Genomic DNA, 53343 nt, shown 5'->3' with positions numbered 1-53343 from the left:
GCACCATCAAGGGCGTGACCTACGACTTCAACCGCGACTACGTGCCGGTCACGCTCGCGGCCGTCGCGCCCTTCATGCTCGCGGTGCCGGCCAATTCGCCCTACAAGACGCTCGCTGACTTCATCGCCGCCGCACGCGCCAAGCCGCAGGGCATCGAGGTGGCAGACAACGGCCGCGGCACCGCGCCGCACCTGGCTTCGGCATTGCTTGGGCTGCAGTCGGGCGCGCAGTTTCTCGAAGTGCACTACCCGGGCGGTGCACAGGCCATGCAGGCCACGCTGGGCGGGCAGACCCAGATGATGGTCGAGACCTACAACGTGGTCGCCGGCAACGTGCAGGGAGGGCGCATGCGCGTGCTGGCCAGCATGGGCGACCGCGTCGAGGCCGGGCTGGAGCAGTTCCCGCTTGCGAGCAAGACAGTGCCCGGTGCGGTGGCGCATGGCTGGTTCGCCGTCATCGCGAAGAAGGGCGTCGACCCGCAGGTGCTCGCGAAGCTCAACAAGGACATGAACGAGGCGCTGCTGTTGCCCGACGTGGTGGCCAAGTCGCGCGAGCTGGGCACCTACCCGCGCCCTGGCACCCCCGAACAGCTGGCGCGCTACATCGCCGACGACCGCAAGACCTGGCAGGACGTGCTGGACAAGCTCAACATCAAACCGGAGTGATTTCCCCATGAAGAACAAGATTGCGCTCGAAGAGCATTTCGCGATCGACCTGACGATCGCCGACTCGCAGGTATACGCCCGCCCCGAGGTATGGCAGGGCCTGAAGAACAACCTGCTCGACTTCGAGCAGCAGCGCCTCGAGCAGATGGACGAGTGGGGCACCGAGCTGTCGATCCTCTCGCTCAACTCGCCGGCGGTGCAGGCCATTCCCGATGCGAAGCGCGCCGTCGAAGTCGCGCAGCGCGCCAACGACGTGCTGGCCGAGCAGACGAAGCGCCATCCCACGCGCTTTGGTGGGTTCGCGGCGTTGCCCATGCAAGACCCCGAGGCGGCCGCGCGCGAGCTGGAGCGTTGCGTGACGCAGCTGGGCTTCCACGGCTTCCTGGTCAACGGCTTCTCGCAGGTGGGCGACGAGAACACCGTCGTCTATTACGACGACCCGCGCTTCACCGATTTCTGGGCCGTCGCCGCCGCATTGAAGAAGCCTTTCTACATGCACCCGCGCGACCCGTTGCTGAGCCGCGAGCCCATCTACGAAGGTGCGCACTGGCTCACCGGCCCCACCTGGGCCTTCGCGGTGGAGACCGGCCTGCATGCGCTGCGCATCATGTCGAGCGGCCTGTTCGACCGGCACCCCGACCTGCAGATGATCCTCGGCCACTTCGGCGAGGGCATTCCCTTCAACATCTGGCGCGTCGACCACATCCTGCGCAAAGGCCGGCGCGGCATGCCCTGCGACAAGGAAATCGGCGACTACCTGCGCAGCAACGTGCACATCACGACCAGCGGCAACTTCCGCACGCCCACGCTGCTGTCGACGATGCTCGAGGTGGGGGCGGACCGCATCATGTATTCGGTCGACTACCCGTTCGAGAAGCATGAGGACGCGGCCCGCTGGTTCGACAAGTGCGAGATCAGCGAGAACGACCGCCAGAAGATCGGCCGCGACAACGCGCGCAAGCTGTTCGGATTGAAGTGACATGCGCACCGTGAAAGACACCCGCCCCGTGCTCGTGGCCGGCGGCGGCATCGGCGGGCTCGCAGCTGCGCTGGCGCTGGTGCGCGAGGGCTATCGCGTGAAGGTGATCGAGCAGGCCGGCCAGATCGGGGAGATCGGCGCCGGCATCCAGCTCAGCCCCAACGCCTTCGCGGCTTGCGACGCGTTGGGCGTGGGCGAGCATCTGCGCGCCAAGGCGGTCTACACCGAAGAGATGGTGATGTTCGACGCCATCGACGCGAAGCGCGTGGCGAGCATCTCGTTGTCCGATCGCTTTCGCGCGCGCTTCGGCAACCCCTATGCGGTGATCCACCGCGCCGACATCCATGGTGCGTTGCTCGAAGGCGTGAAGGCCACGACAGAAGGCATCGAGTTCCTCACCTCGACCAAGGTCGTGCACATCGAGCAGGACGATGCAGGCGTGACGCTGATCGATGCACAGGGCGGCCGTCACGAAGGCCAGGCCGTGATCGGCTGCGACGGCGTGCGCTCGGCGGTGCGCCAACAGTACGTGGGCGACAGCATCCGCGTATCGGGCCATGTGGTGTTTCGTGCCGTGATCGACACGGCCGACTTCCCCGAGGCGCTGCGCTTCACCGCGCCATGCATCTGGGTCGGGCCCAACTGCCACCTGGTGCACTACCCGTTGAAGGGCGGCGACAAGTTCAACATGGCCGTCACCTTCCATAGCGACCAGCCTGAGGAATGGGGTTCGATGGACGGTGACCCAGCCGAGGTGCAGCGCTACTTCCGCCCGACCTGCGAGCAGGTGCAGCAGCTGCTGCGCATTCCGAAGGCGTGGAAGCGCTATTCCACAGCCGACCGCAGCCCCATCGAGCAATGGACCTTCGGCCGCGCCACGCTGCTGGGCGATGCGGCGCACCCGATGGTGCAGTACCTGGCGCAGGGCGCGTGCATGGCCTGCGAGGACGCCGTGACGCTGGGCCTCGCGCTGCGCCGCGAAGAGGGCGACTGGCCGCGCGCGCTGGCTTTGTACGAACGCTCCCGCGTTGCCCGCACCGCGCGTGTCGTGCTCTCGGCCCGCGAGATGGGCCGCATCTACCACGCCAAGGGCGTCGAGCGGCTGGTGCGCAACAGCATGTGGACGGGCAGGCCGCAGGAGCGCTTCTACGATGCGCTCGAATGGCTCTACGGCTGGACGGCCGCCAACTGCCTGGGCGACGAGAAGGTCGCGTGAAATTCAAGGAAACGACATGACGACAAACGAACCCTTTCGCGGCTGGACCCTGGCCGCCCGCGTGCTGATGGCGGTGATCTTCCTGGTCGCGGGCGTGCGCAAGCTCATGACCTATGGCGCAACGCTCGGCTACTTCGCCAAGCTCGGCATCCCGCTGGCCGACGTGGTGCTGCCGTTGACCATCGCACTCGAGATCGGCGGCGGGCTGCTGCTGATCGCCGGCTGGCGCGTGCAATGGGTTGCCGGCGCGCTGGCCTTGTTCACGCTGGCCACGGCCTTCGCGGCGCACGCGTTCTGGGCCGCCGACGCGGCGCAGTTCAATGCGCAGCTCAACAATTTCCTGAAGAACGTGGCCATGGCCGGCGGCTTTCTGCTGCTCATCGTTCAGGCGGGCGCCGGCGAGAGGACGGCCGGCAATCGAAGCTGAGCGGAAAACTCCTTTCCGTTCCTGTCGTTGAATGAGTAGGCGGCCCGGCGGGACACTCGCCCGGCGGGCCGCCGGCGTATCGTGATGCCCGGCATCGGCCGTTCATGAACATTCGAGAGACAGACAGGAAAAGCCATGACCACACCATCGTTCGTCTACACCAGCGTGCCCCAGCGGGTGGTGTTCGGCGCGGGCTCGCTGCAGCACCTGGCGCGCGAGATCGACCTGCTCGGCGCGCGCCGGGCCCTGGTGCTGTCCACGCCCGAGCAGCGCCCGCAGGCCGAGCGCGTGGCCGACATGCTCGGCGCGCACGCGGCCGGTGTGTTCGACCGTGCCGTGATGCACGTGCCGATCGAAACGGCGCGTGAGGCGCGGGAAGTGGCCGCCCGGCTGGGCGCGGATTGCGCCGTGGCCATCGGTGGCGGTTCCACCACCGGGCTGGGCAAGGCCATCGCGCTCGACTCGGGCCTGCCGATCCTCGCCATCCCTACAACCTACGCGGGCTCCGAGATGACGCCGATCTACGGCATCACCGAAGCCGGCATGAAGAAGACGGGCAAGGATTTCAAGGTGCTGCCGCGCACCGTCATCTACGACCCCGAGCTTTCGCTGGGTCTGCCCGTGGGCATGAGCGTGACCAGCGGCATCAACGCCATCGCGCATGCGGCCGAAGGGCTCTACGCGGTCGATTCGAATCCGATCATGGACCTGATGGCGCAGGAAGGCATTGCAGCACTGGGTCGCGCGTTGCCGGCGATCCGTGCCACGCCCAAGGATGCGAGTGCCCGCAGCGACGCGCTCTATGGCGCCTGGCTCTGCGGCACGGTGCTCGGCAATGTCGGCATGGCGTTGCACCACAAGCTGTGCCACACGCTGGGCGGCAGCTTCAATCTGCCGCATGCCGAGACCCACACCATCGTGCTGCCGCATGCGCTGGCCTACAACGCCGAAGCGGCGCCGCAGGCCATGGCGCGTATCGCGCAGGCGCTTGGAGGAAGCACTGCCGCGCAAGCCGTGTACGACCTTGCACGCGACAACGGTGCGCCGGTTGCGTTGCGCGACATCGGCATGAAGGAATCCGATCTCGACCTGGCCTGCGAGCATGCGCTGAAGAACCAGTACCCCAATCCGCGCCCTCTGGAGCGCGATGCGATTCGTGCCTTGTTGCAGAACGCGTGGGAAGGTGTGCGGCCCTGAGTTGCGGCAGGGCCGCGTCGCCGCTTACAGGCCGGCCTGGCGCGTGAACGACACCGTCGGCTTGCTGTAGGCCGAGGGCACCTGGTCGCGGTAGAACGCGCGGCGGTCCAGGCTTTGCAGCGGGTCGTGAGCGGTGGCCACGGCCTGGTCGCGCACCGCATTGCGGTCGAGCGTGGAGTTGACGGCCAAAGTGCCTTCAGCGGCGCTGTCGGAGTAGGAGTTGCCGGCGCGCGCGGCAGCCACGGCTTCGGCCTGCACGTCCATGCGGCTGGCGGACGAGGTGATGGCGTGCACGCCTTCGTAGGTTTCAGCGTGCGCGCCTGCTGCGCCGAGCATGGCGAATGCGGCGGCGGAGATGGCGATGAGTTGCTTGGTGTTCATGATGCGAGTCCCTTTGACTGTCAGTGTGGGCGGCGGACATTCGTCGTTGCCACGGGATGCAGTGTGAAATCGCATCGTGGTTTGCGCTGTGCGTTTGCGCACCGCTTTCGGCAATTACAGAGGAGCAGCGCTGTGCGGTGCGTAGAGCACCGCAAGAGGTTCGGAGCGTCCCCGCACGGTGAGCGTTTCGATCGCGCCCATGGCCTCCGCAACACCGGCCTGCTCGGCCGCGAACAGCGAGACGACGAGGCGCGATGCGGCCGTCTTCGAGTGGTCCTGCAGCCGGCTCGCGGTGTTGACCACTTCGCCTATAGCGGTGAAGGTGGTCGTCTCCAGGTAGCCCACTTCACCCACCGCCGCACGGCCCGCATGCAGGCCCATGCCGAACTCCAGCCGCTGGCCGAACTGCGCCTCGAAGCCTTCGCTCCATGCATCCATGCGCTGGCCGATCAGCTCGGTCGCGTGCAGTGCCTGCCTGCAAGCGGTGGGCAGGTCGCATTCGAGCCCGAAGATCGCCATCACGCTGTCGCCGATGAACTGGTTCGGCACGCCGCCGCTTTCGCGCACTGCCGCACCGACGGTGGCGAAGTAGCGGTCGAGCACATAGGCCAGGTCGAAGGGCCACTGCCGCTCCGACAGGCCCGACCAGCGCCGAAGGTCGACGAACAGGATCGCCACGTCGCGCTCGCGCCCGAAGCTGCCGACCGGCGCGGGCCGGCCTTCATTGGGCAGCGGCGCGAACAGAGGCGTGACCTCGACGTCGCCGCGCGGGCGCAGCTGGCAGGCCAGGCGCACGTCGGCCGGCGCGCGCACGCGTTCGAGCGTGCGCTGCTCGTCGCGGCCGGGTTCGCCGATGTGCTCGACCGGGCCGGCCACGCGCACGCGGCAGGTCGAGCAGCGCGCCCGTCCGCCGCAGATCGACACATGAGCGATGCCGTGCGAGCGGCTCGCTTCCAGCACGCTCCAGCCGCGCGGCACCTGCACCGTGCGGCCGGGGTAGCGCAGCGTGACCGATGGTTGCCGCGACCAGCGCGCGAAGCTGTTGCGCCCCCAGCGCGCCCCCAGCAGCGCGACCAGCGCCAGCCCGTAGAACCACTTGATGTTGCCTTCGGCCGTATTCAGCGCCTTGCCTTGCTCGGGCGTGGGAAGCACGGTGGGCGGCACGCCGCTCCACTGGAACTCGCGCCCCATGGAGACGAAGCCCATCGCCGCCGTCAGCGGCAGCACAACCGCAATGGCCAGCAGCAGGTAGGAAAAGCGTCGCCAGGCCGGCTGCGCCCGCAGTGCGAAATGCAGGCCCAGGCAGCCGTGGACCCAGGCCGCCAGCATCATCAGCAGCTGTGCGGCCGCGCCCTGCCAGTCCCACAGCCCCCAGACCACGCGCACATACGAGCCCTCGATGCCATAGGCCAGGTAGGCGCCGCGCATGGCAGTGAGGTGCGTGGCCAGCAGCAGCGGCAGCGCAAAGCCCAGCAGTACGCGCAGGCCTTCGAGCGGCGGCATGCGCAGGGTGCGGCGCTCCCACAGGGCGACCACGGCCAGCGCCAGGTGGGTGGCGGCCGCGCCGTACAGCAGCACGGTGCCTGGCAGGCTGTGCCAGAACTTCTGCACGCCGCGCAGCACGGTCTCGGCCGCGGCAAAGGAATAGATGCCCAGCGAATGGTTCAGCAGATGCGCCGTGATGTAGGCCATCAGCACCAGCCCGCTCGCCCAGCGGAGATTGCGCCGTGTCGGCGGTCTCAGGGAAAAAGGGGGGGCGTGAGGGGAACGTCTGTCCATGAACGGGTTCGAAGCGGCACCCGAGCATAATCCGCGCGCCCCTACCTAGCCCTGGCATGGCCAAACCTGAACTCACCCCCCGCTCCAGCCTCGCGCTGCGCCAGATCGCGCTGCTCGAAGGCCTTTCAGACCAGCGCCTGGACCTGCTGGCCCAGCAATGCCTGTGGCACAGCGTGGAAGCCGGCAAGCCCCTGCTGCTGCGCGCCGAGCAGCAGGGCGACCTGTTCCTGCTGGTCTCGGGCCGGGTGCGGGTGACGACCTACTCGGCCAACGGCCGGCAGGTGACTTTCCGCGATTCCGAAGCCGGCGAGCACTTCGGCGACATCGCCGCCATCGACGGTGGCCCGCGCTCCGCCGACGTGGTCACGCTCGAACCCAGCGTGGTCGCCAGCCTCGACCGCGCTGCCTTCATGACCCTGCTGCACGACGAGCCGCTTGTGGCCCAGCGCGTGATGCTGCGGCTGGTGTCGCTGGTGCGGCAGCTGTCGGAGCGCGTCATCGACCTGAGCACCCTCGGCGTGCAGAACCGGCTGCATGCCGAGTTGCTGCGCCTGGCCCGCACCGCCGGCATCGACGGCAACCAGGCCCGGCTGGAGCCGGCTCCCAAGCATGCGGCGCTGGCCAGCCAGATCAGCACCAACCGCGAGCAGGTCACCCGCGAGCTGAATGTGCTGGTGCGCAACGGCGTGCTGCGCAAGGACGACAAGGCCCTGCTGGTGGCCGACGTCGCCCGCCTGGAACTGATGGTTTCGCAGGTCAGGGGCGACGCCGGCTGAGCCGGAAGACGCTCAGTTCCAGCGACCCTTGACGCCGCCCACGCTGAAGCGGCCGGCACCCAGCAGCACCACCGTCAGCGCGCCGAACAGGTACAGGCCCTGCAGTTCCAGCGCCCAGCCGCCCTTCTTGGTCAGCGAGAACAGGTCGGCCATGTGCACCAGGCCGAAGGCCACCAGCATGTTGATGACCACCACGGCGGCGGCCGCGCGGGTGAAGACGCCCGCGATCATCAGCAGCGGCGCGACGATTTCGCCCACGTACACCAGGTAGGCCAGCCCACCCGGCAGCCCGGCCTTGGCCAGCATGCCGCCGATGAAGCCCACGCCGGCCGACAGCTTGAAGATGCCGTGCAGCAGCACCAGGAAGCCGATCGTCACGCGAATCAGCAGCTTGCCGGAATCGTCCAGCGCGGCGGGGGAGAGGGCGGAAAGCGGCGATGCGATCGGCGCACGCGGGGTGTTGGCGGCTGCGGCCTGGGTGTTCATGGCAGATCCTTGCTTGGTGGAAAACGGTGGTCCGCCGCGGAATGCGACGGTTGCGGTTCCAGTTTGCGAGGCCGCCGAAATGCGGGATGTGCGTTTACGCACATGTTTTGGCGAAAGGCCTTTTTGCCCGGTCAGTGGCTGCCGAAGTGGCCTGTCCACTTTCTTTCGTAGTCCATTTTTGCGAAATGCGCCGCCATGAAGTCGATGAAGCTGCGCACCTTCGCCGACAGGTGCTTGCGGCTCGGGTACGCCAGGTTGATGGTCAGGTGTGGCAGGTCCCAGTCGTCCAGCGTGGGCACCAGCCGGCCGGCCACGATGTCTTCGTAGACGATGTAGGTCGGCTGCACCAGGATGCCCATGCCGTCGAGCGCGGCGGCGCGCAGCACCTGGCCGTCGTTCGATTCGAGCAGACCCGTCACCGACACCGTGTGCGTCTCCCCGCCACGGCTGAAGCGCAGCTCGTTCGGGTTGTTGGCGTAGGTGTAGATCAGCAGCTTGTGCTGCTTCAGCTCGTCCAGCGTCTTCGGAAAACCGTGCTGCGCAAAGTAGCGCGGCGATGCCGCCAGGACGCGCCGCGTCTCGCCGAGCCGGCGGATCGTCACGTTCGAATCGGGCTCGTACTCGCGCGTGCGTATCGCCACGTCGATGTTGTTGTCGATCAGGTCGAAGTAGCGGTTTGCGGCCTCCACGTGCACCGTCACGCCCGGGTAGCGCTGCGTGTATTCGCGCAGCAGCGGCGCGATGTGGTGGATCGAGAAAGAAAGCGAGGCCGTCACGCGCAGCACGCCGGTGGGATTGAGCGCGGTGGCGTTCACCGTCGACTCGGCGTCCGCCAGGTCGGCCAGGATGGTGCGGGCGCGGCCGCAGAACTCGCGGCCGGTGTCGGTGAGGTACAGGCGGCGCGTATTGCGCTCGACCAGCCGCGCGCCCAGCCTTTCTTCGAGCGCACTCAGATGGCGGCTTGCGGCGGCGTTGGAGAGGCCCAGCGCCTCGGCCGCGCGGCTCAGGCTGCCGGCATCGGCGATCTGCACGAGCAGGGCGATTTCGGTCCAGCGGTCCATGGGGTGGTGTCTCCGGGCTTGTTTTTCAGGGTCGGACGATTTTGGCGCAGGGCAGGCTCGACCGTTCCGCTGGGCGGAAAAATCATTTGCGCCCTGGTGCTTTCGTGCGAACGGCGTGCGGCCTACAGTGCGCCGAGACAACATGGAGACAGCCACGATGCGCAACCTCAACCAGGACAACATCACCCAGGCCGTGCTCGCGCGCTTCGCCGATACCCCCAGCCCGCGCCTGCACGAGATCATGACCAGCCTGGTGCAGCACCTGCACGCCTTCGCCCGCGAGGTGAAGCTCACCGAGGAAGAGTGGTTCCAGGGCATCCAGTACCTCACCGCCACCGGCCAGAAGTGCGACGACAAGCGGCAGGAGTTCATCCTGCTGTCTGACGTGCTGGGCCTGTCGATGCTCACCATTGCGATGAACAACGACAAGCCTGCCGGCTGCACCGAGGCCACCGTGTTCGGCCCCTTCTACTTCGAAGGCGCGCCCGAATACGAGCATGGCGACGACGTGGCCAACGGCGCTGTAGGCGCGCCCTGCGACGTGTTCGCCACGGTGCGCGGACTCGACGGCGAGCCGGTGGCCAATGCGGTGGTCGACGTGTGGCAGGCCGACGAAGGCGGCCACTACGACGTACAACACCAAGGGCTGGATCACGCAGAGAACCGCGGCCGCCTGCGCACTGCGGCCGATGGCTCGCTGCACTTCCGCAGCGTGCTGGCCGAGGCCTATCCGATCCCGGTCGATGGGCCCGTGGGCGACCTGCTGCGCGCGACCAAACGCCACCCGTGGCGGCCCGCGCATCTGCATTTCAAGATCGAGGCGCCGGGCTACGAACGGCTCATCACCCACGTGTTCCGCGACGGCGACCAGTGGCTCGACTCTGATGCGGTGTTCGCGGTGCGGCAGTCGCTGGTCGCGCCATGGAAGAAGCAGGACAACGACCGCTGGCGGCTGGACTTCGACTTCGTGCTCAACCCGTTGAAGCAGCCTGCCTGATCCAAACAAAAAACAATGAAGGAGACAACGCAAATGACAGACACCCTGCAGCAGGAGCTGCTGATCCGCCGGATGATCGAGCGCTGGGCCGTGTGGCGCGACGCTGGCGACTGGGAGCGCTTCGCCACTGTGTGGCACCCCGATGGCGTGATGATGGCCACGTGGTTCCAGGGCCCGTACTCCGAATTCATCCGCGTCACGCAGGAGGGCTGGGCCAAGGGCGTGAGCATCCTGCACTTTCTGGGCGGCTCGGCCATCGAGGTGGCTGACGAGCGCGCCATCGCGCAGACCAAGATGACCATCTCGCAGCGCGGCATGGTCGAGGGCGTGCTGTGCGATGTGGTGTGCACCGGCCGCTTCTACGACTTCGTGGAAAAGCATGGCGGCGAATGGACGCTGCTGCACCGCCAGCCGATCTACGAGAAGGACCGCATCGACCCGGTGGACCCTGCCGCCACGGTGAAGCTCGATGCAGCCGTGCTGGCCGACCTGCCCGAAGGCTATCGCCACCTTGCGTACATCCAGCAGCGCATCGGCTACACGGTGAAGCTGGACATGCCGATGCTCAAGGGGCCGGCGGTGGAGGCGCTGTACCAGCGCGGCGCGCGCTGGCTCGCTGGCGGCGCACTCGAGCGCTGAACGGCCATGGACACCACACTCGACCGCCGCAGCGTCATGGCTGCGGCGCTGGCAATGCTCGCCATGCCGAAACTCGCGCTTGCACAAGACTGGCCTGCGAAGCCGCTCAAGCTCGTCGTGCCGCAGCCGCCCGGCGGCGGCTTCGACTTTGTCGGCCGGCTGCTTGGCGAGCGTCTGTCGCGCGCACTGGGCCAGCCCGTGATCGTCGACAACCGCTCGGGTTCCGGCACGGTGGTCGGCACCGACTTCGTCGCCAAGGCGCCGGCCGATGGCTACACGCTGCTGGTCGGCTCGGTGTCGAACCTCGCGCTCAACATGGGGTTGTACAAGAACCTGCCCTACGACTCGCTGCGCGACTTCGAGCCGCTGGGGCTGGCCGTGGCCTACAGCTACACGCTGATGGCGCGGAAAGACCTGCCGCAGGGCACGCTGAAAGACGTGGTGGCGTTTGCCAAAGCCAACCCGAAGAAGCTCAACTACGCATCGGCGGGCAACGGTTCGGGGCAGCATGTGATCGCGGCGGCGCTGTGGCAGCAGGCCGGTGTGGAGCTGACGCACGTGCCGTATCGCGGTGCGCAGGCGGCTTACCAAGACTTGCTTGGCGGTCGGGTCGATCTGTTCTTCGACCTTTCGCCGACGGCGCGGCCGCAGGTGGTGGCTGGCAATGCGAAGGCGCTGGCGGTTTCGGGTACATCGCGGCTGCCGACGCAGCCTGACGTTCCCACCATTGGCGAGACTGGCGTGGCGAAGCTGGAGCTTGAATCGTGGTTCGGTCTCTTTGCTCCGGCGAAGACACCACCGGCGGTGCTGGAGCGACTGCGTGCCGAGCTTGCAAAGGTCATCGCAATGCCTGAGGTGATGGATTCGTTCGTGAAGGCCGGTGGCAAGCCGCTCGCGCTGTCGCAGGCTGACACGCGCGCGCTGGTGCGCAAGGACGTGGAGCGTTGGAGTCGCACGGTGCGTGAGCTGGGTATTCAGCCGGAGTAGATCGTTTTGGTTGCTCGGCTGTGTGTTGTGTTCGGGGTGCGTGCGAATGACACCGGGTACTCCCCTCCGCGAATGTTCCCCGCCTTCGGCTCCTCCTTTATTTCGCTGCGGGGAGCACCCGGTGCCATTCGCACATGGACGCGGCTGTCGTGCTGGCCGATCAACGACTGCGCTGAACGATCACGTCGATGGGGTGCCTTGCGCAGCGAAATAAAGGAGGAGGCCGAAGGCCGGGGGACATTCGCGGAGCAAGGTACCCCGTCGGCGTGAGCGCGCCCCAATCTAAAGGCCTGCTACGCTAGCGAAGCCCGCCGCCCCGGTGGGCTTTTTTCTGCGCTTCTTCTGCCCATGGCCTTTCCCCTCATCACCGACCCGCATTTCTATGCGGTCGCCATTCCCGCCGTGCTGCTGCTCGGCATCAGCAAGAGCGGCTTCGGCGCGGGCTTCGGTTCGCTTGCGGTACCGATGATGGCGCTGGCCGTCACGGTGCCGCAGGCAGCCGCCATCCTGATGCCGCTGTTGCTGCTGATGGACGTGCTGGGCCTGGCGGCGTTCCGGCGCGACTTCGATCGCTCGCTGCTCAAGTTTTTGATTCCGTTCGGGCTGCTGGGCACGGTGATCGGCACGCTGCTGTTTCGCATGCTGTCGGCGCACACGGTGGCGGGCATCGTCGGTGTGTTCACGTTGCTGTTTCTGGCGCAGCGCCTGCTGCTTCCACCCAAGCCCAATGACCCGCTGCCTTCGCGCGGCGTGGGCGCGGTGCTGACCACGGTGTCGGGCTTCACCAGCTTCATCGCGCATGCGGGTGGGCCGCCTATCAATGCCTATGTGATTCCGCTGCGGCTGTCGCCGGTGGTCTTCACCGCAACGATGGCCTACTTCTTCTTCGTGGTGAATCTCAGCAAGTGGATTCCCTACGCGTGGCTAGGCCTGCTCGACTTTCGCACGCTGGCCACGTCGCTGGTGCTGATGCCGCTCGCGCCCCTCGGCGTGTGGGTCGGCGTCCGCATCGCTCGGCGCATCGATGCGACCTGGTTCTATCGCTTCGTGTACCTGGGCATGTTGCTCACGGGCCTGAAGCTCGTCTATGACGGCTTCCTGGCCTGAGCGTGTCGGGCGAGGTCAGAGCTCGACGATGCTCTTGAAGCCACCGAAGATCATCCGCTTGGCATCGAAGGGCATGGTCTTCGGGTCCATTGCCGCGATGCGCGGGTCGGCCATGACCTTCGCGTTCACCGTGTCGCGGTGCTTGCGCGACTTGTAGACGATCCACGAGAAGGCCACGGTCTCGTCGGTCTTCAGCTTCACGCTCTGCGGAAACGAGGTCAGCTTGCCGGGCTTCACGTCGTCGGCGATGCACTCCACATATTCGATCGCGCCGTATTCCATCCAGACCTTGCCGGCCTTGCGCGCCAGCTTGCGGTAGGCCTCGACGTTGGCGGTGGGAATGGCGACGATGAAGCCGTCTACATAACGAGCCATGGGTGTTCTCCTGAATAAAGAGTGGAACCGTTGAAGAAAGAAAACCGGCGGTTGCATGGCGTGTTGCCGCTCACGATGCCGCCGTCTCCCGGGGTGCTCCTTTTCCGTCAGCCTTTTCGTTGTTCTCCATTTGCCCAGGCATGATGGTGCGAAGCAGCAAGGCCCCGATCAAACCCGCCGCCGCCGCGAACACGGCACCGACGAGAAACGCAAGGTTGTAGCCACCGGTGAGGGCCAGCGGCATCTGCGCGCCGGCCGCTTCCATCGACGCGCTGCGCGCTGCCGCGGCGCTGGCCAGCACGGCCAGGCCCAGTGCGCCGCCCATCATGAAAGAGGTGTTGACCACGCCCGAGGCCAGGCCCGAATCGGACGGGCTCACCTCGCTCATGGCCGCCAGCAGCACCGGATTGAAGGCCATGCCCGCGCCGAGGCCGAGCAGCATCATCCCGGGCAGCACGTCGGTCACGAAGCTGCCGTTGACCGGTGCGCGCGCGAACAGTGCCAGCCCGATGGCCGCGAGCCAGAGCCCGGCGGCCAGTGGCTTGCGAATGCCGAAGCGCATCACGATCTTGGCCGACAGGCCGAGCGAGAACACCGCCATGATCACGTTGGCCGGCAGGAAGGCCAGCCCGATCTGCATGGGCGTGTAGTTCAGCACCAGCTGCATGTACAGCGCCGAGATGAAGAACCACGCGAACATTGCCGCGGCCCACAGCACGCCGACCACGTTGGAGACCGACACGCTGCGCAGCTTGAACAGGCCCAGCGGCATCAGCGGATGCTGCACGCGCGACTCGATGCCGATGAAGATGGCCAACAGCACCACGGCCGCGCCGAGCAGGCTCACCGTTTGCGTGGAGCCCCAGCCGGCCTCGTTGCCGTTGACCACGCCGTACACCGCGAGCATCAGCGACAGCGTGACGGTGATGGCGCCCGCAACGTCGAGCTTCTCGCCATGCGCATGGCCGCGCGCGCTGGGCAGCAGCGCCACGCACAGCGCGTATACCGCAACGCCGATGGGCAGGTTCACCAGGAAGATCCAGTGCCAGCTCAGCGTGCTCGTCAGCATGCCCCCCAGCAGCACGCCGATGCTGCCGCCGCCCGCGCACACGAAGCCGTACACGCCCATTGCCTTGGCGCGGTCTGCCGGCTCGGTAAAGAGATTCATGATGAGCGAGAGCGACACGGCAGAGACCACCGCGCCGCCCAGGCCCTGCACCGCGCGCGCCGCCACCAGCAGGCCCTGCGAGGTCGAGACCCCGCAGGCCAGCGATGCCAGCGTGAACAGCACCAGGCCCGCGAGGAACACGCGGCGGTGGCCGTACAGGTCGCCGAGCCGGCCGCCCAGCAGCAGGAAGCCGCCGAAGGTCAGCATGTAGGCGTTCACCACCCAGACCAGCGAGGTCTCGGTGAAGCCCAGGTCGGTACGGATCGAGGGCAGCGCCACATTCACGATGGTGGTGTCGAGCACGATCATCAGAACGCCGAGGCACAGCACCATCAATGCGAGCCAGCGCTTTCGGCTGTCGAGTTGGTTGGTCATGGGAAGTGCAATTCCTGTAGAGCGATGGGAGGAAGGGTCAGACCAGCGGCTTCCCGCCGTTGATCAGCCACGGCGTGCCGAAGCGGTCGGTCACCATGCCGAAGCCTTCGACCCAGAAGGTCTTCTCGAAGGGCATGGAGACCTTGCCGCCGTCGGCAAAGGCGTCGAACACGCGGCGCGCTTCGGCGACGGTATCGAGCGTCAGCGCGACGCCGAAGCCCTTCATGCCTTCGTACGGCTGGCCGGGCATGGAGTCGGAGGCCATGAGCATGCCTTCGCCGTAGGCCAGGGAGGCATGCATGATGCGCTTCTTCGCCTCGGGCGGAAACTGCTCGGTGTCGGGTGCTTCGCCGATGGTCATCATCATCTGCATGGTGCCGCCGAGCGTCTTCTCGTAGAAGCGCATGGCCTCGGCTGCATTGCCGTCGAACGTGAGGTAGGCGTGAATGGGGGACATGAGGTTTCCTTGTGGGGTTACTTTTCGGTGGCCGTCTTGAGATTGGCGAGGCCTGCTTCGAAGTCCTTGCCGATCATCTGGTCCATGTTGAAGAAGATGCCCATGAGCTTTGCAACGTAAGGGCTGGGGCCATGCATGGCCCAGGTGACCTGCGTCGCATTGCCCTGGGGCTGCAGTGTGAATTCGGCCGTGTTGTGGCCTTCGAAGGGCTTGATGAAGTCGAGCTTGATCGCGACCTTCGACGAAGGCGTCGACTCAACGATCTCCATGCTCCCGGCGCCCGCCTTGTCGTTGCCCTCCCAGGCGTAGGTTGCGCCCTTGCCGCTCGCCGTGCCGCCGAAGGTGCGCTTCATGGCGGGGTCGAGCTTCTCGTAGGGCGACCATGCGCTCCAGCGGTGGAAGTCGTCGATCAGCGGAAAGATCTTGTCGGCCGGCGCGTCGATGCGCGCAGTGCGTTCCACGCGGAACGTGTCGGGCCGGGTGGCGGCGAAGATCAGCAGTGCGGCGATCGCGAGCACGATGACGAGGGCGATTTTCTTGAGCATGTCGGGAGCTTTTTCGGAAGATGGATTGGAGCGTGCGGGGAATCAGGTGGGGTGCGCGACGACCAGCAGCCAGCCCACGCCGAAGCGGTCGGTCAGCATGCCGAAGTTCGAGGTGAAGAAGGTCGGGATCAGCGGCTGCATGACCTGGCCGCCTTCGGCGAGTGCGTTGAACCACTTGACGACTTCGGTGTCGGTGTTGGCGGTGAGCGCGAGCATGATGCCCTCGAACTTCGCTTGTCCCGAGCAGCGGCCATCGGAGGCCATCAACTCGGTGTCGCCGATGCGGAACACGGCGTGCATCACCTTGTTTGCATCGGGTGTGCCGCCGGCGCAACCGGCTTCGGCGTTCTCTGAAGGGGCTCCTGCAGGCGCTTCGCTGTAGCGCATGAGCTGCACGACCTCGGCGCCGAGCGCCTTCTTGTAGAAGCCGAGCGCTTCGTCGCAGCGGCCTTCGAACGAGAGGTAAGACTGGACTTTCATGGCGATTCCTTTGGATTGGAGAGGTGACTCGGAGGCCCCCGGTGTCATGGGCCGCAAACAATCGGATTACTTTGTGTACACCGTCCACAAAGAATAACAGGGATAATGGACAGTGTCCACATGGAATTGCAATGAAGCTCAACAACGTCCCCGACAGCCTGCCGCCCGCCCGCAGCACTTATCGCCACGGCGACCTGCGCCGGGCGCTGCTGGACGCGGGCATTGAACTGGCGCGCGACGGCGGCCCCGGCGCAGTGGTGCTGCGCGAGGCCACGCGGCGCGCGGGCGTGGTGCCCAACGCGGCGTACCGGCACTTCGGCAGCCGGCAGGAGCTGTTGCTCGCGGTGCGCGAGGCGGCCCTGGCCGCGGCGGCGACCGCGATGGAAAAGGAGCTGGCGGTGCTGCCCTGCGACCAGCCGCCCGCAGACTTCGCACGGGCGCAGGTGCGCGCCGTCGGCACCGCCTATCTGCGCTTCGCGCAGGCCGAGCCAGGTTTGTTCCGCACGGCCTTCGTGATCTCCGACGAGGGCAGCGGCGAACTCGGCCCGGGCAAGGCGGGCGCCAGTGGACTGGACCCGTTCCAGCTGCTGGGCAAGGCCATCGACCGGCTGGTGGACGCCGGCGTACTCGACCCGGCGCGGCGCCCGAATGCCGAATACCTCGCGTGGAGCGCGGTGCACGGGCTGGCGCTGCTCATCATCGACGGGCCGCTGCGCGAGCTTCCGGCCGAGGCTGCCCACAGCCTTGGCCAGCAATTGATCGATATGGTCGAGCGGGGCCTCTGAGCCCCCTTCAAAACGCTAGAAATAGATCTTCTGCAGCAACCGGATCAGCGTCTCGCGCTCCCGCGCAGTCAGCTTGGCGCTGGCGTCGGCTTCGAGCTGGATCACGGTCTGCTCGGCCTCGCGGACCAGCGCTTCGCCAGCCGCCGTGAGATGCAGGCCGACGGCGCGGCCGTCATGCGGGTGGGGGCGGCGTTCGATCAGGCCCCGGCTGTCCAGCGTGGCCACCAGGCTCACGAGGTTCGGCGGAAGAATGTCCAGCGCGTTGCACAGCTGCCGCGACGTGGCGCCCGGGTTGTGCGCCAGCAGCGACAGCACTGAAAAGTCGATCTGCTTGAGCCCGTAGGGCGCCATGCGCTCCGCAAAGAAGGCGCTGACGATCAGCCACGCTCGGCGCGCGTTGTAGCCGACTAGGGTTTCGAGCATGCGTGCGTCGAGCCGGTCCTGCTTGCCTTGCGGCACTACGGCCTGCTCGCCTTTCGCGGGGGCGGATTTCGGGGAGGGTGGCATGGCCCGAGCGTAACCGCGAGTGGATGCATGCGAGCGATTCGAGTGGCTAGTTGGCGACACCCGGGGGCGTCGCGGCATGGTGGCTCAGGGCCACCGTCTCGCAGGCCCGCTTGACGATGCCCAGGCGCATTTCGAACTCGGGCAGCACCCAGCGGCGAAAGGCGGCCGCCGCCCGGGCCTTGTCAGCGTCTTGAGGCGCCACTGCCTCGATGCGCGCCCAGGCCCACGCCATCATCGCGAGCATCGTCACGCGCAGGTAGTCGTCGGCCACCTCGTAGGGCAGCACCGGGTTGGCATGCGCCGCCATCGCGACGGTGGTGCCCAGGTAGCGCAGCTGCGCCAGCCGGCGCTGCACGTCGGCATCGGCCTCGCGCGAGGCGTCGAGCGTGTCGCGCAGTTCGAGCAGCACGGCCGACATGCCCACGCCGCCGTCAGGCAACATCTTGCGCACCAGCAGGTCGATTGCCTGGATCTCGTTGGTGCCCTCGTAGATCATGGTCACGCGCGCGTCGCGCACGATCTGTTCGATGCCCCATGCGCGCACGTAGCCGTGGCCGCCGAACACCTGCAGGCATTCGCTCGCGCCGTGAAAGGCCTGGTGCGTGCACGCTGCCTTCAGCACCGGCGTGACGAACGAACACCAGCGCTGCGCGCGCTCGCGGGCCTTCGGGTCGGCGTCGTGCGCGGCGACGTCGAGCATCAGCGCGCTGCGGTAGGCGAGGGTGCGCGCACCGTCGATCCATGCGCGCTGCGTGTCGAGAATGCGGCGCACGGCCGGGTGCTCGGCGATCAGGTCGGCCGGCTCGCTGCCGCGGCTGGCGGGCACGGGGCCGGGGGCTCGCATCTGGCGGCGCTCGGCGGCATAGGCGTCGGCCTTCTGCCAGGCGGCGTCGAGCAGGCCGATGCCTTGCAGCGCCACGTGCAGGCGCGCCGAATTCATCATCACGAACATCGCAGCCAGGCCGCGGCCGGGCTCGCCGACCAGCCAGCCGGTGGCGTCGTCGAAGCGCATCGTGCAGGTGGGGCTGCCGTGCAGGCCCATCTTTTCTTCTATGCGTTCGCAGTGCACCGCGTTGCGTGTGCCGTCGGGCAGCAGCTTGGGTACCAGCACCAGCGACAGGCCCTTGGGGCCGGCCGGCGCATCGGGCAGGCGACAAAGCACGAGGTGCACGATGTTCGGCGTCAGGTCGTGTTCGCCGCCGGAAATGAAGATCTTGCCGCCGTTCACCCGCAGGCTGCCGTCGGCCTGCCCCACCTGCGGTGTGGCGCGCGTGCGCACCTGCCCCAGGTCGCTGCCCGCATGGGCTTCGGTGAGGCACATGGTGGCGAGCCACTCGCCGGTCGCGATCTTCTGCAGATAGCGCTGCTTCAGCTCCTCGCTGCCGTGGTGCTTGAGGCAGGCATACGCGCCATGCAGCAGGCCGGGCGCCATCGTGAGGCCATGGTTGGCGGCGGCCAGCCATTCGTAGAGCACCGCTTCGAGCACCGCGGGCAGGCCCTGGCCGCCGTCTTCCGTCGCGGCCGACAGCGCGGGCCAGCCGCCGTCGACGAAGGCCTGGTACGCCTCGCGAAAGCCCGGCGGCGAGACCACTTCGCCGTCGACAAAGCGGCAGCCGATCTCGTCGCCGCCACGGTTGATGGGTGCCACTACCTCGCCGACGAAGCGGCCTGCCTCTTCGAGAACTTGCGACTGCAGGGCCTCGTCGACTTCGGCAAAAGGCGCGAGCGTGGCCAGGCAGGCAGGCGCGTCGAGCACGGCATTGAGCAGGAAGCTGACGTCTTCGGGGCGGGGCTGGTAATCCATCGGGGGCTCGGTAACTCGGTATCAGGGCGTCGGGAGCTTGCACGCGAAGCTGCTCGCGCGTTCGGTATCGCCGCCGGTGTAGGTTGCGACTTGCGGGTAGGGGCACAGCGGCCGCGTGCGTTGCGCCGACCAGTTGGCCGGCACCTCGGCGTTGGGCACCGCCGCGCCCGTGCCGCGCGCCGAGGCGGTAACCGATGCGGGCGCCTTGCCCTGCTCGACCCAGTCGACCAGCGCGCTCAGCATGTCGAACTGGTCGGTGGCCGGGCCGCCCGCGCAATGGTTCATGCCGGGCACCGGGAAGTAGCGTGCGAACGACGAGGCATCGCCGCCATTCGCGGCCTGCACACGGTCGTACCAGGCCTGCGTGTCGTCGGACGAGAACACCGGGTCGCTGGTGCCGTGGTAAACGATCATCCGGCCGCCGCGGTTGCGCAACGCGCCCAGGTTGGCCGCGTCGGGCGGCGTCATGAATGACAGGGCCGATTCGCGGAACACGCCATCGGTGGCCGCGATGCGCGGCGCGTCGCGGTCCATGTCGAAGCCCAGTGCGAAGGGCAGGCCCTGCGGCCGGTCGGCCAGTGGCGGCGTGCTGAAGATGAAGCCCACGGCACCCGCGTCGCGCGTCGGCGGGCTCGCGAACTTCCACTCACGCCAGTTGGCGCCGCTCACGCCCGCGTCGAACGGGAAGCTGCTGTAGATCGGCTGGCCCGCGCTGTTGCGCGCGCCCTTGAACACGTCGGCGAGCGCCTTTTTCTGCGGCGCGCTGAGGCACATGCCGTCACGCGTACCCGCTGCGCAGGTGGGCACCGCCGTCTGGATGTCGAAGCGCGTCTTGCAGGCATTGACGTTCGACACGATGCCGTCGGCCAGGCCGTCGAGCGCGTCGCAGCGCTGCAGCACCTTGTCGGCCACCAGCTTCAGCTCGGCCGGCGTGAACGCGCTCTGCAGGTCGGGCTGGCCGGCGGGTGTCTTCGCGCTGGCCACCGCCGCGTACTGCTGCGCGCCGTAGAGCTGCGCGACTGCCGCCTTCGGCAGGTTGAAGCCGGGGTCGCCCGCGAGGATGCCGTCGTACTGGTCGGCCGAGCGCACGGCAGCCACCATTGCATGCCGCCCGCCGTTGGAGCAGCCACCGAAGTAGGAGCGGTCGGGTCCGCGGCCATAGGCCTTGGCGATCAGGTTCTTGGCCATCGGCGTGAGCTGCGAAACGGCGTTGTAGCCATAGTCGAGCCGCGCCTGCGGGTCGAGCCCGAAGCGCGGGCCCATCGAACCCGCATGGCCGGCGTCGGAACTGATGACGGCAAAGCCCATCTGCAGCGCGCTGCTGCGCGGGCCGCCACCGCCGATGCCGCCGAGCGCCGGCACCACGACGCCGTCGAGCCCGCCGTTGGCCTGGTAGAAGAAGCGGCCGTTCCACGCAACGGGCAGCCGCATCTCGAAGCCGATGGCATAGCGCTGGTTGTCGACGGGGCTCGTGCGCTCGTTCATGCGACCCTGCACGAGGCAGTGCGCGGGCGCGCTCATGGCCACGCCGCCGACCGTGACGGTGCCGGCCGGTACGTCAGTGACCGAGGTGTAGACCGTGCCCGGCAGCGCGGCGCGGGCGGCAAGGTCGGTGCAGGCCTGGAGCGTGCCGGGCCGCGCGGCTGCCAGCGGCGCATGCGGTGCTGCGGGCCGGCCCGCGCAGGCCGTGAGCAATGCGGCAACGCCGAGCGCGGTTGCGCACAGGCCGAGGTGGACGTGGCTCTGTCGGGTCATCAAGTTGTCTCCTTGCCGCGCATGCCGCGGCCTTCTTTTCTTCTCGTCAGGCGGCTTTTCTTGCCGCGCCCAGGTAGGTGTCGATCACGCGCGAATCGACCGCGAGTTCTTGCGCCTTGCCTTCCAGGCTCACGCTGCCCATCTCGAGCACGTAGCCGTGGTCTGCCACTTCGAGCGCGGCGCGCGCGTTCTGCTCCACCAGCAGGATCGTCACGCCCGTGGCGCGCAGCGCATCGACCGTGCGGAAGATCTCCTGCACCACCAGCGGCGCCAGGCCCAGGCTGGGTTCGTCGAGCATCAGCAGCGTGGGGCGCGACATCAGCGCGCGGCCCACTGCCAGCATCTGCCGCTCGCCGCCCGACAGCGTGCCGGCCAGCTGAGCGCGGCGCTCCTTCAGGCGCGGGAACAGCGTGTAGACCTCGTCGATGCGGTCGCGCCACTGCCTGTTGCGCAGTCGCACCTGGCGGAATGCGCCGAGCACGAGGTTGTCTTCCACCGGCATGGTGCCGAACAGCTCGCGCTTCTCGGGTACCAGCGCAATGCCGAGCATCACGCGCTCCTCGAGCGACAGCGCGGAGATAGGCTGGCCCTTGAACTCGATGACGCCTTTCGAGGGCAGCACGCCCATCAGCGCATTGAGCAGGGTGGACTTGCCGGCGCCGTTCGGGCCGATGACGGTGACGACGCTGCCCTGGTCGGCCTGCAGGTCGATGCCGTGCAGCACTTCGGCGCGGCCGTAGCCGGCGTGCAGGTTGCGGATGCGGAGCAAGGGGGTTGTCATTTCAGTGCTCCGTGCCCAGGTACGCAGCGCGCACCTTGTCGCTGTTCTGCACCTCGGCGGGCGTGCCCTCCATCAGGTGCGTGCCGAATTCCATCACCACGATGTGGTCGCAGATGTCCATCACCAGTCCCATGTCGTGCTCGACCAGCAGGATGCTCATGCCTTCGCCGCGCAGTTGCCGCAGCACCTTGCCCAGCGCTTCCTTTTCCTTGTGGCGCAGGCCGGCCGCGGGCTCGTCGAGCAGCAGCAGGGCCGGGTCGGCGCATAGCGCGCGTGCAATCTCAAGCAGGCGCTGCTGGCCCATCGCGAGGTTGCCAGCGAGTTCGTGCAGCAAGTCGCCCATGCCCACGCGCTGCAGCTGGCGCTCGGCCTCGCGGAACAGCGCGCGCTCTTCGGCGCGGTCGATGCGCAGCATGGCTGCAATGGCGCCCTTGCGCCCGCGCAGGTGCGCGCCCAGCGCCACGTTCTCCAGCACCGTCATGTCGGCCACCATCTTCACGTGCTGGAAGGTGCGCGACACGCCGCGCTGCGCGATCTGCCGTGCGCCGAGCCCGCCGATGCCTTCGCCACGGAAGCGCACCGCGCCGCCCGAGAGGCCGAGCACGCCGGTCACCAGGTTGAAGGTGGTCGACTTGCCCGCGCCGTTCGGCCCGATCAGGCCGACGATCTGGCCGGCGCGCGTCTGGAAGCTGATGTCGTTAACGGCTACCAGCCCGCCGAAGGTCTTGCGGATGGCCTGCACGTCGAGCACCACCTCGCCGGCGGCCGGCTTGGCGCGCGCGGGCAGGTCCTTCGCGCCTTGCCAGTCGACGCTGCGGCGCGGACGCGGCAGGCGCCGGTCGATGAATGCCCAGAGCCCTTCGGGCAGGTACTTGAGCACCAGCACGATCATGATGCCGAACACGATCAGCTCGTAGCTGCCGGCCGTGCCGATCAGCTTGGGCAGCAGCACCTGCAGCTGGTCTTCGAGCAGCTTGACCACGCCCGAGCCGGCGATGGCGCCCCACACATGGGCCGCGCCGCCGAGCACCGCCATGAACAGGTACTCGATGCCCATCTTCAGGCCGAAGGGCGAGGGGTTCACCGTGCGCTGGAAGTGAGCGAACAGCCAGCCCGAGATCGACGCGAGCATGGCCGCCAGCACGAAGATGCCGATCTTGAAGCGCAGCGTGTTCACGCCCATGGCCTCGGCCATCTGCGAGCCGCCCGCCAGCGAGCGGATGGCGCGGCCGCTGCGCGAGTCGAGCAGGCGGATCACCGCGAATGCGGCAAGCAGCGCGAAGATCCACACCACCGCATAGAACATGCGCTGCTGCCCGACCTCGAAGCCGAATACGGTGAGGCCCTTCACGCCCAGGATGCCGTCGTACTTGCCGAGTGCATCGAGGTTGCCCATGAGGTAGTACAGCGACAGCGCCCAAGCGATGGTGGCCAGCGGCAGGTAGTGGCCCGACATGCGTAGCGTGATCGCGCCGATGATCGCGGCGCTGGCTCCGGTAAGCGCCAGCCCGATGAAGAGCGTGACCCATGGCGAGAGACCGGTGTTCACCGTGAGGTAGGCGGTGGTGTACGCACCGATGCCCACGAAGGCCGCCTGCCCGAAGGAGGTGAGGCCGCCCACGCCGGTGAGCAATACCAGGCCGAGCACGGGCAGCGTGTAGATGCCGATGTAGTTGAGCTGGATGATCCAGAAGTCGGGCAGCGGGAGCAGCGGCAGCGCGATCAGCACCAGGATCAGCGCGAGCGGGCCCCAGGTGCGCAGCGCGCTCTTGTCGGATGCCGGTGCCGAAGAGGAAGGGTTCAGGAGCGCTTCCATCTCAATGCTCCTCGTCCGAATGGCCGCTGGTCAGCGAGCGCCACAGCAATACCGGCAGGATGATGGTGAACACGATCACTTCCTTGAACGAGCTGGCCCAGAACGAGCCGAAGGCCTCGATGACGCCCACAGCCAGTGCGCCAAGCAACGCCCCTGGATAGCTGGCGAGACCGCCGATCACACCAGCCACGAAGCCCTTCAGGCCGATGAGAAAACCCGAGTCGTAGAACACCGTGGTGGTCGGCCCGATCAGCAGCCCCGAGAGGGCGCCGATCAGCGCCGCCATCGCGAAGGTGAGCTGCCCGGCCGCCTGCGTCGAGATGCCCATCAGTCGCGCGCCCAGCCGGTTCACCGCCGTGGCCCGCAGCGCCTTGCCGTACAGGCTGCGCTCGAAGAACAGCCACAGCAGCACGATCAGCGCGGCCGATACGCCGAAGATGATCAGCGCCTGCCCGCTCACGTTGAGCGGCCCGAGCGCCATGCGCTCGTCCCAGAACGGCGGATTGCGAAAGCCCTCCGCGCCGAAGAACAGCAGGCCCAGCCCGGTCATCGCAAAGTGCACGCCCACCGAGACGATCAGCAGCACCAGCGAACTCGCGCCCGCCAGCGACTGATACGCCACGCGATACACAAGGGGCCCGAAGGCCGTGACGATGAACACCGTGAGCAACGCCTGCACGCCGATCGGCAGGTTGCGCGGGCCGGCCCAGGCCGACACCGCGCAAATGATGGCGGGGAGGGCGAATGTGCGCAGCGCCGCCTTCAGCCCGCTCGCCGCGCTGCCACTGTGGCGCCAGGTGGTGGCCAGGTCCATCAGCGCGGCGACGCCGGCCAATATGAGCAGCAGCCACACCGTGCCCGGCGTCTTGCCGGTCTGGAAGATCGCCAGCGTCAGCGCGCCGTACGCCACGAATTCGCCCTGTGGGATGAAGATGACGCGGGTCACCGTGAAGACGAGCACGATGCCCATGCCCAGCAGGGCATAGATCGCGCCATTGGTGAGTCCGTCCAGCGTCAGGATGCTGGCGATTGAAAGATCCATGGCGTGCGGTCGTGGCGAAGGATTACTGTTCGACCTTGAAGGCGCCGTTCACCACCTTGAGCATCACGCCGGTCTCGGTCGTGTAGCCCCAGTGGTCCTGCGCCGTCCAGTTGAGCACGCCGTGCGCGAGCACCGTGCGGCCCATGCTTTCGAGCGCGTCGCGCAGCGCGGCGCGGAACTCCGGCGTGCCGGGCTTGGCCTTCTTGAGCGCGACCGGCACGGCCTTCTCGAGCACAGTGAGCGCGTCGGCCGAATGGCCGGCGAACTGGTTGCGCGAGCCGGGGCCATAGACCTTTTCGTAGCCCTGCACGAAAGCGACCGCGGCGGCCTTCGACGGGTGGCTGTCGGGCAGTTGCTCCGCCACGGTGGCGGGGCCCGACACCACGAAGGTGCCTTCGGCGTCCTTGCCGGCGGTGCGCATCAGGTCTTGCGTGGCGGCGGCGTGCGTCTGGTAGACCTTGCCCTTGAAGCCGCGCTCCATCACTGCCTTTTGCGGCATGCCGGCACCGCTGCCCGAAGCGACGATCAGGATCGCATCCGGGTTGGCTGACGTGAGCTTCAGCACCTGCCCGGTCACGCTGGTGTCGGCGCGCGCGAAGCGCTCGGTGGCGACGATCTTGATACCGTTCTTGGCGGCCTCGGCGGTCAGCGCCTTCAGCCACAGCTCGCCGTAGGCGTCGGTGTAGCCGAGGAAGCCGACCGTCTTCACGTTCTGCTTCTTCATGTGCGCGACCACCGCGAAGGCCATCACGTCGTTCGACTGCGGCAGGCGGAAGAACCATTTGTCCTTGCCCGGCGGCAGGCCGGCGGGCGCGGTGGAGATCTGCGGCGTGCCCGCTTCGGCCGTCACGTCGGCCATTGGGATGGCGACCGGCGTGGCGCTGGAGCCGACGATGACGTCGGCCTTGTCTTCGGTGACGAGGCGCTGCGCGTCTTTCACGCCGGTGGTTGGGTCGGTGGCATCGTCGAGCACGACGACCTTCAGCGTTTCGCCCGCGATGGTCTTGGGCCAGATCATGATGCCGTTCTTCACCGGAATACCCAGGCCCGAGGCGGGGCCCGTGAGCGGCTGCACCACGCCGATGGTGATGTCGGCATGGGCCATGCCGATCATGCCGGTGGCCATGAGCGCCAGCACGGCGGCGAGGGTGGTCTTCTTGAAGGTCATCGATGTCTCCTGATACGTTGTGAGGCGAGAACTTGGGAACGCGAAAAAAGCGGCGGCTCAGCGCGGCGCCATGCGCAGTGCGCCGTCGAGGCGGATCACCTCGCCATTGAGGTGCCCGTTGGTGACGATGTGGCAGGCCAGCTCGGCGAACTCCGAGGGCTTGCCCAGGCGCGGCGGGAAGGGAATGGATGCGGCCAGTGAATGTTGCACCGCCTCGGGCAGCTCCAGCAGCAGCGGCGTGGCGAACAGGCCAGGCGCCACGGTGCACACGCGAATGGCGTGCTGCGCAAGGTCGCGCGCCATCGGCAGCGTCATGCCGACCAGGCCGCCCTTGGAGGCGCTGTAGGCCTGCTGGCCCACCTGGCCGTCGAAGGCGGCGACCGAGGCGGTGAAGAGCATCACGCCCTTTTCGCCGTTGTCGAGCGCATCGAGCTTCGCGCAGCGCGCGGCGAACAGGCGCGCCATGTTGTAGCCGCCGATCAGGTTGATGTTGACCACGCGCACGAAGTCTTCGAGCGGCGCGGGGTTGCCGTCCTTGCCGACGATGCGCTTGGCGCTGCCGATGCCGGCCACGTTCATCAGGATGCGTGCGGTGCCGTGCGCTGCGGCGGCCTTGTCGAGTGCTGCATTCACGCTGTCGGTGTCGGTGATGTCGCAGACGCAGGCGACGCCGCCGATCTCCGCCGCCACCTTTTCAGCGAGCGCGGCATTGCGGTCGAGCACTGCGACCTTGGCGCCCAGGCGTGCGAGTTCGCGTGCGGTGGCTTCGCCGAGGCCCGATGCGCCGCCGGTGACGAGGGCGGCTTGTCCTTCGATCTTCATTCTTGTGTCTCCTGGATGGGGTTAGCGGGGCTTGACGGTGAAGGGCAGGGTGCCGTCGTGCATTGCATCGGCCAGCGCGGCGCGATGCTTGAGCACGGCGCGCTGGTTGATGGAGCCCTTGTCGGTCACTTCGCCCTTGTCGATGGACGGCGGCTCGGCCATCAGGTGCAGCCGTGCAATGCGGTTGGCACTGCCGGTGGCGCTCGCGGCCAGCGTGTCGGCGACCTGCTGGAAGTGCGCCTGCACCGGTGCGCTCTCGAGCACCTGCTGCATGGTGGCGTCGGGGGCCAGGCCGGCGAGCTGCCGCACCTTCTGCGTAGGGAAGATCAGCGCGCCGACTTCCTTCAGGTTGATGCCGGTCAGCACCGCGTCCTGCACGTATGGCGCGCCGGCCGCGATGATCTTTGCGCGCATGGGGCCCACGCTCACGAAGGTGCCGGTGGCGAGCTTGAAGTCTTCGGCGATGCGGCCGTCGAAGCGCAGGCCGCGGTGGATGTTGCCGTCGTCTATCCACTTCACGGCGTCGCCGGTGGAGAAGAAGCCTTCGTCGTCGAAGGCCTCGGCCGTGGCATCGGGCGCGCGCCAGTAGCCGGGCGTGATGTTGGGGCCGCGGTAGCGCACCTCGGTCTTGCCGTCGACGTCGATCAGCTTGAGCTCGATGCCGGGTGCCGGCAGGCCCACGTCGCCCGACTTCACGTCGGGGCCGGTCACGTAGAGCGCGAAGGGGCCCGATTCGGTCATGCCGAGGCCGGTGCCCATGACGATGCGCTCGCCGACTTCCGACTCCTGCGTCTTGTGCAGGCTGTCCCACACGGGCTGCGACAGCGCGGCGCCCGAGTAGAAGAACATCTTCACGCGCGACAGCAGGTTGCGGCGCAGCACCGCGTCGGTTTCCATGGCGTGCGCGATGGCCTCGAAGCCGGTGGGCACGTTGAAGTAGATGGTGGGCGCGATCTCGCGCAGGTTGCGCAGCGTCTCGGCCATGCCGCCGGGCGTGGGCTTGCCGTCGTCGACGTAGAGCGTGCCGCCGTTGTCCAGCACGATGCCCACGTTGTGGTTGCCGCCGAAGGTGTGGTTCCAGGGCAGCCAGTCGACCAGCACCGGCGGCTCTTCGCCCAGTGCTGGAATCGACTGGCGCAGTTGCTGCTGGTTGGCGCACCACATGCGGTGCGTGTTGATCACGGCCTTGGGCATCTTGGTGGAGCCCGAGGTGAAGAGGAACTTGGTGATGGTGTCGGGGCCGGTCGACTGCATGACCGCGTCGATGGCCGGCGTGGCGAGTGTCGAGGCCAGTGCGTCGAGCGAGGTGGTGGCGCGGCCTTCGAGCTGGCCTTCTGCAATGACGACTTCGGTTTCGGCGGGAACGACGGCTGCGATGGCGCGGCCGTAGCGCGCGGCATCGGTGGCGAACACGAGGCCCGGCGTCAGCGTGTCGAACACGTGGCGCAGCTTCTCGAAGTCCTGGCTCACGAGCGAGTAGGGCGGCGACACGGGGCAGTAGGGCACGCCAGCGTAGAGGCAGCCGAGTGCGAGCAGCGCGTGATCGATGCCGTTCTCGCTGAGGATGGCCACAGGGCGCTCGGCATTCAGGCCGCGGTTCAACAGGGCTTGTCCGATACCGCGGGCCTTCTGCAGCGCCTCCGCGTAGCTCACGCGGATCCAGTCGCCGGTGCTGCCGTCGGCCAGCCGTTCGCGGCGGGCGATGAAGGTGCGATCGGGCGTCTGTTCGGCCCAGTGCGCGAGGCGGTCGGTCATGCGCTCGCGGTAGGTTTCGAGCTGCGTCTCGGCGGTCAGGTACTGCGTGCCCGGTGCGCCGTCGCGCAGCACGGCGCGCGTCACGCCGAAGGCCAGGGGGCGGTATCGGATGGCGGTCATGTCTTGCTCACCTTCGCGCCCCGGCCTTCGAGGAAGTCGCGCACGCGTTCCTTGGCTTCGGGGGCGGCCTGTGCGATGCCGGCCATCAGCGCTTCGGTGAAGAAGCCGTGGTCGGCCGACTGTTCTGCAATGCGCGGCAGTGCGTGCATCAGCGCGTAGTTGGTCAGCGGCGCGTTGGTGGCGATGCGCTTGGCGAGTTCGAAGGCCTTGTCGAAGGCCGTGCCTTCGTCGACCAGGTACTGCGCGAAGTTGGCGCGCTCGCCGTCCTCGGCGTTGTAGACGCGGCCGGTCATCATCATGTCGGTCATGCGAGCCACGCCGATCAGCTTGGGAATGCGCACCGAGCCGCCGCCGCCCACGAAGATGCCGCGCGAGCCTTCGGGCAATGCGTAGAAGGTGCTGCGATCGGCCACGCGGATGTGGCAGGCGCTGGCCAGTTCGAGCCCGCCGCCGACCACCGCGCCGTGCAGCGCCGCTACTACCGGCACCGGGCCATGCTGGATGAGATCGAGCGCCGCGTGCCACATGCGCGAGTGCTGCAGGCCCTGGCCGGCGTCGCGCTCTTTCAGCTCGCTCAGGTCGAGGCCGGCGCAGAAATGCGGGCCTTCGCCGTCGATCACCGCGGCGCGCACCGTGGAAGGCAGTTTCTCGAAGGTGTCGCGCAGCGCGAGGATCAGGCCGTCGGACAACGCGTTGCGCTTGGTGCCGCGCGTCAGGCGAACGATGGCGACTTCGTCGCGGAGCTCGATGTGAAGGTCTGGATTGGTCATGATGGTGTTCGGGGTTGCGTTGGATTATGGTTATGAGAAATAATCAATTCAAGGCATTTGGACCTGCCCGATGCTAGGGACTTACCCGTACTGGAGACAAACACATGGACCACCAGAACCTGATCGCGATCGACATCCACACCCACGCCGAGGTGAGCTGCTGGAACCCTTTCGACAACTACGGCGAGGAATACGACCGCGCCGCCGACAAGTACTTCGGCTCCAGCGGCCGGCCCACCATTGCGGAGAGCGTGGCGTACTACCGTGAAAGAAAGATCGGCCTGGTGATGTTCATGGTCGACGCCGAATCGAACATGGGCCGCCGCCGCATCCCGAACGAGGAAATCGCCGAGGCCGCGCAGAAGAACAGCGACATCATGATCGCCTTCGGCAGCATCGATCCGCACAAGGGAAAGATGGGCGCACGCGAGGCGCGCCGGCTCATCGAGGAGCACGGCGTGAAGGGCTTCAAGTTTCACCCGACGGTGCAGGGCTACCACCCCTACGACAAGATGGCCTGGCCCATCTACGAAGTGATTGCCGAGTACGGCCTGCCGGCTATCTTCCACACCGGCCACAGCGGCATCGGTTCTGGCATGCGCTGCGGCGGCGGCCTGCGGCTCGAATACAGCAACCCGATGCACCTGGACGACGTGGCCATCGACTTCCCCGACATGCAGATCGTGATGGCGCACCCCAGCTTCCCCTGGCAGGACGAGGCGCTGAGCGTGGCCACGCACAAGCCGAACGTGTGGATCGACTTGTCGGGCTGGAGTCCCAAGTACTTTCCGAAGCAGTTGGTGCAATACGCCAACACGCTGCTGAAGGACCGCATCCTGTTCGGCAGCGACTACCCGCTGATCACGCCCGACCGCTGGATGCGCGACTTCGAGGCGGCGGGGTTCAAGCCCGAGGTGATGCCGGGCATCCTGAAGGGCAATGCGGTCAGGCTGCTGAAGCTGGCGGCCTGACCGGCGGCGCGGGCGCTACGCGTCCGCTTCTTCCTTCGGCGCGGTTTCCTCGCCGTCCAGCCGGTCCCAGTCGCGCCCCGAGCGGCGCTGCCGCTCCTCGCGCTCGCGCGCCATCTGCTCCTCGAACTGCTGCCGGCCCGCCTTGTTGGCGGCGATCAGCTTGGCGCGGTCCTTGTAGTGAGGATAGATCTCGTCGCTGAGCTTGATGTTCCGGCGGCGAAAGCGCATGGTCGATTCGCGCGCTTCATGCGCCGGCCAGCCCAGCGCTTCGAGCGTCGCACGGGCGCTGCGCAGCGACGATTCGAACACCTCGCGCTCGACCTCCGTCACGCCGCGGTCGCGCAGCTGGAACAGGTGCGTCACGTTGCGCGCCCGCGCGATGATGCGGGCCTGCGGAAAGTTCTCCTTCACGAGATCGACGATTTCGAGCGACTGCTCGATGTCGTCCACCGCCACCACGATGGCTTTTGCCGTGCCGGCTCCCGCGGTGCGCAGCAGGTCGAGCCGGGTGGCGTCGCCGTAGAACACGCGAAAGCCGAACTGGCGCAGGCCTTCGACGGTGTCGGCGTCGTGGTCGAGCACCGTCACGCGCAGGCCCTGCGACATCAGCATGCGCCCGACGATCTGGCCGTAGCGGCCGAAGCCGCAGATCAGCACCTTGGCGTCCTGCTGCTCCGAAATTTCTTCGAGCTGCGGGCCCTGGTTGCGGCTGTAGCGCGGCAGCACGAACTTGTCGAGCAGCACCAGCAGCAGCGGCGACAGCAGCATCGACAGCGCCACTGCGCCGATCAGCAGCGATGTGATCTCGGGCGGCAGCACATCGGGCCCCGCGGCCTGGAACACCACGAACGCGAACTCGCCGCCCTGCGCGAGCAGCAGCGTGAACACGGGCCGCTCCTGGTAGGCGATGCCCATCGCCTTGGCGAGCGAATAGATCACCACCAGCTTGATGACCATGAAGCCGACCACCAGCATCGCCATGACCCACGGGCTCGCGATCAGCACGCCGAAGTTGATCGACATGCCCACGGCAATGAAGAACAGGCCCAGCAGCAGGCCCTTGAAGGGCTCGATGTCGGTTTCGAGCTCGCGCCGGTATTCGCTTTCTGCCAGCAGCACGCCGGCGAGAAAGGCGCCGAGCGCCATCGACAGGCCCACCAGCTGCATCAGCGCCGCGATGGCCACCACCAGCAAGAGGGCGGCGGCGGTGAAGATCTCGGGCGTGTCGCTGCGCGCGATCCAGCGCAGGATAGGGCGCAGCAGCAGCCGGCCGCCGAGGATGATGCCGCCGATCACGCCGAGGATCTTTGCGGCTTCCAGCGCCCGCTCCAGCCCGGTGATCGACTGCTCGGCCGCGGTGGCGCCGGCAAGCAGCGGCAGCAGCGCGAGGATGGGGATGGCCGCCACGTCCTGGAACAGCAGGATCGAGAAGCCGGCCTGCCCGCTGGGCGTCTTCAGCAGGTTGCGCTCGCCGAACACCTGCAGCGCGATGGCGGTGGACGACAGCGCCAGGCCCAGCGCGGCCACCAGTGCCACGCGCCATTCGGCGCCCACCGCCCAGCCCACGGCGAACAGCACCACGGCGCAGCTCAGCACCTGCGCGGCGCCCCAGCCGAAGATGGGACGGCGCAGGCTCCACAGGCGCTTGGGTTCGAGTTCGAGGCCCACGAGAAACAGCATCAGCACCACGCCGAACTCGGCGAAATGCAGCACGTCCTCGACGCTGGACACGAGCCCCAGCCCCCAGGGACCGATGGCGATGCCGGCCACGAGGTAGCCGATGATCGAGCCGAGGCCCAGGGCCTTCGAAAGCGGCACCACCAGCACGGCGGCGCCAAGATAGATAAGGCTGCTGGTCAGCCAGGCGGGTGCGTGTTCCATGCTCAGGCCGCCTTCTTGCCGTGGTTGTCCGCGGAGGCGTTCGCAAGGCCGTGGGTCACGGCGGCATGGAAGGCGCTGGCGGCCGCCTTGTCGAGCTCATCGACCTCGGCCGGCCGATCGCTCTCGGGCACGGGGCAGGCCACGCAGGCGTCGATCTCCTCGATCTCGGGCCAGTCGGGGTAGCTGCCCAGGCGCTGGGCGAAGGTTTCGACATGCGACTTCACATCCGCCTCGCTTGCGCTGCGCGCGCCGTAGAAGATCAGCGGCGGCAGAAAGCGCATGCCGCACAGCGCAGCGGTCTGCTCGTAGGGCGGCAGGAAGGCGTCGAAAAAGTAGCGGTGGTAGTTCTGCGGGTGGTAGCTCGCTTCGGGGCTGCCCGTGGTGGCGACCAGCCAGAGGTCCTTGCCCTGCAGGGCCGTGCCGCCGGGGCCATAGGCCCAGCCGTAGCTGAGCACGTCGTCGACCCAGAGCTTCTGCAGCGCGGGCATCGAGTACCACTGGATCGGGTGCACCAGCACCACGAGGCTGGCCTGGGCGAGCCGGGCCTGCTCGGCCTCGACGTCGATGGCGAAGTCGGGGTAGCTGCCGTAGAGGTCGTTCACGTCGACGCCGGGCACGGCGCGCGCGGCGGCGAGCATGCGGCGGTTGACTCGGGAGTCGCGCCAGTGCGGGTGCGCCGCCAGCACGTAGATGCCGCTGGAATTGCCGCCGGAGCTGTCGGCGGGATTTCCCATGGATGTTGTTGTCGTCATCCCGCGAACATATCTCAGTCGGGGCCGATGCGTCGGGCAAAAACGCGCCAGCGACTACCATTCCAGCTGTCCCAGTTCTGGAGGAGAGCTTTATGCCGGTGGTTCTGGTCGCCAATCCCAAGGGTGGGGTCGGCAAGTCGACGATCGCGACGAATGTTGCGGGCTATTTCGCAAGCCGTGGTCATGCCGTGATGCTGGGCGACGTGGATCGCCAGCAGTCTTCGCGGCTCTGGCTGGGCCTGCGCCCGCCGCTGGCCCGGCCCATCGCCACTTGGGAGGCCACGGGCGAGAGCACGGTGGTGCGGCCGCCGCGCGGCACCACGCACGCGGTGCTCGACACGCCGGCCGGTCTGCACGGCTGGCGCTTCAAGGAGGTGCTGGCACTGGCCGACCGCGTGATCGTGCCGCTGCAGCCGAGCATCTTCGACATCTACGCGACACGCGATTTCCTCGACCGGCTGCAGGAGAACCGCCGCGCCGAGAAAACGAAGATCGGCCTCGTCGGCATGCGCGTGAACGCCCGCACGCTGGCGGCCGACCGGCTCCACGAGTTCATCGCCGGGCTCGGCGTGCCGGTGATCGGCGAGCTGCGCGACACGCAGAACTATGTGCAGCTCGCGGCGCGCGGGCTCACGCTGTTCGACATCGCTCCCGGCCGTGTGCAGCGCGACCTGGAGCAGTGGCAGCCGATCTGCGAATGGCTCGACGCCTGAGCCGCCAGCCTGCTCCCGGTTTTCCCTGAGCCCGGTTGTCGCCCGCCCGACAGCCGTGCGGGCGCCCCAGACGCCAGAATGCCTCGCATGACAAAAAAGACATTCCAGACCCTTCAGGATCTCGCTGCCTGCGTCGGCCAGGAAGTCGCCGTGAGCGACTGGATCACCATCACGCAGGAGCAGGTCAACCAGTTCGCCGAGGCGACGGGCGACCACCAGTGGATCCATGTCGACATCGAGCGAGCCAAGGCCGGCCCCTTCGGTGGGCCGATTGCCCATGGTTTCCTGACGTTGTCGCTGCTGCCGCGCTTCTACGAGACGGCACTCGACGTGGTCGAGTCGCGCATGGGCGTGAACTACGGCTTGAACAAGGTGCGCTTCATGTCGCCGGTGCCGGTGGGCAAGCGCCTGCGGGCTCGCATGAAGCTGCTGACCTCAGAGGCGATTGCCAACGATGGCTTCCAGATGACCTGGGAAACCACCATCGAGCTCGAAGGCGCCGCCAAGCCGGCCTGCGTGGCCGAGTCGGTGGTGCGCCGCTACCGCTGAGAAAGCGGCAGCCCTCCCTCTTTCTTCTTACATCCGGCGGTCGGCCACTTCGCCGTAGGTGGCCGCACCCTGGCGGGTGATGCTCAGTGCACTGGCACGCACCGCATTGCGGTCGACGTTGCCGCTCCTGGCCTGCTGCACGCCGGTGCCGCCGTTATTGATCTGCAGCGGCTGGCGTGCTTCGGCCTGCACTTGCGCGCGCGACAGCGTCGACTGGAAAGGCGTGGGCGGCAGTGGGTTCTGTTCACCCTGGAAGGCCTGGGCGCCGCTGGCGAGGGCGAGCGTGGCGAAGGCGGAAAAGGCAATCGACTTGATGGCATTCATGGCAAGACTCCTTGGGGCAAGGCGGTGGATGGACCAGATGCCGAGCCGCTTTTGCGACCGGCATGTCTTCCATACGTCGCGTCTTGCCGATCGGATGTGCCCCTGATGTTCGAAGGGGCGACCGCTTCAGCCGAAGCCGTTTTGCCGCCAGGCCTCGAACACCGTCACGGCCACCGCATTCGAGAGGTTCAGGCTGCGCTGTCCTTCGCGCATCGGCAGCCGCAAGCGCTGCGGCTCGGCGAAGCTGTCGCGCACGGCGGGCGGCAGGCCGCTGGTCTCCGAGCCGAACACCAGCCAGTCGCCGGGCTGGAAGCGCACGTCGTGCACGGCCCGCGTGCCGCGCGTGGTGAGGGCGAACATGCGATCGGCGGCAGGCTGCTCGGCGGCGAGCAGGGCCTGCCAGTCGGCATGGCGCTTGACCTCGGCGTACTCGTGATAGTCGAGCCCGGCGCGGCGCAGCAGGCGGTCGTCCATCGAAAAGCCCAGCGGCTCGACCAGGTGCAGCGTGCAGCCGGTGTTGGCTGCGAGCCGGATCACGTTGCCGGTGTTCGGCGGGATTTCGGGGTGGACCAGGACGATATGGAACATGCGCCCATTGTCGGCGCGCCGCATCGAAGGCTCAGCGCGGCGGATCGGTCCGGGCCAGCACGACGGCGGTGATGTGGGCCGCACCAGCCAGCCGCAGCACCTCGGCGGCCGTGAACAGCGAGGCGCCGCTGGTCATCACGTCGTCGACCAGCACGAGGCGCCGGCCGCGCAGCTTTTCAGCGCGCATCGGCTCCACCGCGAAGGCGCCGCGCAGGTTGCGTAATCGGTCCGCGCGCGAAAGGCCGCTCTGGGCGGGCGTCTCGCGGGTGCGCAGGAGCAGGGTGGCGTCAGTCTTGGAAGGTGCCAGCCGCCGTGCCAGTTCGTGCGCCTGGTTGAAGCCGCGTTCGCGCAGCCGGCCGGGTGCCAGCGGCATCGGCAGCACGACGTCGCAGGCCTCCAAAGCCGGCTCTACCCAGGGCGCGCTGCGCAGCAGCGTGGCGAACGGCCCGGCCCAGCCTGCCTCGCCACGGAACTTGAAGGCTGCGATGGCGTCCGGCCACGGCCACGCGTAGGTGCAGGCCGCGAGGCAGGCGTCCAGCGGCGGCGGGTGCTTCACGCAATCGCCGCAGCGGCTCACGCCTTCGGGCACGGGCAGGGCGCAGCTGCCGCATCGCGCGGTGGGCGGTGCGAAACGGGCCACGCAGGCATCGCACACCGGGCGCGAAGGCCAGGCGCGGCAGACCGCGCACTGGCTGGGCAGCCGCGCAAGCAGCGAAGTGAAGGCCCCGAGAGGCCTGAAAGGCAGGAAAGGCAGGAAAGGCCACAGGGCCCGATGGCTGAGCATTGCCTCAATATACTCACGGCCCCATGGCCACCGACCCCTCACGACGACCGCCGACCATCGATGCCACGGCGGCGGCCCGCTGGCGCCGGCTTGCGCCTGCCGACGGCTCCCCCTGGCTGCACGAGGAAATCGGCCGCCGCATGGAAGACCGGCTGCAATGGATCAAGGCCCAGCCCCGCACCTGGGCCGACTGGGCGCCGCTGCGCAGCGGCCTCGAGGCGCACGAATTGGTCGCTCGCCGCTACAAGGACGCCGCTTCTTTCGTGATCGAACCGGAGCCCGCGCTGGCCGCCGCAACCGGCCAGGCGCTGAGCGCGCCGTGGTGGAGCGCGCGCCGCTGGCAGGCTGGCAAGGCGCGCTTCGACGCACCGCCCGAAGACGGCGTCGACCTGCTCTGGGCCAACATGTCGCTGCACATGGCGGCCGACCCCGAAGCGCTTATTTCGCACTGGCACAAGCTGGTGGCGACCGACGGCTTTCTCATGTTCTCCTGCCTCGGGCCCGATACGGTGCGCGAGCTGCGCGCGCTGCATGCCCGCCTCGGCTGGCCGGCCGCAGGCCATGAGTTCACCGACATGCACGACTGGGGTGACATGCTGGTGCACGCCGGCTTTGCCGAACCCGTGATGGACATGGAGCGCATCGTGCTGACCTGGGCCACGCCCGAGGCAGCGCTGGCCGAGCTGCGCACGCTGGGCCGCAACCTGCACCCGGCGCGCTTTGCGGCGCTGCGCGGCAAGGCCTGGCACCAGTCGCTGAAGAAGGCGCTACCCGAGCTCGCGCCGGCCGAAGAAGGCGGTGGGCGCATCGCGCTGACCTTCGAGGTCATCTACGGCCACGCGTTCAAGCCGGCGCCGCGCGTGTCGTTGTCGGCCGAAAGCGCGGTGTCGCTGCGCGAGATGCGCTCGATGCTGCAACGAGGTCGTCCGGGCGCTTGATCGCCCGTTCGATCGCCTGTTGATCGTGCGGCAAAAACGCATGGCGCACGAGCCGTTTTTTGCCTACTAGTAGTGACCCGTAGGCGTCCCACAGGGCACTCGGGCGCAGATATCTACCCGCTACAATCCGCCGTTGCGTGAAACTCGCGGGTATTGTCCCGCGATCGAGGGGTGTCGAATCCTGTTTGTACGAGGGGTTTGGCGACCGTCGACGCACCGATTTGCTGAACTCGCCCGTGTCGAATTCCGTGTTTCGATTTGCCACCGTTTCAGGCCAGAGCATCCACTGGTTCCTGAAGCGGAATTGCTCGGTGACGCCGAGCCAGCTGGGCTGGCTCTACGCCTCGCTGTGCGTGGTATCGCTCGGCATCGGCACCCTGTTCTGGCTGCACGGTGCGCCGCTGGTACTGCCTTTCGCCTGGCTCGAACTGGCCGCTGTCGGATTTGCGTTCATGGTCTATGCACGGCATGCGACCGACGGCGAAAAGATCGCGCTGCAGGAAGGGCGGCTCGTCGTGGAGCTCGAGAACGGCGGGCACTACGAACGCACGGAATTTCTTCCGCACCAGGTGCGGATCGAACCCCAGACCGGCGATCGCTCGCTGATCGAGGTCTCGGGGCAGGGTCGATCGGTCAGGGTGGGGCGCTATGTACGCCCGGAGTTGCGTGCGGCGTTGGCCCGCGAGATTCGCATGGCGTTGCGTGGCGCCTGAGGGGGCTCGCGCAGTGCTGCACGGTTGGGTTTGTCGAAAAAATTGAAGAAACGTGAACACGATGAAGAGCATTTGGCGCAATAAGTACAGGCCGGCGAATCTGTTGCTGGCGGCCGGCGCGGCTTTCAGCAGCGCGGCGCACGCAGTCAACGATCTGCCCGGCGGCCCCTCGGTGCGCCAGTTGAATCTTCCGGTCGGCGTGACCAAGATCGCGCAGGAGCAGCATCTGCTCCACACGATCATGATGATCCTGTGCACGGTCATCTTCGTCGCCGTGTTCGCGGTCATGTTCTATTCGATCTGGAAGCACCGCAAGTCGGTCGGCCACAAGGCGGCCAACTTCCATGAATCGGTGGTGGTCGAGGTCATCTGGACCATCGTGCCCTTCCTCATCGTGATCGTGATGGCGCTGCCTGCCACCAAGGTGCTGGTGGCCCAGAAGGACACCACCAACGCCGACCTCACGATCAAGACCACGGGCTACCAGTGGAAGTGGGGCTACGACTACCTGAACGGCGAAGGCGAGGGCCTGGCCTTCATCTCCACGCTCGACAGCTCGCAGCGCGCCATGTCCGACGCAGGCGCCAAGGGCGCGATGCCCGACGACTACCTGCTCAAGGTCGACAACCCGCTGGTGGTGCCGGTCAACAAGAAGATCCGCATCATCACCACCGCGAACGACGTGATCCACGCCTTTGCCGTGCCGCAGCTGGGCCTCAAGCAGGACGCGATCCCCGGCTTCGTGCGCGACACCTGGTTCCGCGCCGAGACCGTGGGCGACTACTACGGCCAGTGCCAGGAACTGTGCGGCAAGGAACACGCCTACATGCCGATCCACGTGAAGGTGGTCTCGTCCGCCGACTACACGACCTGGGTGGCAGCCAAGCGCAAGGAAGCCGCCGCCAAGCTCGACGACCCGACCAAGGTCTGGGCGCTGCCCGACATGCTGGTGCGCGGCGAGAAGGTCTACGCCGCCAACTGCGCCGCCTGCCACCAGGCCAACGGCAAGGGCGCTGGCCCGATCAAGCCGCTCGACGGCTCCCCGAAGGTGACCGACGCCGATCACAAGATCCAGCTGACGGTGCTGCTCACCGGCCAGAACAACGGCGCGATGCCCTCCTGGAAGCAGCTGAGCGATACCGATCTCGCGGCAGTGGCCACGTACACCAAGAACAGCTGGTCGAACAAGACGGGCCAGCTGGTGCAGCCGGCCGAAGTGCTGGCCCTGCGCGCCAAGTGATGCGGCAGCAGCGCCCCGCGACGAAGAAATTGCAAGGAACAACGAAATGAGTGCAGTCCTCGACCCCCACGGTCACGCAGTCCCCGGCGACCACGCACACGACGAGCATCACGATCACCACGCGCCCACCGGCTGGCGCCGCTGGGTGTTCGCGACCAACCACAAGGACATCGGCACGCTCTACCTGCTGTTCAGCTTCACGATGCTGATGGTGGGCGGCGTGCTCGCGCTGCTGATCCGCGCCGAGCTGTTCCAGCCCGGCCTGCAGCTGGTGAACCCCGAGCTGTTCAACCAGTTCACCACCATGCACGGCCTGATCATGGTGTTCGGCGCCATCATGCCGGCCTTCGTGGGCTTCGCGAACTGGATGATTCCGCTGCAGGTGGGCGCCTCCGACATGGCGTTCGCGCGCATGAACAACTTCAGCTTCTGGCTGCTGATCCCGGCGGCGCTGATGCTGGTGGGCTCGTTCTTCATGCCCGGCGGCGCACCCGCTGCCGGCTGGACGCTGTACGCGCCGCTCACGCTGCAGATGGGCCCCTCGATGGACGCCGGCATCTTCGCGATGCACATCATGGGCGCCTCGTCGATCATGGGTTCGATCAACATCATCGTCACCATCCTCAACATGCGCGCCCCCGGCATGACGCTGATGAAGATGCCGATGTTCTGCTGGACCTGGCTCATCACCGCCTACCTGCTGATCGCCGTGATGCCCGTGCTTGCCGGCGCCATCACGATGACGCTGACCGACCGCCACTTCGGCACCAGCTTCTTCAACCCCGCAGGCGGCGGCGACCCGGTGATGTACCAGCACATCTTCTGGTTCTTCGGCCACCCCGAGGTCTACATCATGATCTTGCCGGCCTTCGGCATCATCAGCCAGGTGGTGCCGGCCTTTGCCCGCAAGCGCCTGTTCGGCTATGCCTCGATGGTGTACGCCACCTCGTCGATTGCCATCCTGTCGTTCATCGTGTGGGCGCACCACATGTTCACGACCGGCATGCCGCTCACCGGCCAGCTGTTCTTCATGTACGCGACCATGCTGATCGCGGTGCCCACGGCCGTGAAGATCTTCAACTGGATCGCGACCATGTGGCAGGGCTCGATGACCTTCGAGACGCCCATGCTGTTCGCGGTCGGCTTCATCTTCGTGTTCACGATGGGCGGCTTCACCGGCCTGATCCTGGCCGTTGCGCCGATCGACACGCAACTGCAGGACACCTACTACGTGGTGGCCCACTTCCACTACGTGCTGGTGGCCGGCTCGCTGTTCGCCATGTTCTCGGGCTTCTACTACTGGGTGCCCAAGTGGACCGGCGTGATGTACAACGAAACGCGCGGCAAGGTGCACTTCTGGTGGTCGCTGATCTCGTTCAACGTGACCTTCTTCCCGATGCACTTCCTGGGCCTGGCCGGCATGCCGCGACGCTATGCCGACTACCCGATGCAGTTTGCTGACTTCAACGCGGTGGCTTCGGTCGGTGCCTTCTTCTTCGGCTTCGCTCAGGTCTACTTCTTCCTCTTCATCGTGCTGCCCACCATGCGCGGCAAGGGCGAGAAGGCCACGCAGAAGCCGTGGGAAGGCGCCGAAGGCCTCGAATGGGAAGTGCCTTCGCCGGCACCGTTCCACACCTTCGAGAACCCGCCCAAGCTCGACGCGACCGCCACCAAGGTGATCGGCTGATCGCCCGGTGACTGAATCGAAAGCACGATGACACCCGAACAGAAAAGGAACAACCGTCGCATGGGGCTCACGCTGGCCTCCATCGCGGTGGTGTTCTTCTTCGGCTTCATCGTTCGCATGGTCTGGTTCAGCGGCCGCTGAACCGCCACCCACGCAACGAACGGGAGCACATGCATGAGCCTCGGTCCACGCATCCGCCGCGCCAATGTCCGCATGGTCGGCAAGCTGGCCGTCGTGGCCTGCGGCATGTTCGCGTTCGGCTATGCGCTGGTGCCGATGTACCGCGCCATCTGCGAGATGACCGGCATCAACATCCTCGCGCTCTCCGAGCTCGAGGTGCCGGGCGGTGCCAGCGGCGGCAAGAACGTGCGCGTGCCCGACAACACGCAGGTCGACATGACCCGCACCATCACGGTCGAGTTCGACTCCAACGTGCGCGGCGGCCTCTGGGACTTCAAGCCCGCGGAGCGGACCATCCAGGTGCACCCGGGCCAGCTCAACACGGTGATGTATGAGTTCCAGAACGTGCAGAACCGCCGCATGGCTGCGCAGGCCATTCCGAGCTACGCGCCGCAGCAGGCGGCGCCGTACTTCAACAAGCTCGAGTGCTTCTGCTTCAACCAGTACACGCTCGATCCGGGCGAGAAGAAGCAGTGGCCGGTCGCGTTCGTGATCGACCCCAAGATTTCCAAAGACGTGAAGACCATCACGCTGTCGTACACCTTCTTCGAAGTGGGCGGCAAGACACCCGCGGCGCCTGTGGCGGCCGTTTCGAACACCGCCAATGAGCCGCGCTCGTGACCGATCCACTGAACCAGCCGGGGCCCCGGCCGAAGGCTTCGCTGTGGGACACAGTGAAGGCGGTGGGCTGGTCGTTCTTCGGCGTGCGCAAGAACAGCGCCTACCAGGAAGACCTGGGCAAGCTGAACCCGCTGCACATCATCGCGGTGGCGTTCGTGGCCGTGATCGTCTTCGTGGTCGCACTGGTGCTGCTGGTGCGCCATGTGGTCGCATCGACCGCAGCCTGACTGACGAAAAAGCATTCCGCGACAGCAAGCAGAATCCATTGAATCGAGAGAAGAAAGAAAGCCAGGAGCTGATATGAGTTCAACCACCCACGGCACCACGCCCTACTACTTCGTGCCCGGACCGTCGGCCTATCCGGTCTCGGCCGCGATCGGCCTGTTCTTCGTGATCCTGGGCGCCGCGCAATGGATCAATGGCCACGAGTGGGGCGCGTGGTCCCTGCTGGCGGGCATGGTGATCTGGCTCGGCACGCTCTTCGTGTGGTTCCGCACCGCCATCGGCGAAAGCGAGAGCGGCCAGTACGGTCACAAGGTCGACCTCTCGTTCCGCTGGAGCATGAGCTGGTTCATCTTCTCGGAAGTGATGTTCTTCGGCGCGTTCTTCACCGCGCTGTGGTGGGCCCGCACCCATTCGCTGCCCGCGCTCGGCAGCCTGGACAACGCGATCCTCTGGCCCGACTTCAAGGCTGTGTGGCCCAGCGTCGCCGCAGGCGCGACCGCTTCGCCGGCCGGCATCGTCGAGCCCTTCCAGACCGTCGGCCCGTTCTGGCTGCCCACGATCAACACCGCGCTGCTGCTGAGCTCGGGCGTGACGCTCACCATTGCCCACCATGCGCTGCGTGCCGGCCACCGTGCACAAACGATCCGCTTCATGTGGCTCACCGTGCTGCTCGGCATGATCTTCCTGGGCGTGCAGGGCTACGAGTACCACCACCTGTACACCGAACTGAACCTCAAGCTCAGCTCGGGCACCTACGGTTCGACTTTCTTCATGCTGACGGGCTTCCACGGCCTGCACGTGTTCATCGGCATGCTGATGCTGCTGTTCATCACGCTGCGCCTGCGCAAGGGCCACTTCACGCCGGAGCGCCACTTCGGCTTCGAAGGCGCGGCCTGGTACTGGCACTTCGTGGACGTGGTCTGGCTCGGCCTCTACATGCTGGTCTATTGGCTTTGAGCGAAGAACCTCGCGGCATTCCACGAAAAAGGCGCCGTAAGGCGCCTTTTTCGTGGTTCTCGTGGAACGAGCACCATCTACTTGCCGAGCGGGAGTCCGGTGGGCTGGATGTAGCCGAGTTTCCAGGCGAGCAGCATGCAGAGGAACAAAAACACCGACAGGCCGATCCGAAAGGTGAGCGCTCGCGCCATGCCGCCGCTCTTGGCGCGCCCGTTGCGCCCGTCCTTCAGCATGAAGTACAGGGCGAACGCGAGGCTCGCGAAGATGCCCAGGAACACCAGGGCGACGAAATATTTCATGACCCGCATTATCGGCCGCACGCCCCGTTCTCTCCAGTGACCCCTGAACCCTTGTATTCCGAAGACCGGCGCCGCCCGGGCCGTTTCTGGCTGATCACCATCGCCGCCGTGCTGACCGTGGCGGCCACCGTTTCGCTAGGCCGCTGGCAGCTCTCGCGCGCCGCGCAGAAGGAAGCGCTGCAGGCCGACATCGACGCCCAGAAGCTCAAGCCGGCGCTGACCCAGGCCGAATTCCTGGCGCTGGAGAAAGCCTCCGACTCGTTGCACCGTCCGGTGCGCCTGCGCGGGCTCTGGCTGCCAACGCAGACCGTGTACCTCGACAACCGCCAGATGCACGGCACGCCCGGCTTCTACGTGCTGACACCCTTCGCCCTCGAAGGCACCGAGCAGGCGGTGATGGTGCAGCGCGGCTGGATCCAGCGCAATTTCGTCGATCGCACGCAGCTGGGTGCGGTCGAGACGCCAGCCGGCATCGTCGAGGTCACGGGCCTGATCGAGCCGCCGCCGAGCCATCTGCTGGAGCTGGGCACGTCCGCACCGACGCCCGTGCCCACCGCCTCTGCACCCGCCACGGCAGCCTCCGCGCCGGCCGCCCCGGCACCGGCCGCCGAAGGGTATTCGCCCATCCGGCAAAATCTCGACCTGGAGGCCTTCCGTGCCGAGACCAAACTGCCGCTGCGCACCGACGTGTCGCTGCAGCAGAGCGGACCGGCTTCCGAGGGCCTGCAGCGCGACTGGCCGGCCCCGGCGCTGGGCCTGGAGAGGCACTACGGTTACGCATTCCAGTGGTTCGGCCTGTCGGCCCTCGTCGTCATCCTCTATGTCTGGTTCCAATTCATCACACCCTTCCGCCGCTCAAGGCGCCGCGCACGCGATGGCCGCTTCTGACGAGCCGCTGGGCCTGACGGTGCATTCGATGCCGTCGCCCAACCAGGCGCTCGACGGTGCGGAGGGCCGGCGCACGGTCGTCGGGCGCTGGAAGATGATCGCCGTGATGCTGATGTGTGCGGCGCCGGTCATTGCCTCGTACTTCACCTACTACGTGATCCGGCCCGAAGGCCGCAGCGTCTATGGCGAGCTGATCGATCCGCAGCACGAGCTGCCGAAGCTGATCGCCACCGACCGCAACGGCGCTCCGGTCGACTTCGCCACACTCAAGGGCCAATGGCTGCTGGTGGCCGTGGCCGATGCGGCCTGCGACGCGCTGTGCGAGCAACAGCTCTACCTGCAACGGCAACTGCGTGAAAGCCTGGGCCGCGAGAAAGACCGCATGGACCGCGTCTGGCTCGTGAGCGACGCCGCTCCCGTGCCTGAGCGCCTGAACAACGGCCTGCACGGCGCCACCGTGCTGCGCGTGCCGGCCGACCAACTGGCCAAGTGGCTCGCGCCTGTGCAGGGCCACTCGCTGGCCGAACACCTGTACGTGGTCGACCCGATGGGCAACTGGATGATGCGTTTCCCCGCCCGCATGGACGCCGCCGGCGCCGGCCGCGCCAAGCGCGACCTAGACCGCCTGCTGCGCGCCTCGGCGTCGTGGGACGAACCGGGCCGCTGAGACCTCGCATGGACACGAGCTCGCTCTACGATCTGAAGCCCATCGCCTGGCTCATGGCCGCCGGCGTGCTGATCGCGCTCGGCCCGCTGGTGTGGGTGTGGCGCCGCAACGCGGGCGCAGGCCCGGCGCGGCGGCTGCATGCGCTGACCGTGCTCACGCTGTTTCTCACTTTCGATCTCACGCTGTTCGGCGCCTTCACGCGGCTCACCGATTCGGGCCTGGGCTGCCCCGACTGGCCCGGCTGCTACGGCAATGCCAGCCCGGCCGGCGCACGCCACGAGATCGCGATGGCGCAAGCCGCACAGCCGACCGGCCCGGTGACGCACAGCAAGGCCTGGGTCGAGATGGTTCACCGCTACCTGGCAACGGGTGTCGGCGTGCTGATCCTCGTGCTGGCCCTGGCGACCTGGCTGGTGCGCTGGTGGCCTTCCATTGGGCCCAAGGCCGGCAACGCGCCGCAGCCTCCGCCTGCCATCGCGCAAGTTGTGCTGAATCCTTGGTGGCCGACGGCGACGCTCGTTGGCGTGAGCTTGCAAGGCGCATTCGGCGCGCTCACCGTCACCTGGAAGCTGTTCCCGGCCATCGTCACCACGCATTTGATGGGCGCCATCGTGCTGCTGGCGCTACTGTGCATCCAAGCGGTGCGCTACCAGCAGAGCGCGGCGCAGCGACTGCCCACGGCCGTGTCGCCCGCGCTGCGCAACGGACTGATCGCAACCACCGTCCTGCTCGTGCTGCAGATCGCGCTCGGCGGCTGGGTCAGCACCAACTATGCGGTGCTGGCCTGCACGCAGTTCCCGACCTGCCAGGACAGCTGGTGGCCAGCCATGAATTTCGCGCAGGGCTTCGAAATCTGGCGCCACCTCGGCGTGACCGGCGAAGGCCAGCCGCTCGATTTTTCCGCGCTCACCGCGATTCACTACGCGCATCGGCTGATGGCCTATGCCGTGTTCGTCGCGCTCGGCGTGCTGGCATGGCGCCTGCGCCGCATCGAGACACTCCGCCCGCAGGCGCGATGGCTCGCGGGCCTGGCGCTGCTTCAGCTGGCCACGGGCCTTGGCAACGTGCTGCTCGGCTGGCCGTTGGCCGCGGCCGTGCTTCATACCGGCGGCGCCGCAGCGCTGGCCGTGGTGCTCACCTGGGCCCTGTGCGAGAGCCGGCGCGACCTGGCGGCGCAGACTGCGCGCGCCAGTGACAATGCACCAGGTCACAACAACAATCAAAGGAAGGCCGCCGCGTGAGCACCCCGATCCCCGTTCAGCAAACCAGTACCGCGAATGTGCTGCGCCAGTTCTACGCGCTGACCAAGCCGCGCGTGGTGCAGCTGATCGTGTTCTGTGCGCTGATCGGCATGGTGCTGGCCGTGCCCGGCCTGCCTTCGTGGGCCGATGTGCAGCGCGCCGTGCTGGCCTGCATCGGCATCTGGCTGGTGGCGGGTGCAGCGGCGGCGTTCAACTGCCTGGTCGAGAAGGGCATCGACGCCAAGATGAAGCGCACCGCCTGGCGCCCCACGGCGCGCGGGCAGCTCAGCGATCTGCAGGCGCTGATTTTCTCGGCGCTGCTGTGCGCTGCCGGCTCGGTGCTGCTTTGGTTCACGGTCAATCCGCTCACCATGTGGCTGACCTTTGCCACCTTCGTCGGATACGCGGTGATCTACACCGTGATCCTCAAGCCGTTGACGCCGCAGAACATCGTGATCGGCGGTGCGTCGGGCGCGATGCCGCCGGTGCTGGGCTGGGCCGCGATGACGGGCGACGTGGGGCCCGAGGCGCTGATTCTTTTCCTCATCATCTTCCTGTGGACGCCGCCGCACTTCTGGGCGCTGGCGCTCTACCGCGTGGAGGACTACCGCAAGGCCGGCCTGCCGATGCTGCCCGTCACGCACGGCAACGAGTTCACGCGGCTGCAGGTGCTGCTCTATACCTTCATCTTGTTCGCGGCCTGCCTGATGCCCTTCATCTACGGCATGAGCGGCTGGCTGTATCTGGCGGTTGCCGTTGCCGTGAGCATCGGCTTCACCGGTTATGCGTTTGCGCTGTGGCGCAACTATTCCGACACGCTGGCGCGCAAGACCTTCCGCTTTTCGCTGATCCACCTGAGCGTGCTGTTCCTGGCGCTGCTCGTCGATCACTACATTCACTGACCACGTTTCCATGAACAAGCGCAACGCTCTTCGACTGATTGCCGCGGGCGCCGGCTGGGTGGGCGTGACCGCCACCCTCGGCCTGGGCCTCTCGGCATGCAGCGAGACCAAGCAAAGCTTCACTGCGGTCGACATCACCGGTGCCGACTACGCCAAGGACTTCTCGCTGAAGGACGCGGACGGCAAGGTCCGCACCATGGCCGACTTCAAGGGCAAGGTGGTCGTGCTGTTCTTCGGCTATGCGCAATGCCCCGACGTCTGCCCGACCACGATGACCGAGATGGCGCAGGTCAAGCAGCAACTCGGCAAGGACGGCGACAAGCTGCAGGTGCTGTTCGTCACGGTCGACCCCGCGCGGGACACGGCCGAGGTGCTCAAGGCCTACATGGGCGCGTTCGACCCGAGCTTCGTCGCGCTGATCCCGACGGCCGACGAGCTGGTCGCGCTCGCGAAGGACTACAAGGTCTACTACAAGAAGGTCGACGGCAAGACGTCGACCAGCTATTCGATGGACCACTCGGCCGCCAGCTACGTCTACGACACGCAGGGGCGGCTCCGGCTCTATGCGCGCTACGGCGCGGGCGTGCCGTCGATGGTGTCCGACCTGAAGACGCTGCTGGCTTCCTGAGAAAGGCTCCGGGCACATGGACGCCGGCTCGGTCGAGCACCTGAAAGGGCGCAAGGGGGCCTTCCGTATCGCGCTGATCCCGCCCGAGGTGCTGGGCGCACTCAACGACGGGCTGCTCGAAACCGTCAACCTCAACGAATTCATGGCGCTGGAGCTGCCCCGGCTGGCGCGTAGCGTGGCGGGGCACATCGGGCTCGATGCGCAGAGCGAACGGCTGGCCGACACGATCGCGATGCTGAGCGCCTTCAAGCCAATGCAGCGGCATGGGCACATCGCGCGTGCGCTCTACGACCTCACGGCGCTGCATGGCGAGCGCGATGCCGTCGCCCACCGGCTGGCCACGCACGCGAGCGACGTGGCCCGCTGCTGGGCCGCGCAGTGGGTCACGCTCTCGGGCCTGCCGCTGCCGGCGCAGCTGGAGGCGGTGCGCCGCTTCGCCGCCGATCCGCATTTCGGCGTGCGGGAAATCGCATGGATGGCGGTGCGCGACGCGGTCATCGAGTCGCTCGACGAAGCGTTCGCGCTGCTGCAGCCGTGGGTGCTTGACGCCGACTCCAACATCCGCCGCTTCGCCAGCGAGCTCACGCGTCCGCGCGGCGTGTGGTGCGCGCAGATCGATGCGCTGAAGACCGAGCCGTGGCGCGCGCTGCCGCTGATCGAACCACTGCGCGCCGACCCCAGCCGCTATGTGCAGAACTCGGTGGCGAACTGGCTCAACGACGCGAGCAAGAGCCAGGGCGAGTGGGTCGACAAGCTCTGCGCGCGGTGGGTGGCGGAGTCGGACACGGCTGAAACCCGCTACATCGCCAAGCGGGCGATGCGGACGCTTTCCAAATGAAAAAAGCCCGGGATACCGGGCTTTTTCCTTGGAGGGCGGCTGGCTTACGCGTAGTCCGCAAGCGCCTTCTTCATCTTCTTCATCGCCGCGACTTCGATCTGGCGGATGCGCTCGGCGCTCACGCCGTACACAGCGGCCAGGTCGTGCAGCGTCATGCCGCCCGAACCGTCGTCGTTCACCTTGAGCCAGCGCTCTTCCACGATGCGGCGGCTGCGGTCGTCCAATGCTTCGAGCGCCGTGGCAATGCCGTCGCTCGACAGGCGGTCGCGTTGCTGCGATTCGAGCAGGGCGGTCGGTTCCTGCGTGGCGTCGGCCAGGTAGGCGATCGGGCCGAAGGTTTCGTCGCCGTCGTCGGACGGGCCCGGGTCGAGCATGACGTCGCCGCCCGACAGGCGGGTTTCCATCTCGAGCACTTCTTCAGGCTTGACGTTGAGCCGGGTCGCCATCTGCGACACCTCGTCGGGGCTCAGCGTTTCGCGGTGCGTGCCGTTGTCGGCCGCAGCCGAGTCGGCCTTGAAGCCCTGCTTCATCGAGCGCAGATTGAAGAACAGCTTGCGCTGGGCCTTGGTCGTCGCGACCTTGACCATGCGCCAGTTCTTCAGGATGTACTCGTGGATCTCGGCCTTGATCCAGTGCATGGCGTAGCTCACGAGCCGCACGCCCTGGTCGGGGTCGAAACGCTTCACGGCCTTCATCAGGCCGACGTTGCCTTCCTGGATCAGGTCGCCGTGCGGCAGCCCGTAGCCCAGGTATTGGCGGGAAATGGAAACGACGAGGCGCAGGTGCGACAGCACGAGCGCGCCAGCGGATTCGAGATCGTTCTGGTCGCGCAGCTTGCGTGCGAAGCCCTGCTCTTCTTCGAGCGTGAGCATCGGCAGGCGGTTGGCGGCCGAAATGTAGGCATCCAGGTTGCCCAGCGGCGGAACCATCGACCATGGATTGGCGACGGCCAGCTGGTTGGCAGAGACTCCAGACAGCGTTGTCATCAGGGGAAACTCCTTTGTGTGGGCCATATTAGCACTCGGTTAGAGGGAGTGCTAAACCAAGGGTTCCCTTGAATTTCTATCGCCAGAATAGCCAATGGCTACCAGCGCACGCCCAGCTTTAGGAAAAGCTTGGACAGCACGAACAGAGGGCCGACCCACAGATATTGGATGTCTTCGAAGAACGAAGGCTTCTTGCCTTCGATCTTGTGGCCCACGAACTGAAAGATCCAGGCCACCACAAAGATAGCGGCTGAAATCGGCAATACAAGTCCGCCCATCGCATGCACCAGCGCCAGGGCCAGGGCGGTCAGCGCGAGCATGGTCAGCAGGAAGGCCGGGGCGCGCAGCAGGGCGTAGTAGACGAGGCTGGCGGTCACGAAAACATAGGCCACCCAGGGATGGAGCGCGAACAGCAGCCCGACGATGCTCAGCATGATGGCCGGGATGGCAACGAAATGGATCAGCTCGTTGGTCGGGTTGCGGTGGCTCTCTTCGTAGTGGGCGAGCAGGCGGTCGACCTTGCGGTCGGTCGATTCAAGGGGGGCGGCTGCGGTGTGCGTCATGACAAGTCTCCGTGGGCGCCGTTCGGTGCGGCGAGACTTTCGATGGTGCCCACAGAGAAGCCCGATGGCAAGCGCACATGCGATGCGAAATTGCTATCAAAAAAGTAGCATAAAGAACTACAGCCACGGCGGCTGCCATGACTTTATGCACTGTCACCAGAAGGTTACATCGCTAAGATCGGCGCGTGGCATCCTTCGACTCCCCACCCGCACCTCTGTCACCGGCCGCGGAGACTGGCGCGCCCACCCGCACGCCCAGGGCGATCCTGGTTGTGGATGACCACGACCTGCTGCGCCTGGGTGTCTGCGCGCTGGTCCAGGCGCAGGCCACCCCGTCCGGCGCGAACATCGAAGTCTTCGAGGCCGCCAACGTCGCCGACGCGCTCGCGCTGTACGAAACCCACCAGGCTTCCATCGGCCTCGTGCTGCTCGATCTGGCCCTGCCCGACACGCACGGCCTGAGCGGCGTGGCCGAGTTCCGGCTGCGCTTTCCCGCCGCGCGGATCGTGGTGCTCTCGGGCACTGGCAACAGCACGCTGGCGCAGGGCGTGCTCGCGCTGGGCGCCGCCGCCTTCCTGCCGAAGTCGGCCGACCTGAAGGAAGTGGTGAGCTTCATCCGCGCCTGCGGCCTGCTCGATCTCGGCGCGGCGGAGGTGCCGCCACCGGCCGTGCCCAAATCGCTCACCGGCTATGCCGAGTTCGCCCACGCCAGCGCCTGGCAGGAACTCACGCCGCGGCAGATGCAGGTGCTGCAATGGGTGCTCGAAGGCAAGGCGAACAAGGAAATCGCGCAGCTCGCGAACCTGAGCGAAGGCACGGTGAAGAACCATGTCTCGACCATCCTGCTGCTGTTCGGCATGCGCTCGCGCGCCCAGTTGATCAGCACCCTGCATTGAGCGTGCAGCCCGACGCGTCGAACGACCCCTCCGCCGACCACGCACTCGGCCAGCGGGTGCTGCGGGAGCACGTTGCCTCGGTCTACAGCACCTACGGCGTCTCGACACTGACGCACATGGCCTTCGTGGTGGTGTTCGGCAGCATCATCTATTCGCAGCTGAAGGACCCGAGCCTGCTGTTCTGGCTGGCCGGGCTGCTGATGGCCGACATCTACGTGTTCTTCACGCCGCGCTGGAATCCGTCCCGGCCCGTGCGTGAAAGCGCGTACTGGGCGCGCAAGATTTCTCGCATGGTCACATTGGTGAGCATGGTCACGGCGGTGGTGCCGTGGCTCATCGTGCCGCACGACAACCTGCCGATGACCTCGCTGCTGATGGCCGTGATCGTCGGCAGCTGCGCGCGGGCGGCGCAGTCGCTCTGGCCGCTGAAGCCGGCGCTCTTCGGCTACACGATGCCGATGTCGCTGGGCATGATCACCGCGCTGGCGTGGCAGGGCGACGGGCTGCACCTGTTCCTGGCGGCAGCCGGCGCGGCCTACCTGCTGTTGACGCTGCACGCGGGCGTCGGCCAGCACAAGCTGCTGACAGCGTCGCTCATGCTGCGCTTCGAGAACGAGGCGCTCGCCGCGCGGCTCGGCGAGCAGATTGCCGCCACCGAGCGCGCGAGCGAAGAAAAAACCCGCTTCCTGGGCACCGCCAGCCACGACCTGCGCCAGCCGCTGCATGCCATCGCGCTGTTCGGCGCCGCGCTGGAGAATGAACTGCGCGACCGCCCCGAGGGCCGCAACGCCGAGCGCCTGATGCGCGCGGTGAACGCGCTGGGCGCCTCGCTCGACACCATGCTCGACGTGTCGCGCCTCGACGCTGGCGTGATCACACCCGCGCCGCAGCCGGTGCAGCTCGACGCGCTGTTCCTGCCCCTCAACCACACCTTCGCGGCGCGCGCCGAGCAGAAGCAACTGCAGCTGCGCGTGCGCGCCAGCGGCCTGTGGGTGCACAGCGACCCGCAGCTGCTGCACCGCATGCTGTCCAACCTGATCGACAACGCCCTCAAGTACACGGCCCGCGGCGGCGTGACGGTGATGGCGCGCGAGCGCGGCGACTCGGTGTGGATCGAGGTGCGCGACAGCGGCATCGGCATTGCGCCGGAGCAGTCGGGCCGGATCTTCGAGGAGTTCTATCAGATCAACAATCCGGGCCGCGACCGCTCGCGGGGGCTCGGCATCGGGCTGTCGATCGTGCAGCGGCTATCGCGGCTGCTTGGGCATCCGGTGCAGATGCATTCGCGGCTGGGGCGGGGTACGCACTTTCGCGTGGTGGTGCCGGCCGTCAGCGCGGCGGCGCGCGAGCTGGTCGGGGTGCTGGCATCTGCCGCCACGGCCAAGGAGGCGGCCGAGCAGCGTCGCGGTCCGGCGCCAGTGTTGCCCGGGCGCGTGCTGCTGCTCGACGATGAACTGGAAATCCGCGAAGCCATGATGGGCCTGCTGCGCTCCCACGCAATCGACGCCCATGCGGTGGCGGACGAGGCCGGCGCTGCCGCTGCCCTGCGGCAGGCGAGCGGCGAGGGCCGCCCCTTCGATCTGTTGCTGTGCGACTACCGGCTGGCCGACGGCGCCGACGGGCTCGATGCGGGCCTGCGGCTCAGCCAGGGCCAGGGCGTGACGACGCCGCTGCTGCTCATCACCGGCGAGACCTCGCCCGACCGGCTGCAGCGGGTTCGCGAGTCGCAGGTGCCGGTGCTGTTCAAGCCGGTCGTGGCCGATTCGCTGCTGCAGGCGATGGCCGAAGTTGCCGTTGCCAGATAAGCCCATGACTTTCGGCACTGGCGAGCATTCGCTGCGCGCACTACCTTCGCTGCATTGCGTTCCCGCAAGAGAAGGAAAAGGGGAGAGGGAGAAAAAGCGAAGCGGTCCCGGCGCAAGCCGGGGCCGTTTTTTTATCCGAGCAGCGCCTGCGCGAATTCGCGGGCGTTGAAGGTTTCGAGGTCTTCGAGCTTCTCGCCCACGCCGATGAAATAGACCGGAATCGGCCGTTCGCGCGCAATGGCGCACAGCACGCCGCCCTTGGCCGTGCCATCGAGCTTGGTCACGATCAGGCCGGTGAGGCCCAGCGTCTCGTCGAAGGCCTTGACCTGCGCGAGCGCGTTCTGGCCGGTGTTGCCGTCGATCACCAGCAGCACCTCGTGCGGCGCCGTGGCGTCGGCCTTGGTGACGACGCGCTTGATCTTCTTCAGCTCGTCCATCAGGTGCAGCTGCGTCGGCAGGCGGCCGGCCGTGTCGACCAGCACCACGTCCTTGCCGCGCGCCTTGCCGGCGTTCACCGCGTCGAAGCTCACGGCCGACGGATCGCCGCCCTCGTTGCTCACGATCTCGACCGTGTTGCGGTCGGCCCAGACCAGCAGCTGCTCGCGTGCCGCGGCGCGGAAGGTGTCGGCCGCGGCCAGCAGCACCGAGGCGCCTTCGGTGGCCAGGTGCTTGGTGAGCTTGCCGATGGAGGTGGTCTTGCCCGCGCCGTTGACGCCGGCCACCATGATGACGGTGGGCGTGAACTGGCCGATCACCAGCGGCTTCTCGAGCGGCTTGAGCAGGTCGGCCACGGCCTCGGCCAGCAAAACCTTGACCTGCGCGGCGTCGGTGGCCATCTGGCGCTTGACGCGGCCGCGAAGGTCGTCGAGCAGGTATTCGGTCGCCTTGACGCCGGTGTCGGCCATCAGCAGGGCGGATTCGAGTTCTTCGTAAAGCGCGTCGTCGATCTGCGCGTTGACGAACACGGCCTGGATGCCGGTGCCGGTCTTGCGCAGGCCGGTCTTGAGCTTGTCGAACCAGCCCTTGCGCTCGGTGGCGACGGCGATTTCGGCGGCGGGTGCAGGAACCGGCGCGGGAGCTGGGGTCGGAACAGGCGGTGGAACGAATGCGGGGGCTGGCGCGGGTGCCGCTACTGGAGTTGCGACGGGCGCTGGCGCCGGGGAGGGCGCTGGTGCTGGCGGCGCAGCAGGAGCCGGCGTTTCTTCGGCCGCCGGCTTCGAGCCGAACCAGCTCGAAGGCGAGAACACAGAGCGCGCCGGCGCGGCTTCGGGGGCAGGCGCCGGTG

58 protein-coding genes (2 of these 58 running past the window's edge) are annotated in these 53343 nt (G+C 67.2%); 30 read left to right on the top strand and 28 right to left on the bottom strand.

Annotated elements, in window-relative coordinates; all coding sequences use genetic code 11:
- From ACTG4X_RS29530 to ACTG4X_RS29510, 5 genes are all read left to right on the top strand, one after another.
- On the top strand, positions 1–665 hold the 3' portion of the coding sequence (locus tag ACTG4X_RS29530) for a Bug family tripartite tricarboxylate transporter substrate binding protein (RefSeq protein ID WP_177192846.1). 265 nt of this gene lie to the left of the window's left edge; 665 of the gene's 930 nt are visible here — the last part of the coding sequence; its start codon lies beyond the left edge, outside the window; the stop codon is at positions 663–665.
- 7 nt (positions 666–672) lie between these two features.
- Positions 673–1644, top strand: a complete 972-nt coding sequence (locus tag ACTG4X_RS29525) for an amidohydrolase family protein (RefSeq protein ID WP_307617045.1) — start codon at positions 673–675, stop codon at positions 1642–1644.
- A 1-nt stretch (position 1645) separates the two neighbouring features.
- Positions 1646–2860 (top strand): 3-hydroxybenzoate 6-monooxygenase, encoded by a 1215-nt coding sequence (locus ACTG4X_RS29520; protein ID WP_440532611.1) that lies wholly within the window; start codon positions 1646–1648, stop codon positions 2858–2860.
- Between the two features lie 16 nt (positions 2861–2876).
- On the top strand, positions 2877–3287 hold the full coding sequence (locus ACTG4X_RS29515; protein WP_440532610.1) for a DoxX family protein: 411 nt from the start codon (positions 2877–2879) through the stop codon (positions 3285–3287).
- A 135-nt stretch (positions 3288–3422) separates the two neighbouring features.
- Entirely contained in the window at positions 3423–4484 is a 1062-nt protein-coding gene (locus ACTG4X_RS29510) for a maleylacetate reductase (protein WP_093057593.1), read from the top strand.
- Between the two features lie 24 nt (positions 4485–4508).
- On the opposite strand, the gene ACTG4X_RS29505 is transcribed toward ACTG4X_RS29510, so the two are convergent.
- Together ACTG4X_RS29505 and ACTG4X_RS29500 are read right to left on the bottom strand one after the other, a co-directional pair.
- Positions 4509–4865, bottom strand: coding sequence for an alpha/beta hydrolase (locus tag ACTG4X_RS29505; RefSeq protein WP_440532609.1), 357 nt, complete (start codon positions 4863–4865; stop codon positions 4509–4511).
- A 114-nt stretch (positions 4866–4979) separates the two neighbouring features.
- Positions 4980–6644: an adenylate/guanylate cyclase domain-containing protein gene (locus tag ACTG4X_RS29500; RefSeq protein WP_440532608.1), complete on the bottom strand. Its 1665-nt coding sequence runs from the start codon at positions 6642–6644 to the stop codon at positions 4980–4982.
- Positions 6645–6700: 56 nt separating this feature from the next.
- Between ACTG4X_RS29500 and ACTG4X_RS29495 the strand changes: the two genes are divergently transcribed.
- Positions 6701–7420 carry a Crp/Fnr family transcriptional regulator gene (locus ACTG4X_RS29495; RefSeq protein ID WP_440532607.1) on the top strand — a complete coding sequence of 240 codons (720 nt, stop codon included), beginning with the start codon at positions 6701–6703 and terminating at the stop codon, positions 7418–7420.
- A 12-nt stretch (positions 7421–7432) separates the two neighbouring features.
- Here ACTG4X_RS29495 and ACTG4X_RS29490 read toward each other — a convergent pair whose 3' ends face one another.
- Positions 7433–7906, bottom strand: coding sequence for a DoxX family protein (locus tag ACTG4X_RS29490; RefSeq protein WP_440532606.1), 474 nt, complete (start codon positions 7904–7906; stop codon positions 7433–7435).
- A gap of 131 nt (positions 7907–8037) precedes the next feature.
- Entirely contained in the window at positions 8038–8967 is a 930-nt protein-coding gene (locus tag ACTG4X_RS29485; protein ID WP_440532605.1) for a LysR family transcriptional regulator, read from the bottom strand.
- 157 nt (positions 8968–9124) lie between these two features.
- On the opposite strand from ACTG4X_RS29485, the gene ACTG4X_RS29480 reads away from it, so the two are divergent.
- The 4 genes from ACTG4X_RS29480 to ACTG4X_RS29465 all read left to right on the top strand — a co-directional run bounded on the left by ACTG4X_RS29480 (position 9125) and on the right by ACTG4X_RS29465 (position 12697).
- Positions 9125–9964: an intradiol ring-cleavage dioxygenase gene (locus tag ACTG4X_RS29480; protein ID WP_440532604.1), complete on the top strand. Its 840-nt coding sequence runs from the start codon at positions 9125–9127 to the stop codon at positions 9962–9964.
- Positions 9965–9997: 33 nt separating this feature from the next.
- Positions 9998–10603, top strand: coding sequence for a nuclear transport factor 2 family protein (locus tag ACTG4X_RS29475; RefSeq protein ID WP_440532603.1), 606 nt, complete (start codon positions 9998–10000; stop codon positions 10601–10603).
- Between the two features lie 6 nt (positions 10604–10609).
- Positions 10610–11590: a Bug family tripartite tricarboxylate transporter substrate binding protein gene (locus ACTG4X_RS29470; protein WP_440532602.1), complete on the top strand. Its 981-nt coding sequence runs from the start codon at positions 10610–10612 to the stop codon at positions 11588–11590.
- 348 nt (positions 11591–11938) lie between these two features.
- Positions 11939–12697, top strand: a complete 759-nt coding sequence (locus ACTG4X_RS29465) for a sulfite exporter TauE/SafE family protein (protein WP_440532601.1) — start codon at positions 11939–11941, stop codon at positions 12695–12697.
- A 15-nt stretch (positions 12698–12712) separates the two neighbouring features.
- Here ACTG4X_RS29465 and ACTG4X_RS29460 read toward each other — a convergent pair whose 3' ends face one another.
- The 5 genes from ACTG4X_RS29460 to ACTG4X_RS29440 all read right to left on the bottom strand — a co-directional run bounded on the left by ACTG4X_RS29460 (position 12713) and on the right by ACTG4X_RS29440 (position 16097).
- The gene (locus ACTG4X_RS29460; protein WP_093057602.1) at positions 12713–13072 is read right to left on the bottom strand and encodes a DUF1428 domain-containing protein; all 360 of its coding nucleotides are present in this window, start codon (positions 13070–13072) and stop codon (positions 12713–12715) included.
- Positions 13073–13142: 70 nt separating this feature from the next.
- A complete protein-coding gene (locus ACTG4X_RS29455; RefSeq protein ID WP_440532600.1) occupies positions 13143–14615 on the bottom strand; it encodes a DHA2 family efflux MFS transporter permease subunit in 1473 nt (490 codons plus the stop codon).
- Positions 14616–14652: 37 nt separating this feature from the next.
- The gene (locus tag ACTG4X_RS29450) at positions 14653–15072 is read right to left on the bottom strand and encodes a VOC family protein (protein ID WP_440532599.1); all 420 of its coding nucleotides are present in this window, start codon (positions 15070–15072) and stop codon (positions 14653–14655) included.
- A gap of 17 nt (positions 15073–15089) precedes the next feature.
- On the bottom strand, positions 15090–15617 hold the full coding sequence (locus ACTG4X_RS29445; RefSeq protein ID WP_093177530.1) for an SRPBCC family protein: 528 nt from the start codon (positions 15615–15617) through the stop codon (positions 15090–15092).
- A gap of 42 nt (positions 15618–15659) precedes the next feature.
- Positions 15660–16097 carry a VOC family protein gene (locus ACTG4X_RS29440; RefSeq protein ID WP_093079560.1) on the bottom strand — a complete coding sequence of 146 codons (438 nt, stop codon included), beginning with the start codon at positions 16095–16097 and terminating at the stop codon, positions 15660–15662.
- A gap of 131 nt (positions 16098–16228) precedes the next feature.
- On the opposite strand from ACTG4X_RS29440, the gene ACTG4X_RS29435 reads away from it, so the two are divergent.
- Positions 16229–16882, top strand: coding sequence for a TetR/AcrR family transcriptional regulator (locus tag ACTG4X_RS29435; RefSeq protein ID WP_435459207.1), 654 nt, complete (start codon positions 16229–16231; stop codon positions 16880–16882).
- A 15-nt stretch (positions 16883–16897) separates the two neighbouring features.
- On the opposite strand, the gene ACTG4X_RS29430 is transcribed toward ACTG4X_RS29435, so the two are convergent.
- Genes ACTG4X_RS29430 through ACTG4X_RS29385 form a run of 10 tightly spaced genes read right to left on the bottom strand, consistent with a single transcriptional unit; the run spans position 16898 to position 29222 of the window.
- On the bottom strand, positions 16898–17389 hold the full coding sequence (locus ACTG4X_RS29430) for a MarR family winged helix-turn-helix transcriptional regulator (protein WP_093079558.1): 492 nt from the start codon (positions 17387–17389) through the stop codon (positions 16898–16900).
- Between the two features lie 46 nt (positions 17390–17435).
- Complete coding sequence (locus ACTG4X_RS29425; RefSeq protein WP_440532598.1) at positions 17436–19193, bottom strand: acyl-CoA dehydrogenase family protein; 1758 nt, start codon at positions 19191–19193, stop codon at positions 17436–17438.
- Positions 19194–19214: 21 nt separating this feature from the next.
- Positions 19215–20948, bottom strand: a complete 1734-nt coding sequence (locus ACTG4X_RS29420) for a tannase/feruloyl esterase family alpha/beta hydrolase (RefSeq protein ID WP_440532597.1) — start codon at positions 20946–20948, stop codon at positions 19215–19217.
- A 46-nt stretch (positions 20949–20994) separates the two neighbouring features.
- On the bottom strand, positions 20995–21729 hold the full coding sequence (locus ACTG4X_RS29415; protein WP_354338041.1) for an ABC transporter ATP-binding protein: 735 nt from the start codon (positions 21727–21729) through the stop codon (positions 20995–20997).
- 1 nt (position 21730) lies between these two features.
- The gene (locus ACTG4X_RS29410) at positions 21731–23545 is read right to left on the bottom strand and encodes a branched-chain amino acid ABC transporter ATP-binding protein/permease (RefSeq protein ID WP_440532596.1); all 1815 of its coding nucleotides are present in this window, start codon (positions 23543–23545) and stop codon (positions 21731–21733) included.
- Between the two features lies 1 nt (position 23546).
- On the bottom strand, positions 23547–24587 hold the full coding sequence (locus tag ACTG4X_RS29405) for a branched-chain amino acid ABC transporter permease (RefSeq protein ID WP_093079547.1): 1041 nt from the start codon (positions 24585–24587) through the stop codon (positions 23547–23549).
- Positions 24588–24609: 22 nt separating this feature from the next.
- Positions 24610–25755, bottom strand: a complete 1146-nt coding sequence (locus ACTG4X_RS29400; protein ID WP_440532595.1) for an ABC transporter substrate-binding protein — start codon at positions 25753–25755, stop codon at positions 24610–24612.
- A gap of 57 nt (positions 25756–25812) precedes the next feature.
- Positions 25813–26577, bottom strand: a complete 765-nt coding sequence (locus ACTG4X_RS29395; protein ID WP_440532594.1) for an SDR family NAD(P)-dependent oxidoreductase — start codon at positions 26575–26577, stop codon at positions 25813–25815.
- A 21-nt stretch (positions 26578–26598) separates the two neighbouring features.
- Positions 26599–28452 (bottom strand): feruloyl-CoA synthase, encoded by a 1854-nt coding sequence (locus ACTG4X_RS29390; RefSeq protein ID WP_440532593.1) that lies wholly within the window; start codon positions 28450–28452, stop codon positions 26599–26601.
- On the bottom strand, positions 28449–29222 hold the full coding sequence (locus ACTG4X_RS29385; RefSeq protein ID WP_093057617.1) for a crotonase/enoyl-CoA hydratase family protein: 774 nt from the start codon (positions 29220–29222) through the stop codon (positions 28449–28451). Before ACTG4X_RS29385 ends, ACTG4X_RS29390 begins: the two co-directional genes overlap by 4 nt.
- A 104-nt stretch (positions 29223–29326) precedes the next feature.
- On the opposite strand from ACTG4X_RS29385, the gene ACTG4X_RS29380 reads away from it, so the two are divergent.
- Positions 29327–30193 carry an amidohydrolase family protein gene (locus ACTG4X_RS29380; protein WP_093177541.1) on the top strand — a complete coding sequence of 289 codons (867 nt, stop codon included), beginning with the start codon at positions 29327–29329 and terminating at the stop codon, positions 30191–30193.
- A gap of 15 nt (positions 30194–30208) precedes the next feature.
- On the opposite strand, the gene kefC is transcribed toward ACTG4X_RS29380, so the two are convergent.
- Together kefC and kefF are read right to left on the bottom strand one after the other, a co-directional pair.
- On the bottom strand, positions 30209–32074 hold the full coding sequence (gene kefC, locus ACTG4X_RS29375) for a glutathione-regulated potassium-efflux system protein KefC (protein WP_093057619.1): 1866 nt from the start codon (positions 32072–32074) through the stop codon (positions 30209–30211).
- 2 nt (positions 32075–32076) lie between these two features.
- The gene (gene kefF / locus ACTG4X_RS29370; protein WP_307617067.1) at positions 32077–32826 is read right to left on the bottom strand and encodes a glutathione-regulated potassium-efflux system oxidoreductase KefF; all 750 of its coding nucleotides are present in this window, start codon (positions 32824–32826) and stop codon (positions 32077–32079) included.
- A 92-nt stretch (positions 32827–32918) separates the two neighbouring features.
- On the opposite strand from kefF, the gene ACTG4X_RS29365 reads away from it, so the two are divergent.
- Together ACTG4X_RS29365 and ACTG4X_RS29360 are read left to right on the top strand one after the other, a co-directional pair.
- Positions 32919–33539, top strand: coding sequence for a ParA family protein (locus ACTG4X_RS29365; RefSeq protein ID WP_093177544.1), 621 nt, complete (start codon positions 32919–32921; stop codon positions 33537–33539).
- A 78-nt stretch (positions 33540–33617) separates the two neighbouring features.
- Positions 33618–34088, top strand: coding sequence for a MaoC family dehydratase (locus ACTG4X_RS29360; protein WP_093057622.1), 471 nt, complete (start codon positions 33618–33620; stop codon positions 34086–34088).
- Between the two features lie 27 nt (positions 34089–34115).
- Here the strand turns inward: ACTG4X_RS29360 and ACTG4X_RS29355 are convergent, their stop codons facing one another.
- From ACTG4X_RS29355 to ACTG4X_RS29345, 3 genes are all read right to left on the bottom strand, one after another.
- The gene (locus tag ACTG4X_RS29355; protein WP_440532592.1) at positions 34116–34412 is read right to left on the bottom strand and encodes a DUF4148 domain-containing protein; all 297 of its coding nucleotides are present in this window, start codon (positions 34410–34412) and stop codon (positions 34116–34118) included.
- A gap of 126 nt (positions 34413–34538) precedes the next feature.
- The gene (trmL, locus tag ACTG4X_RS29350) at positions 34539–35000 is read right to left on the bottom strand and encodes a tRNA (uridine(34)/cytosine(34)/5-carboxymethylaminomethyluridine(34)-2'-O)-methyltransferase TrmL (RefSeq protein ID WP_093057648.1); all 462 of its coding nucleotides are present in this window, start codon (positions 34998–35000) and stop codon (positions 34539–34541) included.
- A 31-nt stretch (positions 35001–35031) separates the two neighbouring features.
- Positions 35032–35784, bottom strand: a complete 753-nt coding sequence (locus ACTG4X_RS29345; RefSeq protein ID WP_440532591.1) for a phosphoribosyltransferase family protein — start codon at positions 35782–35784, stop codon at positions 35032–35034.
- A 23-nt stretch (positions 35785–35807) separates the two neighbouring features.
- On the opposite strand from ACTG4X_RS29345, the gene ACTG4X_RS29340 reads away from it, so the two are divergent.
- The 8 genes from ACTG4X_RS29340 (at position 35808) to ACTG4X_RS29305 (ending at position 42345) form a co-directional block, all read left to right on the top strand.
- Positions 35808–36722: a biotin synthase gene (locus ACTG4X_RS29340; protein ID WP_093079528.1), complete on the top strand. Its 915-nt coding sequence runs from the start codon at positions 35808–35810 to the stop codon at positions 36720–36722.
- A 236-nt stretch (positions 36723–36958) separates the two neighbouring features.
- Entirely contained in the window at positions 36959–37435 is a 477-nt protein-coding gene (locus ACTG4X_RS29335; RefSeq protein WP_093057649.1) for a DUF2244 domain-containing protein, read from the top strand.
- Positions 37436–37496: 61 nt separating this feature from the next.
- The gene (coxB, locus tag ACTG4X_RS29330; protein ID WP_093079525.1) at positions 37497–38675 is read left to right on the top strand and encodes a cytochrome c oxidase subunit II; all 1179 of its coding nucleotides are present in this window, start codon (positions 37497–37499) and stop codon (positions 38673–38675) included.
- Between the two features lie 46 nt (positions 38676–38721).
- Positions 38722–40362: a cytochrome c oxidase subunit I gene (ctaD, locus tag ACTG4X_RS29325; protein WP_093057627.1), complete on the top strand. Its 1641-nt coding sequence runs from the start codon at positions 38722–38724 to the stop codon at positions 40360–40362.
- A 27-nt stretch (positions 40363–40389) separates the two neighbouring features.
- The gene (locus tag ACTG4X_RS29320) at positions 40390–40503 is read left to right on the top strand and encodes a cytochrome oxidase small assembly protein (protein WP_440532590.1); all 114 of its coding nucleotides are present in this window, start codon (positions 40390–40392) and stop codon (positions 40501–40503) included.
- 33 nt (positions 40504–40536) lie between these two features.
- Positions 40537–41163 (top strand): cytochrome c oxidase assembly protein, encoded by a 627-nt coding sequence (locus ACTG4X_RS29315; protein WP_093057628.1) that lies wholly within the window; start codon positions 40537–40539, stop codon positions 41161–41163.
- A complete protein-coding gene (locus tag ACTG4X_RS29310; RefSeq protein ID WP_426390366.1) occupies positions 41160–41390 on the top strand; it encodes a DUF2970 domain-containing protein in 231 nt (76 codons plus the stop codon). The genes ACTG4X_RS29315 and ACTG4X_RS29310 overlap by 4 nt, the downstream gene beginning before the upstream one ends.
- 73 nt (positions 41391–41463) lie before the next feature.
- Positions 41464–42345: a cytochrome c oxidase subunit 3 gene (locus ACTG4X_RS29305; RefSeq protein WP_093057630.1), complete on the top strand. Its 882-nt coding sequence runs from the start codon at positions 41464–41466 to the stop codon at positions 42343–42345.
- A gap of 77 nt (positions 42346–42422) precedes the next feature.
- Here the strand turns inward: ACTG4X_RS29305 and ACTG4X_RS29300 are convergent, their stop codons facing one another.
- On the bottom strand, positions 42423–42653 hold the full coding sequence (locus ACTG4X_RS29300; protein ID WP_093057631.1) for a twin transmembrane helix small protein: 231 nt from the start codon (positions 42651–42653) through the stop codon (positions 42423–42425).
- Positions 42654–42680: 27 nt separating this feature from the next.
- Between ACTG4X_RS29300 and ACTG4X_RS29295 the strand changes: the two genes are divergently transcribed.
- Genes ACTG4X_RS29295 through ACTG4X_RS29270 form a run of 6 tightly spaced genes read left to right on the top strand, consistent with a single transcriptional unit; the run spans position 42681 to position 47808 of the window.
- Complete coding sequence (locus ACTG4X_RS29295; RefSeq protein ID WP_440532589.1) at positions 42681–43532, top strand: SURF1 family protein; 852 nt, start codon at positions 42681–42683, stop codon at positions 43530–43532.
- Entirely contained in the window at positions 43519–44199 is a 681-nt protein-coding gene (locus ACTG4X_RS29290) for a hypothetical protein (protein ID WP_093057633.1), read from the top strand. The genes ACTG4X_RS29295 and ACTG4X_RS29290 overlap by 14 nt, the downstream gene beginning before the upstream one ends.
- Positions 44200–44207: 8 nt before the next feature.
- Complete coding sequence (locus ACTG4X_RS29285; protein ID WP_093057634.1) at positions 44208–45440, top strand: COX15/CtaA family protein; 1233 nt, start codon at positions 44208–44210, stop codon at positions 45438–45440.
- Entirely contained in the window at positions 45437–46342 is a 906-nt protein-coding gene (gene cyoE / locus ACTG4X_RS29280; RefSeq protein WP_093057635.1) for a heme o synthase, read from the top strand. Before ACTG4X_RS29285 ends, cyoE begins: the two co-directional genes overlap by 4 nt.
- A gap of 10 nt (positions 46343–46352) precedes the next feature.
- A complete protein-coding gene (locus tag ACTG4X_RS29275) occupies positions 46353–46970 on the top strand; it encodes an SCO family protein (RefSeq protein ID WP_440532588.1) in 618 nt (205 codons plus the stop codon).
- A gap of 16 nt (positions 46971–46986) precedes the next feature.
- Entirely contained in the window at positions 46987–47808 is an 822-nt protein-coding gene (locus ACTG4X_RS29270; protein ID WP_440532587.1) for a DNA alkylation repair protein, read from the top strand.
- Positions 47809–47852: 44 nt separating this feature from the next.
- On the opposite strand, the gene rpoH is transcribed toward ACTG4X_RS29270, so the two are convergent.
- Both rpoH and ACTG4X_RS29260 read right to left on the bottom strand, forming a co-directional pair.
- Positions 47853–48794 carry an RNA polymerase sigma factor RpoH gene (gene rpoH / locus ACTG4X_RS29265; protein ID WP_093079510.1) on the bottom strand — a complete coding sequence of 314 codons (942 nt, stop codon included), beginning with the start codon at positions 48792–48794 and terminating at the stop codon, positions 47853–47855.
- 98 nt (positions 48795–48892) lie between these two features.
- Positions 48893–49357, bottom strand: coding sequence for an Mpo1 family 2-hydroxy fatty acid dioxygenase (locus ACTG4X_RS29260; RefSeq protein ID WP_440532586.1), 465 nt, complete (start codon positions 49355–49357; stop codon positions 48893–48895).
- A 185-nt stretch (positions 49358–49542) separates the two neighbouring features.
- On the opposite strand from ACTG4X_RS29260, the gene ACTG4X_RS29255 reads away from it, so the two are divergent.
- Both ACTG4X_RS29255 and ACTG4X_RS29250 read left to right on the top strand, forming a co-directional pair.
- A complete protein-coding gene (locus ACTG4X_RS29255; protein ID WP_440532585.1) occupies positions 49543–50253 on the top strand; it encodes a response regulator transcription factor in 711 nt (236 codons plus the stop codon).
- Between the two features lie 2 nt (positions 50254–50255).
- Positions 50256–52058 carry an ATP-binding response regulator gene (locus ACTG4X_RS29250; RefSeq protein ID WP_440534438.1) on the top strand — a complete coding sequence of 601 codons (1803 nt, stop codon included), beginning with the start codon at positions 50256–50258 and terminating at the stop codon, positions 52056–52058.
- A gap of 131 nt (positions 52059–52189) precedes the next feature.
- Here the strand turns inward: ACTG4X_RS29250 and ftsY are convergent, their stop codons facing one another.
- On the bottom strand, positions 52190–53343 hold the 3' portion of the coding sequence (gene ftsY, locus ACTG4X_RS29245) for a signal recognition particle-docking protein FtsY (RefSeq protein ID WP_097198074.1). The gene runs 70 nt beyond the window's last position; the window shows 1154 of its 1224 coding nt (coding positions 71–1224); its start codon lies off the right edge, out of view; the stop codon is at positions 52190–52192.

The sequence above is a fragment of the Variovorax sp. YR566 genome (assembly GCF_051992195.1).
Lineage (GTDB): Bacteria > Pseudomonadota > Gammaproteobacteria > Burkholderiales > Burkholderiaceae_C > Variovorax.
Note: the sequence above shows the minus strand (reverse complement) of the source record. Positions and strands in the feature narration are given on the sequence as shown.

What these genes read in the sequence shown, in the direction of transcription:
- ACTG4X_RS29495 (WP_440532607.1), top strand. Translation starts at nt 6,701, where the DNA reads ATGGCCAAACCTGAACTCACCCCCCGCTCCAGCCTCGCGCTGCGCCAG.
- ACTG4X_RS29465 (WP_440532601.1), top strand. Translation starts at nt 11,939, where the DNA reads ATGGCCTTTCCCCTCATCACCGACCCGCATTTCTATGCGGTCGCCATT.
- coxB (WP_093079525.1), top strand. Translation starts at nt 37,497, where the DNA reads ATGAAGAGCATTTGGCGCAATAAGTACAGGCCGGCGAATCTGTTGCTG.
- ACTG4X_RS29365 (WP_093177544.1), top strand. Translation starts at nt 32,919, where the DNA reads ATGCCGGTGGTTCTGGTCGCCAATCCCAAGGGTGGGGTCGGCAAGTCG.
- ACTG4X_RS29455 (WP_440532600.1), bottom strand. Translation starts at nt 14,615, where the DNA reads ATGACCAACCAACTCGACAGCCGAAAGCGCTGGCTCGCATTGATGGTG.
- ACTG4X_RS29290 (WP_093057633.1), top strand. Translation starts at nt 43,519, where the DNA reads ATGGCCGCTTCTGACGAGCCGCTGGGCCTGACGGTGCATTCGATGCCG.
- ctaD (WP_093057627.1), top strand. Translation starts at nt 38,722, where the DNA reads ATGAGTGCAGTCCTCGACCCCCACGGTCACGCAGTCCCCGGCGACCAC.
- ACTG4X_RS29275 (WP_440532588.1), top strand. Translation starts at nt 46,353, where the DNA reads ATGAACAAGCGCAACGCTCTTCGACTGATTGCCGCGGGCGCCGGCTGG.
- ACTG4X_RS29360 (WP_093057622.1), top strand. Translation starts at nt 33,618, where the DNA reads ATGCCTCGCATGACAAAAAAGACATTCCAGACCCTTCAGGATCTCGCT.
- ACTG4X_RS29450 (WP_440532599.1), bottom strand. Translation starts at nt 15,072, where the DNA reads ATGTCCCCCATTCACGCCTACCTCACGTTCGACGGCAATGCAGCCGAG.
- ACTG4X_RS29445 (WP_093177530.1), bottom strand. Translation starts at nt 15,617, where the DNA reads ATGCTCAAGAAAATCGCCCTCGTCATCGTGCTCGCGATCGCCGCACTG.
- ACTG4X_RS29415 (WP_354338041.1), bottom strand. Translation starts at nt 21,729, where the DNA reads ATGACAACCCCCTTGCTCCGCATCCGCAACCTGCACGCCGGCTACGGC.
- ACTG4X_RS29510 (WP_093057593.1), top strand. Translation starts at nt 3,423, where the DNA reads ATGACCACACCATCGTTCGTCTACACCAGCGTGCCCCAGCGGGTGGTG.
- ACTG4X_RS29515 (WP_440532610.1), top strand. Translation starts at nt 2,877, where the DNA reads ATGACGACAAACGAACCCTTTCGCGGCTGGACCCTGGCCGCCCGCGTG.
- ACTG4X_RS29460 (WP_093057602.1), bottom strand. Translation starts at nt 13,072, where the DNA reads ATGGCTCGTTATGTAGACGGCTTCATCGTCGCCATTCCCACCGCCAAC.
- ACTG4X_RS29500 (WP_440532608.1), bottom strand. Translation starts at nt 6,644, where the DNA reads ATGGACAGACGTTCCCCTCACGCCCCCCCTTTTTCCCTGAGACCGCCG.
- ACTG4X_RS29285 (WP_093057634.1), top strand. Translation starts at nt 44,208, where the DNA reads ATGGACACGAGCTCGCTCTACGATCTGAAGCCCATCGCCTGGCTCATG.
- ACTG4X_RS29520 (WP_440532611.1), top strand. Translation starts at nt 1,646, where the DNA reads ATGCGCACCGTGAAAGACACCCGCCCCGTGCTCGTGGCCGGCGGCGGC.
- ACTG4X_RS29300 (WP_093057631.1), bottom strand. Translation starts at nt 42,653, where the DNA reads ATGCGGGTCATGAAATATTTCGTCGCCCTGGTGTTCCTGGGCATCTTC.
- kefF (WP_307617067.1), bottom strand. Translation starts at nt 32,826, where the DNA reads ATGACGACAACAACATCCATGGGAAATCCCGCCGACAGCTCCGGCGGC.
- trmL (WP_093057648.1), bottom strand. Translation starts at nt 35,000, where the DNA reads ATGTTCCATATCGTCCTGGTCCACCCCGAAATCCCGCCGAACACCGGC.
- rpoH (WP_093079510.1), bottom strand. Translation starts at nt 48,794, where the DNA reads ATGACAACGCTGTCTGGAGTCTCTGCCAACCAGCTGGCCGTCGCCAAT.
- kefC (WP_093057619.1), bottom strand. Translation starts at nt 32,074, where the DNA reads ATGGAACACGCACCCGCCTGGCTGACCAGCAGCCTTATCTATCTTGGC.
- ACTG4X_RS29270 (WP_440532587.1), top strand. Translation starts at nt 46,987, where the DNA reads ATGGACGCCGGCTCGGTCGAGCACCTGAAAGGGCGCAAGGGGGCCTTC.
- ACTG4X_RS29480 (WP_440532604.1), top strand. Translation starts at nt 9,125, where the DNA reads ATGCGCAACCTCAACCAGGACAACATCACCCAGGCCGTGCTCGCGCGC.
- ACTG4X_RS29340 (WP_093079528.1), top strand. Translation starts at nt 35,808, where the DNA reads ATGGCCACCGACCCCTCACGACGACCGCCGACCATCGATGCCACGGCG.
- ACTG4X_RS29395 (WP_440532594.1), bottom strand. Translation starts at nt 26,577, where the DNA reads ATGAAGATCGAAGGACAAGCCGCCCTCGTCACCGGCGGCGCATCGGGC.
- ACTG4X_RS29430 (WP_093079558.1), bottom strand. Translation starts at nt 17,389, where the DNA reads ATGCCACCCTCCCCGAAATCCGCCCCCGCGAAAGGCGAGCAGGCCGTA.
- ACTG4X_RS29380 (WP_093177541.1), top strand. Translation starts at nt 29,327, where the DNA reads ATGGACCACCAGAACCTGATCGCGATCGACATCCACACCCACGCCGAG.
- ACTG4X_RS29315 (WP_093057628.1), top strand. Translation starts at nt 40,537, where the DNA reads ATGAGCCTCGGTCCACGCATCCGCCGCGCCAATGTCCGCATGGTCGGC.
- ACTG4X_RS29505 (WP_440532609.1), bottom strand. Translation starts at nt 4,865, where the DNA reads ATGAACACCAAGCAACTCATCGCCATCTCCGCCGCCGCATTCGCCATG.
- ACTG4X_RS29475 (WP_440532603.1), top strand. Translation starts at nt 9,998, where the DNA reads ATGACAGACACCCTGCAGCAGGAGCTGCTGATCCGCCGGATGATCGAG.
- ACTG4X_RS29425 (WP_440532598.1), bottom strand. Translation starts at nt 19,193, where the DNA reads ATGGATTACCAGCCCCGCCCCGAAGACGTCAGCTTCCTGCTCAATGCC.
- ACTG4X_RS29390 (WP_440532593.1), bottom strand. Translation starts at nt 28,452, where the DNA reads ATGACCGCCATCCGATACCGCCCCCTGGCCTTCGGCGTGACGCGCGCC.
- ACTG4X_RS29440 (WP_093079560.1), bottom strand. Translation starts at nt 16,097, where the DNA reads ATGAAAGTCCAGTCTTACCTCTCGTTCGAAGGCCGCTGCGACGAAGCG.
- ACTG4X_RS29385 (WP_093057617.1), bottom strand. Translation starts at nt 29,222, where the DNA reads ATGACCAATCCAGACCTTCACATCGAGCTCCGCGACGAAGTCGCCATC.
- ACTG4X_RS29485 (WP_440532605.1), bottom strand. Translation starts at nt 8,967, where the DNA reads ATGGACCGCTGGACCGAAATCGCCCTGCTCGTGCAGATCGCCGATGCC.
- ACTG4X_RS29405 (WP_093079547.1), bottom strand. Translation starts at nt 24,587, where the DNA reads ATGGATCTTTCAATCGCCAGCATCCTGACGCTGGACGGACTCACCAAT.
- ACTG4X_RS29435 (WP_435459207.1), top strand. Translation starts at nt 16,229, where the DNA reads ATGAAGCTCAACAACGTCCCCGACAGCCTGCCGCCCGCCCGCAGCACT.
- ACTG4X_RS29470 (WP_440532602.1), top strand. Translation starts at nt 10,610, where the DNA reads ATGGACACCACACTCGACCGCCGCAGCGTCATGGCTGCGGCGCTGGCA.
- ACTG4X_RS29420 (WP_440532597.1), bottom strand. Translation starts at nt 20,948, where the DNA reads ATGACCCGACAGAGCCACGTCCACCTCGGCCTGTGCGCAACCGCGCTC.
- ACTG4X_RS29345 (WP_440532591.1), bottom strand. Translation starts at nt 35,784, where the DNA reads ATGCTCAGCCATCGGGCCCTGTGGCCTTTCCTGCCTTTCCTGCCTTTC.
- ACTG4X_RS29410 (WP_440532596.1), bottom strand. Translation starts at nt 23,545, where the DNA reads ATGGAAGCGCTCCTGAACCCTTCCTCTTCGGCACCGGCATCCGACAAG.
- ACTG4X_RS29320 (WP_440532590.1), top strand. Translation starts at nt 40,390, where the DNA reads ATGACACCCGAACAGAAAAGGAACAACCGTCGCATGGGGCTCACGCTG.
- ACTG4X_RS29305 (WP_093057630.1), top strand. Translation starts at nt 41,464, where the DNA reads ATGAGTTCAACCACCCACGGCACCACGCCCTACTACTTCGTGCCCGGA.
- ACTG4X_RS29525 (WP_307617045.1), top strand. Translation starts at nt 673, where the DNA reads ATGAAGAACAAGATTGCGCTCGAAGAGCATTTCGCGATCGACCTGACG.
- ACTG4X_RS29260 (WP_440532586.1), bottom strand. Translation starts at nt 49,357, where the DNA reads ATGACGCACACCGCAGCCGCCCCCCTTGAATCGACCGACCGCAAGGTC.
- ACTG4X_RS29490 (WP_440532606.1), bottom strand. Translation starts at nt 7,906, where the DNA reads ATGAACACCCAGGCCGCAGCCGCCAACACCCCGCGTGCGCCGATCGCA.
- ACTG4X_RS29400 (WP_440532595.1), bottom strand. Translation starts at nt 25,755, where the DNA reads ATGACCTTCAAGAAGACCACCCTCGCCGCCGTGCTGGCGCTCATGGCC.
- ACTG4X_RS29355 (WP_440532592.1), bottom strand. Translation starts at nt 34,412, where the DNA reads ATGAATGCCATCAAGTCGATTGCCTTTTCCGCCTTCGCCACGCTCGCC.